This is a genomic window from Flavobacterium sp. LK-23, assembly GCF_058135255.1.
In genome coordinates this window covers 1-57,298 of record NZ_JBYUVT010000028.1, presented here as the reverse complement: position 1 = coordinate 57,298, position 57,298 = coordinate 1, and the positions used below count along the sequence as shown (strand labels likewise).

General features: G+C 35.0%; 33 protein-coding genes. 11 read left to right on the top strand and 22 right to left on the bottom strand.

Going from position 1 to position 57,298, the window contains the following annotated elements:
* Window positions 1-681: 681 nt before the first annotated feature.
* The 3 genes from AC3Y25_RS23665 to AC3Y25_RS23655 form a co-directional block, all read right to left on the bottom strand.
* A complete protein-coding gene (locus AC3Y25_RS23665; protein ID WP_489904451.1) occupies window positions 682-1,335 on the bottom strand; it encodes an HD domain-containing protein in 654 nt (217 codons plus the stop codon).
* 155 nt (window positions 1,336-1,490) lie between these two features.
* Window positions 1,491-2,486, bottom strand: coding sequence for an acyl-ACP desaturase (locus AC3Y25_RS23660; RefSeq protein WP_489904450.1), 996 nt, complete (start codon window positions 2,484-2,486; stop codon window positions 1,491-1,493).
* A 45-nt stretch (window positions 2,487-2,531) separates the two neighbouring features.
* Window positions 2,532-3,278, bottom strand: a complete 747-nt coding sequence (locus AC3Y25_RS23655) for a lysophospholipid acyltransferase family protein (protein ID WP_201999254.1) — start codon at window positions 3,276-3,278, stop codon at window positions 2,532-2,534.
* 125 nt (window positions 3,279-3,403) lie between these two features.
* On the opposite strand from AC3Y25_RS23655, the gene rnpA reads away from it, so the two are divergent.
* From rnpA to AC3Y25_RS23635, 4 genes are all read left to right on the top strand, one after another.
* Complete coding sequence (rnpA, locus tag AC3Y25_RS23650; RefSeq protein WP_427875650.1) at window positions 3,404-3,808, top strand: ribonuclease P protein component; 405 nt, start codon at window positions 3,404-3,406, stop codon at window positions 3,806-3,808.
* A gap of 70 nt (window positions 3,809-3,878) precedes the next feature.
* On the top strand, window positions 3,879-4,724 hold the full coding sequence (locus AC3Y25_RS23645) for a DUF4349 domain-containing protein (protein ID WP_489904449.1): 846 nt from the start codon (window positions 3,879-3,881) through the stop codon (window positions 4,722-4,724).
* Between the two features lie 2 nt (window positions 4,725-4,726).
* Window positions 4,727-6,364, top strand: a complete 1,638-nt coding sequence (locus AC3Y25_RS23640; protein WP_489904448.1) for a S41 family peptidase — start codon at window positions 4,727-4,729, stop codon at window positions 6,362-6,364.
* A gap of 3 nt (window positions 6,365-6,367) precedes the next feature.
* The gene (locus AC3Y25_RS23635) at window positions 6,368-7,171 is read left to right on the top strand and encodes an OmpA family protein (RefSeq protein WP_250834683.1); all 804 of its coding nucleotides are present in this window, start codon (window positions 6,368-6,370) and stop codon (window positions 7,169-7,171) included.
* 93 nt (window positions 7,172-7,264) lie between these two features.
* On the opposite strand, the gene AC3Y25_RS23630 is transcribed toward AC3Y25_RS23635, so the two are convergent.
* From AC3Y25_RS23630 to AC3Y25_RS23575, 12 genes are all read right to left on the bottom strand, one after another.
* Window positions 7,265-7,711, bottom strand: coding sequence for a GNAT family N-acetyltransferase (locus AC3Y25_RS23630; RefSeq protein ID WP_489904447.1), 447 nt, complete (start codon window positions 7,709-7,711; stop codon window positions 7,265-7,267).
* 159 nt (window positions 7,712-7,870) lie between these two features.
* Entirely contained in the window at window positions 7,871-8,512 is a 642-nt protein-coding gene (locus AC3Y25_RS23625) for a DUF1579 domain-containing protein (protein WP_489904446.1), read from the bottom strand.
* 167 nt (window positions 8,513-8,679) lie between these two features.
* Complete coding sequence (locus tag AC3Y25_RS23620) at window positions 8,680-9,648, bottom strand: DUF4837 family protein (protein ID WP_379795116.1); 969 nt, start codon at window positions 9,646-9,648, stop codon at window positions 8,680-8,682.
* A gap of 46 nt (window positions 9,649-9,694) precedes the next feature.
* Window positions 9,695-11,512 carry a lytic transglycosylase domain-containing protein gene (locus AC3Y25_RS23615; RefSeq protein ID WP_489904445.1) on the bottom strand — a complete coding sequence of 606 codons (1,818 nt, stop codon included), beginning with the start codon at window positions 11,510-11,512 and terminating at the stop codon, window positions 9,695-9,697.
* A 110-nt stretch (window positions 11,513-11,622) separates the two neighbouring features.
* Window positions 11,623-12,810, bottom strand: a complete 1,188-nt coding sequence (locus tag AC3Y25_RS23610; protein ID WP_489904444.1) for a phosphoglycerate kinase — start codon at window positions 12,808-12,810, stop codon at window positions 11,623-11,625.
* A 158-nt stretch (window positions 12,811-12,968) separates the two neighbouring features.
* The gene (locus tag AC3Y25_RS23605; protein WP_248728792.1) at window positions 12,969-13,925 is read right to left on the bottom strand and encodes a PorP/SprF family type IX secretion system membrane protein; all 957 of its coding nucleotides are present in this window, start codon (window positions 13,923-13,925) and stop codon (window positions 12,969-12,971) included.
* Between the two features lie 43 nt (window positions 13,926-13,968).
* A complete protein-coding gene (locus AC3Y25_RS23600; protein WP_489904443.1) occupies window positions 13,969-31,593 on the bottom strand; it encodes a T9SS type B sorting domain-containing protein in 17,625 nt (5,874 codons plus the stop codon).
* 130 nt (window positions 31,594-31,723) lie between these two features.
* Window positions 31,724-36,307, bottom strand: a complete 4,584-nt coding sequence (locus AC3Y25_RS23595) for a PorP/SprF family type IX secretion system membrane protein (protein ID WP_489904442.1) — start codon at window positions 36,305-36,307, stop codon at window positions 31,724-31,726.
* 1 nt (window position 36,308) lies between these two features.
* Window positions 36,309-37,742, bottom strand: coding sequence for a gliding motility protein SprC (gene sprC / locus AC3Y25_RS23590; RefSeq protein ID WP_489904441.1), 1,434 nt, complete (start codon window positions 37,740-37,742; stop codon window positions 36,309-36,311).
* On the bottom strand, window positions 37,739-38,143 hold the full coding sequence (locus AC3Y25_RS23585; protein ID WP_248728796.1) for a hypothetical protein: 405 nt from the start codon (window positions 38,141-38,143) through the stop codon (window positions 37,739-37,741). Before AC3Y25_RS23585 ends, sprC begins: the two co-directional genes overlap by 4 nt.
* Window positions 38,144-38,243: 100 nt before the next feature.
* The gene (locus AC3Y25_RS23580; protein WP_250834672.1) at window positions 38,244-39,536 is read right to left on the bottom strand and encodes a hypothetical protein; all 1,293 of its coding nucleotides are present in this window, start codon (window positions 39,534-39,536) and stop codon (window positions 38,244-38,246) included.
* A 182-nt stretch (window positions 39,537-39,718) separates the two neighbouring features.
* On the bottom strand, window positions 39,719-40,171 hold the full coding sequence (locus tag AC3Y25_RS23575) for a hypothetical protein (RefSeq protein ID WP_095930184.1): 453 nt from the start codon (window positions 40,169-40,171) through the stop codon (window positions 39,719-39,721).
* 445 nt (window positions 40,172-40,616) lie between these two features.
* On the opposite strand from AC3Y25_RS23575, the gene AC3Y25_RS23570 reads away from it, so the two are divergent.
* The 4 genes from AC3Y25_RS23570 (at window position 40,617) to recA (ending at window position 43,932) form a co-directional block, all read left to right on the top strand.
* Window positions 40,617-41,765, top strand: a complete 1,149-nt coding sequence (locus AC3Y25_RS23570) for a DNA polymerase III subunit (protein ID WP_489904440.1) — start codon at window positions 40,617-40,619, stop codon at window positions 41,763-41,765.
* 6 nt (window positions 41,766-41,771) lie between these two features.
* Window positions 41,772-42,155, top strand: a complete 384-nt coding sequence (locus tag AC3Y25_RS23565; protein WP_095930182.1) for a DoxX family protein — start codon at window positions 41,772-41,774, stop codon at window positions 42,153-42,155.
* Window positions 42,156-42,271: 116 nt separating this feature from the next.
* Window positions 42,272-42,781, top strand: a complete 510-nt coding sequence (locus AC3Y25_RS23560; RefSeq protein ID WP_095930181.1) for an acyl-CoA thioesterase — start codon at window positions 42,272-42,274, stop codon at window positions 42,779-42,781.
* A gap of 143 nt (window positions 42,782-42,924) precedes the next feature.
* On the top strand, window positions 42,925-43,932 hold the full coding sequence (recA, locus tag AC3Y25_RS23555; protein ID WP_095930180.1) for a recombinase RecA: 1,008 nt from the start codon (window positions 42,925-42,927) through the stop codon (window positions 43,930-43,932).
* 552 nt (window positions 43,933-44,484) lie between these two features.
* Here recA and AC3Y25_RS23550 read toward each other — a convergent pair.
* On the bottom strand, window positions 44,485-45,228 hold the full coding sequence (locus AC3Y25_RS23550) for a lysophospholipid acyltransferase family protein (RefSeq protein ID WP_489904439.1): 744 nt from the start codon (window positions 45,226-45,228) through the stop codon (window positions 44,485-44,487).
* Window positions 45,229-45,522: 294 nt separating this feature from the next.
* Here AC3Y25_RS23550 and trpS point away from each other — a divergent pair, with 294 nt between their 5' ends.
* The gene (gene trpS / locus AC3Y25_RS23545) at window positions 45,523-46,497 is read left to right on the top strand and encodes a tryptophan--tRNA ligase (protein WP_379795107.1); all 975 of its coding nucleotides are present in this window, start codon (window positions 45,523-45,525) and stop codon (window positions 46,495-46,497) included.
* Between the two features lie 265 nt (window positions 46,498-46,762).
* Here the strand turns inward: trpS and dprA are convergent, their stop codons facing one another.
* The gene (dprA, locus tag AC3Y25_RS23540) at window positions 46,763-47,863 is read right to left on the bottom strand and encodes a DNA-processing protein DprA (RefSeq protein WP_489904438.1); all 1,101 of its coding nucleotides are present in this window, start codon (window positions 47,861-47,863) and stop codon (window positions 46,763-46,765) included.
* Between the two features lie 237 nt (window positions 47,864-48,100).
* On the opposite strand from dprA, the gene AC3Y25_RS23535 reads away from it, so the two are divergent.
* Together AC3Y25_RS23535 and AC3Y25_RS23530 are read left to right on the top strand one after the other, a co-directional pair.
* Window positions 48,101-49,072 (top strand): HU domain-containing protein, encoded by a 972-nt coding sequence (locus tag AC3Y25_RS23535; RefSeq protein WP_427875673.1) that lies wholly within the window; start codon window positions 48,101-48,103, stop codon window positions 49,070-49,072.
* Between the two features lie 125 nt (window positions 49,073-49,197).
* On the top strand, window positions 49,198-49,632 hold the full coding sequence (locus AC3Y25_RS23530; RefSeq protein WP_489904437.1) for a hypothetical protein: 435 nt from the start codon (window positions 49,198-49,200) through the stop codon (window positions 49,630-49,632).
* 249 nt (window positions 49,633-49,881) lie between these two features.
* On the opposite strand, the gene AC3Y25_RS23525 is transcribed toward AC3Y25_RS23530, so the two are convergent.
* The 5 genes from AC3Y25_RS23525 to mnmG all read right to left on the bottom strand — a co-directional run bounded on the left by AC3Y25_RS23525 (window position 49,882) and on the right by mnmG (window position 56,978).
* The gene (locus AC3Y25_RS23525) at window positions 49,882-50,643 is read right to left on the bottom strand and encodes a hypothetical protein (RefSeq protein ID WP_427875676.1); all 762 of its coding nucleotides are present in this window, start codon (window positions 50,641-50,643) and stop codon (window positions 49,882-49,884) included.
* A 77-nt stretch (window positions 50,644-50,720) separates the two neighbouring features.
* The gene (locus tag AC3Y25_RS23520) at window positions 50,721-53,000 is read right to left on the bottom strand and encodes a helix-turn-helix domain-containing protein (protein ID WP_489904436.1); all 2,280 of its coding nucleotides are present in this window, start codon (window positions 52,998-53,000) and stop codon (window positions 50,721-50,723) included.
* A gap of 101 nt (window positions 53,001-53,101) precedes the next feature.
* Window positions 53,102-53,686: an OmpH/Skp family outer membrane protein gene (locus tag AC3Y25_RS23515; RefSeq protein ID WP_095930173.1), complete on the bottom strand. Its 585-nt coding sequence runs from the start codon at window positions 53,684-53,686 to the stop codon at window positions 53,102-53,104.
* Between the two features lie 235 nt (window positions 53,687-53,921).
* Complete coding sequence (locus AC3Y25_RS23510; protein ID WP_489904435.1) at window positions 53,922-54,770, bottom strand: class I SAM-dependent methyltransferase; 849 nt, start codon at window positions 54,768-54,770, stop codon at window positions 53,922-53,924.
* Between the two features lie 336 nt (window positions 54,771-55,106).
* Complete coding sequence (mnmG, locus tag AC3Y25_RS23505) at window positions 55,107-56,978, bottom strand: tRNA uridine-5-carboxymethylaminomethyl(34) synthesis enzyme MnmG (RefSeq protein WP_489904452.1); 1,872 nt, start codon at window positions 56,976-56,978, stop codon at window positions 55,107-55,109.
* Window positions 56,979-57,298: the final 320 nt, after the last annotated feature.

The window sequence follows — 57,298 nt, the reverse complement described above, 5'->3', positions numbered from 1 at the left end:
GAGCCCGATACAATATCGAGCTCATTATTATCAAACTTAATTATAAATTTGTCTAAACTTTTGGGTGCAGTCTATTTTTGAATGGCTTTTTTTATGAGTGAAAATGTCTTATTCTGTTGTTTTAAAAACCTGCAATAGCTTATTAGTATATTTTCTAAAACTATTTTTGTCTTCTAAATTTATTAAAAAATGACACCAGAAGATAGAATGGAAGTAATACGAGACAACAGAGTTGCCCGATTACTGTGGTTTGCAATAGGTTTTTTATGTGCAACAATTATTACTTATTTTATAATGAAACATCATCATTAATTTTTTATCGATTTTATCTAATTAAGAATATAGACTGTAACTTTGACTTAAAGCGAAAACTATGATTAAAAAATGCCTTATTATAATGTTTTAAAAGCTTTTCAAGGCACCATAGCACCTTAAGTAAAATTATTTTTGAATTATTAAAAATACATTTGAAATGACTAGGTTTGAAAAAAGGGAAATGATCAGAAACATTAACATAACTAGGATACTATGGTTTTCAATTGGTTTTTTATGCGCTTTTGTAATAATGTGCTTTTTAAAATCCCGATTATAATCCTTTAAAGCTTCTGATATACCTTATCACAAAATAAAAAACGGCTGTAATGTAGAGCCGTTTTTATATTAATAATCTGAATGTAATTTCTATTTCAACCCTTCCCACTCGGCATAAAACTGAGCTAGAAAAGTTTCCATAAAACGATGTCTTTCTGCAGCGATTTCTTTTCCTTTTTCGGTATTCATTTTGTCTTTAAGCAGTAAAAGCTTTTCGTAAAAATGATTAATGGTTGGAGCATTGTTCTTTTTATACTCCTCTTTTGTCATATTGGTCAACGGCTCAATTTCCGGATTATACAAAGCTCTGTTCTTAAATCCTCCATAATTAAATGCTCTTGCAACACCAATTGCACCAATTGCGTCAAGACGATCAGCATCTTGAACAATATCCAATTCGACAGAAGAAAACTTTCTTTCGAAATTTCCGCCTTTATAAGAGATATTTTCAATGATTTTGACAACATGGGCAATTGTATCCTCAGCAACATTTTCTTTCTCTAAAAACGCTCTTGCTGTTTTTGGCCCGATTGTTTCGTCTCCGTTATGAAATTTACTATCGGCAATATCATGCAATAAAGCACCCAATTGCACCACTGTAAGATCGCACTCTGTTTCTCTGGCAATCAAAATTGCGTTCTTATAAACTCTCTCAATATGAAACCAATCATGTCCGCCTTCGGCATCATTTAGTTTTTCTTTAACAAAAGCAATGGTTTTAATAATCAGTTGTGAATCGCTCATATAGAGGTTTTTACAGTTAATAAAAAATGTTGATTGTCAAAGATTTTAAATCTCCAACAACCAACAAATATATTTTAAAGCAACGATGTTGCGTTTTTAAATTCCAAATTTTTTAAATTCCAATCTAAAATCTAAAATCTAAAATCTAAAATTTTTTAAAGTCTCGCAGGTTCTACCCATTTGAAGATATGTGATTCTTGTGGGATCACAATTCTTTCAGAGATTTTCGCCATACGAGCTGGCAATTTCATTAAGTAATCACGAGCTTTTTCTGCTTCATCAGTCAAATTAGAAATTTTATCAATTTCCCATTTGTTGATTAATTTCTGCATGATTTCAACATAATCGTTTGCAGTGTAAACACCAATACGCTGTGCTGAATCTGAAAACTGTTCAAAAGCTGTACTTATTTTTTGACCAGATTCTCTCAAGAAGTGAGCCGGCATAACAATTTTCTGCTTCATCATGTATTGAAAAGCCAACATCATTTCGCTTGGATCCACTTGGAAAATTCTAGTAACAAATTCGCTATAAGCGTGGTGGTGACGCATTTCATCTCCTGCAATCATTTTACACATTTTAGACAACTTGTTATCGCCAAATTTCTTAGCGATCTGCGCTACTCTATTGTGTGAAACATAAGTTGCTAATTCCTGAAAACTAGTATATACAAAGTTTTTGTATGGGTCAGTTCCAGTTCCAATATCAAAACCGTCGTTGATCAAATGCTGTGTCGTCATTTCGATTTCACGCATATTCACACGACCAGACAAATACAAGTATTTATTTAAAAGATCTCCGTGGCGGTTTTCTTCTCCTGTCCATTGTTTTACCCACTTAGCCCAACCGTTTCCTTGATTTCCTTCTTGCTGATCTATTCCTTCAACATCCATTAACCATGACTCATATGTAGGCAAGGCTTCCTCAGTGATAGTATCACCAACAAGCGTAACCCAGAAATCGTACGGAAGTTCTTTAGCAATCTCGCGTAATTCTTTTACCTCTTCAAAGAAGTTTTCTCCTTGAGAATTTGGTAAGAAATCCGACGGCTGCCAAATTTTTTCCACTGGAATTAAATACTGTTCAACGAAGCTATCCACGTTTTTTTCCAAAAACTGCATTACTTCTAATCTAATGTTTTTTATAGACATTACTTATTATAGATTTGAGTTGTACGTTTTAGCTCGGACTAAAACTTAAACTTGTTTATATTCATTTATTCCTTCTTTAACTGCTTTTTCAGTTATCTCCATTAGCTCTTCAAACTTGTAATCTTTAACAGCCAAAGCTTTATGAGCAGTAAACTTCAGGTGATTTCCTAAACCAACAGGAAAAAAACCAAACTTTACCATTTTCCAAGAATTATTGATGCTTACCGGTACAACATACGCAGATGGTGCATATTTGCATAAAATTTTTAAACCGCTTTGCGCAAATTCTTTTGGTACTCCCGTTTTACTTCTTGTCCCTTCTGGGAAAATAACGGCAGATCTTGTATTTTTTTCGATATATTCAGACAAGCCTTTAATAACGGGTATCGCTTGTTTAGGGTCTTTTCGGTCAATTAAAACAGATCCTCCGTATTTCAAATTAAAAGAAACACTTGGAATTCCGCTTCCTAACTCCTTCTTACTTACAAATTTACAATGAAAACGTCTAAAGTACCAAATCATTGCCACGATATCGTACATACTTTGGTGATTTGCCACAAAAATAATTGGCACACCCTTCGGAACCGTGTCCACGCCCTCAATTGTATATCTTGTCCCGACAAGATTAGTACATTTTAAGAGACAGAAATTTAAATAATCAACACTTTTTTTGTGAGCCTGGTAGCCAAAAACATTTAAACAAATCCACTGAATTGGGTGAAAAACAGCCAAACACAAACCAAATAATAAATAGTAAATTACCGATATGGGATAAGAAATAATTTTTTCCATGCTTCAAAAATTAATGCGCAAAAGTAGTAAATATATTTTTAGACTTATTAAAATTGAAAACAATAACTGTTTTTATGGTTTAATTGTACCTTTGCACTAGAATTTGCAAATTTTTTCTGAATTAAATGAACTTTACTTACCCTAAAAACGAGCGTTTAAAAAGCAAAACGACAATTGGACTACTATTTTCTAATGGAAAATCGGTGTCCAAATATCCGCTTCGTTTGGTTTACCGTCAAGCGGAAGAAAATTCAGAAGAACAAACCAAAATTGGCGTTTCGGTTTCTAAGAAATATTTCAAGAAAGCCGTTGATCGAAATTACTTCAAAAGAGTTTTGAGAGAAACCTATCGTTTGAACAAACATTTACTTTTAGATAATCTGGATCAGCCGTATTCGATAATGCTTTTTTATCAGACCAAAGACCGTTTATCTTACGAAGAAATCAACACCAAAATGATTCAATTGTTTGAAAAATTTGCAGCTCAAATCAATAAACCTCAAGATTCTGATACGAAAACAGAAGCGTAAATTTCAAAACGTAAGATTATTAATCAAGTTAGACAAAAAAATCGTAGTTTTAGCTCTAAATTGAAATTTTATGCGTCAACTTTTCTTTTTATTTGTTTTTTTCTTGATTCTTTCTGGATGTAGTAAATCTTACGAACCAGAAACAAGCGCAATCTCTATTCAATCAGTAAAACTTCCTGCAAAAGCAGAAAGTGTTGCTTATGACAAACAAGCAGATCCATCATCTCCACAACCACCACCGCCAGTTAAAGAAAAAACAGAACAAAAAATCATAAAAGAAGCCACTTTACGATTTGAAACCGATAATTTGGAAAACACTTTCAATCAAATTCAAAAAGCTGTCTCAAGTAACAAAGCTCGAATTATTAACGATTCTGAAGGAAAAGATTATGGAACTGTTTTTAGAAATCTTATTGTAAAAGTACCAAGCCAGAATTTTGACCGTTTTATAAGTGACGTTTCTAAAGGTGTTTCTTACTTTGAGGTCAAAAACATATCTGCCGAAGATGTTACTGAACAATATATTGATCTTACTTCAAGATTAAAAACCAAGAAAAAGCTGGAAGAACGTTATCTAGAAATTTTAAAGAAAGCGAACAAAGTCAGTGAGATTTTAGAAATTGAAGAACAGATTTCAACTATCCGCGAAGAAATTGAAGCCAAAGAAGGACAGCTAAAATATTTGGAAAGCCGTGTTTCTGAAAGCACAATTACAATAGAATTTTATAAAACGATTGCCGAAAAAGAAGGCGTTAAAATATCTTACGGTTCAAAACTTTGGAACGCTGTTAAATCTGGATTCTATACTTTATCTGATTTATTGATTTCACTATTAAGTGCTTGGCCGTTTGTAATATTATTTGTTGTATTTGCCTATTTTATAAGAAGAAGATTAAAAAGAAGAAAAAAAGAATAATCATGTATCCGTATTTCAAAAAGAAATTTATTATACCAGTCGCTGCGGCGGGAATGTTGTTTGTTGGAACCAGTTTTAAAGAAGACTTTTTTGAAATTGCCAAACAAATTGAGATTTTCACCACTTTGTTTAAAGCCGTAAACACCAATTATGTTGACGAAACCAATCCCGGAGATTTGATGGATAAAGCGATCAAAAGTATGCTGGCCAGTCTTGATCCGTATACGGTTTATTTTAACGAACAAGATGTTGTAAACTTTAAAATCAACAATACTGGAGAATATACAGGAATTGGCGCTTTGATTTCGAGAAAAAAAGATCGCTTAATTGTTCGTGAACCTTATAAAAATTATCCTGCCGATAAAGCGGGACTTAAAGCTGGTGACGAAATTATTCAGATTGGCGATGTTCTGATTGCTGATTTTAAAGATGATGCCTCTCAATTATTGAAAGGAACAAAAAACACTAAAATCAACATCAAATACCTTCGTCAAGGAAAACCAAATACTACCGTTTTGGTTTTGGATGAAGTAGATATTAAATCGGTTCCTTTTTACGGAAAAATAGATGATAAAACGGGTTATATTGTTTTAGCGCATTTTAGCAGAAAAGCTTCTGCCGAAGTGAAAGACGCATTGGAAAAACTAAAAGCCGACGGTGCCAAGCAAATTGTTTTGGATTTAAGAGGAAATCCAGGTGGTTTATTAAACGAAGCCATTGATATCTGCAATTTGTTTGTTCCGAAAAATGAAGTAATTGTTACGACTAAATCTAGAATTGAAAAACACAACAACACTTATAAAACACAGAAAGAACCAGTTGATACTGAAATTCCTTTGGCAATTTTAGTAAACGGAAGAAGTGCTTCGGCTTCAGAAATTGTTTCGGGTGCTTTGCAGGATTTGGATCGTGCAGTTGTTTTAGGAAGCAGAAGTTTTGGTAAAGGTTTGGTACAGCGTTCTGTTGATTTAACTTATGGAACCCAATTAAAAGTAACCATTTCAAGATATTATACGCCTTCAGGAAGATGTATTCAGGCTTTGGATTATGCACATAAAGACAAAAATGGCGTAGCGCAAAAAACGGATGCCAAAAACTATAACGCTTTTAAAACTAGAAAAGGCAGAACCGTTTATGATGGCGGAGGAGTTTTACCAGATATAGAATTGGAAGAAGCAAAAACCAGCTCAATTGCTACTGCTTTAATCAAAAATGATGGTGTTTTTGATTATGCAACAACATATTATTACAAAAATCCAAATTTAGGTGATAAGATTCCGACTTTGACCGATGCAGATTATACTGCTTTCAAACAATATCTAAAAACTAACAAAATCACTTTTGACACAGAAACTGAAGTGGCTTTGAAAAATACTTTAGCTGCAGCTAAAAAAGAAAAAATAGACGAGACCATTACTGCCGAATATCAGCAATTGTTAAATGCTTTAGAAAAAAGCGAAACTACTTTACTAGATAAAAACCAAAAAGAGATTAAAAACATGATTTTGGAAGAATTGATTAAAAGATACCAATATCAGGAAGGTTTGTATCAGTATTATTTAAAAAACAATTCTGAAATTAAAAGAGCAGTTAGCGTATTAAATAACCAAACAGAATATAAGACGATTTTAAAAATGTAGTGAATGAAGATAACTCTAGCCTTGATTCTTTTTTCATATTATACAGTAAACGCACAACAAAAACCTGTTGAAACTATTTATTTTGAATTCGACAAGTATGATTTGACAGAAAAGCAAATCAGTGTGGTTTCTAATTTTATAAAAAACATAGACACTTCTAAAGTAGAGTCTATACAGATTTATGGCTATTGTGATGATCGCGGAAATGATGAGTATAACTTTAGATTGTCAAACAATCGGGCCAATACGATTCAGGATCTGTTGATCAAAAAAGGGTTCAATCAAAGTAAAATTGTTATTCTGGAAGGAAAAGGGCGTGTTGTCGTAAAAGCAGATACGATAGAAAATCTGTACGAAACACGTCTCCGAAATCGGCGGGTTGACTTAATTGTGGTTAAAAAGAATAGTTTCGGAAAAGGAATTCACACTTCTTTCAAAGACAAGTTAAAAGTAGGCGATAAAGTTTGTCTGGAATCTATTTTATTTGAAATTGGAAGTGCCAAACTAACTCCTAATTCTAAAAAAGAATTGGATAAAATTGCGACAACGCTTCAAGATCATCGAAACTTAAATTTTGAAATACGCGGACACGTTTGCTGTACACCCGAAATTTACAGCGACGGAATTGATAGAGCTACTAAAGAAAGGAGACTTTCTTGGAATCGTGCCAAAACTGTTTTTCATTATCTAATGTCTAAAAAAGTATCCAAAAGCCGCATGACCTATATTGGATGCGGCAATAGATATCCTTTAGGCCGAGGCGATACTTACGATCGGCGGGTGGAGTTTGTGATTACTAAAATTTAGTTTTTCTAAGATGCTAAGATGCTAAGATTCTAAGTTTTTTTTACTTATTGGAATATTCTAAAAAATCCTTGTGGATTTTTTACTTCATTTTAATCATTCTCGAATCATCTCGATATGCGGAATATCATCTTCTAAATACATTTCGCTTGTTTGAACAAAACCGTGGCTTTCGTAGAATTTCTTCAAATACAATTGTGCTCCAATCGTAATTTTATCTTTTCCAAAATTGGATTGAATTTGAGCTATAGCTTCTCGCATTAATTCGTGTCCCCATTTTTTGTCTCTGTAATTTTGATCTACAACGACTCTTCCGATCGAAGCGTTGTCGAAACTAATCCCCGCATCAAATAAGCGCGAATAGGCCACTATTTTACCTTCAAATTCACCGATAAGATGCAATGCTTTCTTGTCTTTGCCATCAAGGTCTAAATAAACGCAATTTTGTTCGACTACAAAGATCTCACTTCGCAATCTGAGCAAATCATATAACTCATGAACCATTAACGCCTCAAAAGGCTTTATTTTCCATTTTAATTCCATTCTTCTTTGTTTTTGCCACAAAGGCGCGAAGGCGCTAAGTTATATATTTTTTTAGCTGTGCTAAAGTTTCTTATAGAAATCGCAAAGACACAAAGTTATATTTCCTAGAATAAATCTTTGTGTCTTTGCGCCTTTGCTTCTTTGTAACTAACTAGAAAACTACTTTTTCGTCATTACGATTTCCATGCTTTTATATTCAGTTCCGTTTTTTGTATCGTACATTTCCATTTTTCGGGTTTTAGCATCTACGATGGTGTAAACTTCTCTGTACTTTGTATTTTTTGCTGTTACGGGATCGGCCATTTCTCCGTCGTAATCTATACTCTTAGTACTTTCATTATACTTTCCTCTGCCAATCATCATTCCAGTTCCCATATTATCAATAAATGTGGAGACGTATTCTTTGCTCGCGTTATTATAGCCTACTGTTCCTTTACCATCAAATGGCTGTCCCATCATAGTTCCTTTGTAAGTTGCTTCTTGAAAGCGTCCGCCTAAGATCATTTTGATTTCGGCTACACAAGTTTCTTTTTCAGGTTTTGCATTGGCATCCGACCAAAATGTCATATCACAATTCCATGTTCCAACTTCATCGGCCAGTATTTTATGCGGATTTCCAGGTGTTGCATATTCTTGCCAAGCTTTCATCTGCGCTGCAGAATCTAATGGTGCTTCAGCAACTGGTTCTTCCGTTTTAATAGAATCTGTCGCTGTTGTAGGTGTGGCTTCTTCCTTCACTTCTTTTTTACAAGAAATAAAACACAGCGTTATTAGTGCTAAGGTTGCGGTTAATTTTTTCATAACTAATTGTTTTTATGTTTGTTATGAATAAAAGTACGAAATTTTTTGTTTCAGGTTTCAAGTTTCAAGTTTCACGTTGACAAACGGAACGAATTGAACCGCAAAGAAACTTGAAACTTTAAACCTGAAACCTGAAACCTGAAACTTGAAACAAAAAACAAAACTACCTATCGTTTGTCTATTCTGACTGTTTTAATAATGGCTTCAAGTTCTAGCATTAGATCGCGTTCTTGATGTGAGGGTGAATAAGAGAATCCTTCAATAACCAAAACGCGATTAAAAGTTGGGTCTATAATGGCATAATTGATAAATGGTCCAGTCATGAAATCATTTTTCAATTCCCATGTTCCTTTTGTTTCAAAGGCTTCTTTATTGTCCAACATTATTTTTGAGAAATAAGGTGCGTAAGCTTCGCTGGTAATCATTTGTGTATTGGGTTCACGTCCCTGAATGTATTTACCGATTGAATCACGCATTTTGACAATAGCATTTACAACGTCTTTTTTCTTCTTGAAATTATATAGCGGAATCTGGTAAATTAATAAACTGGTATTACCACTGATAATTTCCTTTTTAAGCCAAATGAATTTCTTTTTATGCAACATGTATTCATATCCTGTCGGGATTTGAATATTGATGTGGAATTTGTTTTTTATGATGGCTTTATTTAACAGGGAAGCACTGTTATCTTCTTGAATTTTCTGAATTTCGGCATCGTGAATAATTTTGATTATTTGCGGTGCGTTCAGTTCAAGACTGCATATAATATCGTCTACCGATTTTCCGTAAATGCGAAAGGTATTGTGAGGAAGGGTTGTGCTTCGAATAATTTCGAATTTCTCTGCGTTTGTTTTTTTGACTACAATGATACTTCGGCTGTCGGTAACAAAACCTTCAAGCAATCTCGCAGGATATTGATTAATGGTAAAAAGCGGCTCTTCTTGAGTAAGTCCAAGAACAGGTGAGGCAAATTTATTTCTAATACTATCGCCTACTTCTCCGTACCACAACTGATCATCAATAATGACCGAAATGGTATTGGTCTTTCCAGAAACTGTTTCACTTTGTTTTTCACTTTTGAAACAAGAAGTCAGGAAAAATGGAATTAATAGCAATAAAAAATGGGTTTTATTCATTTTTTTAATTTATGAAATAAAACCCAAATTTAATAAGATTTTTCTATTATCCGTTTATTTTAAGTTTCATTCCCGGTTTAATATCTTCATCTTTAATATCATTCCATTTTTTAATATCAGAAATTGTTACTCCAGGATATTTTTTAGAAATGCTGTATAAAGAATCTCCTTTTTTAACGTAATAATCTTCACTAACGTTTTTAGAAGGTGCTTTTTTCTTGAATGAATCAACCGAGTTTGATGCAATTGCTGTTGAAGCCGGCTCTTCTATAACTATTGCTGCTTTAGAAATAATAAGTGTTTTTCCTAAACCAATGTTATTTGAAGTTAAATCGTTAAGTTCTTTTAACTCCGCAATAGTCGTACCGAATTTCTTTGCAATGCTACCTAAATTGTCTCCAGCTACTACAACATAGTCCACATCGACTGCTGTTTTCTCTTTATTTTCAGCAGCTGCGATTGCTTCTTCTTTTTTATCTACAATTGCATTTGCTTTAATAGCTGATGGCGTTGGCTCTTCCGATTTAATTTTTAAACTTCTGCCAATTGCAACGGCATTTGTTTTTAAATTATTCCATTTTTTAATCTCGCCAATGCTCACATTATATTTAGAAGCGATTGCACCTAAATTATCTCCTTTTCTAACTTTATAAAATTCGAAATCTCCATTATCAATCGCAGCAGGTTTAACTGTTGCAGGTTTTGCTTTTGGAGCATATTTTACAGCTAATCTAGAAGATGTCGATCTAAATTCTGTATTGTGTTTTACGTAAGCATAAATTTGCTCTTCGTTTGATACAAAGGTTGCTACTTTATCTTTCGGAAGTCTGATAAAATGCTGTTCTCCCTGATAAAATGGAACTACTCCCATTTTGTATGACGGATTTAAAAGCTGAATCTGTGATTGTGGCATGTCTAACAAATCGGCAATCTGTTTGAAAGACATTTGATTTTTGATTGCTACAGTATCTGTTTCAAAGTTTTTAACCACAGCTCTTTCCGGATTGATTCCGTGTTCTTTGTGGTATTCAAAAAGGTACATTGTAGCTAAGAAAGCGGGAACGTAACCTTGAGTTTCTTTTGGAAGATAATTACGAATCTCCCAGTATTTTGTTTTTCCTCCAGAACGACGAATTGCTTTAGTAACATTTCCTGGACCTGAGTTGTAAGAGGCTAAAACCAGTTCCCAGTCGCCAAAAATATTGAACATTTTGGTCATGTATTCTGAAGCTGCTGCTGTAGCTTTAAGAGGATCACTTCTTTCGTCGATATAAGAATCGATTTTTAAAGCGTATTGTTTTCCGGTTCCGTACATAAACTGCCAAAGTCCCGTTGCGCCCATTTTAGAAACTGCTTTAGGATTTAAAGCAGATTCTACAACGGCTAAATATTTTATTTCCAAAGGAACGTTTTGTTTGGCAAAAGCATCCTCGAACATTGGGAAATAATATTCTGATAAAGCCATTAATCGAGAAAACGATTTTTTACGGTTCTTAAGAAATGACTTTATTATATTTTCTAAACCTTGATTGTATTCTATCTCAAAAGGTGATTTCTGATTCATCGCCGCCAAACGCTGTTTTAGCAATTCGGTTGGGAGTTCTTCATCAACAGTAACATCTTTGTTAATGGTTTGAATGTCTTTGGTCAGATCATCATAAATATCTAGACTTACCAATTCGTTCATCCAAAGACTGTCTACTTTTGTAGCTAAATGATCTTTCTTGAATGTACTTTTAATAGAATCTAAATATGAAAGCTTAACCTCTGGCTTCAGTTCTACATCTGTCTTTGCCGTTTCCTGTGCACAGACAGCTAAAGAAAAGAAAGCGGAAACCACTAATGATAATTTTTTTACAATCATATAACATTATTTTAAAATTCTGTAATTCAATCTATTACAAGAGTTGTATTTTTGCAAATCTAAGCCCTTTATTGAAGAAAAGTGTTTAAAAAAATGTTAATTGTGATATTTTAGTCTAAAATCGCTGCGATTCCAGGTAAAATTCTTCCTTCTAACATTTCTAGCATTGCCCCGCCACCAGTGGAAACATAGCTCATTTTGTCTTCAAATCCGAACTGTTTTACTGCTGCAACAGAATCTCCACCTCCTACTAAAGAAAATGCTCCATTTTCTGTAGCTTCAGCGATATAATCTCCTAATGCGATTGTTCCTTTAGAGAAAGTTTCCATTTCAAAAACTCCTAATGGACCATTCCAAAGAATTGTTTTTGACTCTAAAATAACTTTTTTGAAGTTCTCTAAAGATTTTGGACCTGCATCTAAACCTTGCCATCCTTCAAGAATTGCAGTTACGTCTACAACCTGAGTATTTGCATTGTTTGAGAAATCGTCTGCAGCAATAACATCAACAGGAATATGTACCTGAACTCCTTTTTCTTTTGCTAATCTTAAAATTTCTAGAGCCAAATCTAATTTGTCATCTTCGCAGATAGACTCACCGATTTTTCCTCCTTGCGCTTTAATGAAAGTAAAAGTCATTCCTCCTCCAATAATCATGTGATCTACTTTATCCAAGATATTTTCGATAACAGTGATTTTAGAAGAAACTTTAGAACCTCCAAGAACAGCAGTTACAGGTTTTTCACTGTTTTTAAGAACTTTATTTAAACTTTCAATTTCTTTTGCCAATAATGTTCCGAAACATTTTTTGTCTTCAAAGAATTGTGCAATAATTGTAGTAGATGCGTGTGCTCTGTGAGCTGTACCAAATGCATCGTTTACATAAATATCTCCAAGAGAAGCTAATTCTTTAGCGAAAGCTACATCTCCTGCCTCTTCTTCAGCGTGGAAACGTAAGTTTTCTAATAAAAGAACTTCGCCTGGTTTTAAATCTTTTGCTGCTGTTTGAGCTGGTTCTCCAACGCAGTTTTCAGCAAATTTTACTTGAACTCCTAAAATATCAGAAGCTGTTTTTAAGATATGTTTTAGAGAGTATTTCTCTTCTGCTCCTTTTGGTCTTCCAAGATGTGACATTAAAATCACACTTCCGCCTTGTGCTAAAATAGCATCAATTGTTGGCTTTGCAGCTTCAATACGTGTTGTATCTGTTACATTAAAATTCTCATCCAATGGCACGTTGAAGTCAACACGGATAATTGCTTTTTTATTTTTAAAATCGAAATCGTTTAAAGTTTTCATCTGCTAATTTTTTTAATTTTTTGAAAGAATAACAAATATAGAACTTTTAATGAAGTCTAAATTTCAAAAATCTAAAAATAATCCATTAATAAAAACGAAAACGTTGTAAATTATGAAAACAAACAAAATAATTCTCAAAGATGATAAAAATTACTTGTCTAATCGTGAACTGGACTTTGTGTACAAGGACAGTTACTGATAGATTGTAAGAAATCGAATCCTATTGTGATGGAATGTGTTCCTGTGTTATACGTTCCAAGTCCATTAAACATTAACTGGTAAGAGTATGCAAAATAGAATTTAGATTTCATAAAACCAGCCATTGGTCCCATTGCCAAAGGTTTAGGAAACTGGTCATTTAAGAAACGGTAAGACACTCCAATCCAATAATAATCTTCGTAACGATTGTAACGTCTGTACTTGAAGTTAAAATCTGTTGTAGAACGCTGGTCATTTGCAAAGTACTGTAAGAAAACCGATGGTTCGTATTCGATACGTCTGTTTTCTCCATCTTTAAAAGTGAATCCAGAATATACCTGAAAGTTCGATAAAAGATCTGGCTCGTTTGTTCTTTCAAGACTAATATTCTTTTTCAATACGTTGTTGGCATTGAAACTAAAATAAAACCCTCTGTTACGATACAGCGCACTAAGATCAAAGTTGTTATTTGATGTACGACGATCGTCTGTTATCCCTCCGTCAGTTCCCGTAAAATTATTGGTTTCTAAACGAAAAGTATTGATGTTATACGAAATACCAAATGAAAGGTATTGTTCTGTACGGTAATCTAAGATCAAGTGGTGCGCAAATGAAACTTTGGCTCCCGTTTGTCTCGTATTACCATTGCTATCATTATACAATGACAAACCAACTCCAGAACGATCTAAAACACGAAAATCTGCATACAATGACTGGTTATCTGGTGCGTCTTTAATTCCGACCCACTGTGTTAAACCATTGGCTCTAATACGGAGATTATCTCCAATACCAGCATAAGCAGGAGAAAGAATAAAAGGGTTATCAGCTAAATACTGGGTAAACACCGGTAGGTTTAACTCTTGGCTGTAACTTGTTGTTACAGCCATGAGTACTAAGGATAAAATAAGCTTTTTCATTGTATTAATATTTTTAGATAACATCATTGGGGCTATAATTTTGTTATCTGTATAAAGTGAAATGTCCAACAAATTCTCTTGGATCTTTCGGATCATTTAATTTAAGAACATACCAGTAATCACCTGTTGGCAATTCGTTTCCATGATATCTACCGTCCCATTTTTCACCTACATGGTATTTCGCAACTACTCTACCATATCTATCATAAATATCGAACGTTAGCTCTTTGTATGCTAATGCACCACAATCTGGACCAATAGTATCATTTTGTCCGTCACCGTTTGGAGTGAAGTAGTTTGGCAGACAGAAGTCATAGAATGTACCCTGAACTGTAATTGTTGCCTCACAACCATTTTTGTCTCTTACGATCACTACATAATCACCCGATTTGTAGATTCTATAGCTATTAGATGATGAGAATGATTCACCATTGAAGCTGTACTCGTAAGGAGCAACTCCTCCAGAAGCTTTAACAACAATTGTGTTGATGTCTTTGCTTTGGTTTGTAACGTCAATTAAACTTACTGGATCAACAGCTGCTACTTCAAAAATTGGAGTTGGCACTTCACATCCGTTAGTATGTCTAGCAACAATGAAGTGGCTTCCTGGAGCAACATTTGTGAAAATGTTACTTGGTTGGAATGTTCCATTATTGTCAAGAGAGTAATCTACCTCTGCAGGGTTTGTGATAGAAGCATCGATTGTTACTACTACCATGTTTGCCTGTGCATTGTTAACACAATCATATGTTACTTCTGCAGTTGGGTTAAGAATTACAGCATTTGGCATATTCTCTACGAAATCTACCGGACAGTTGTTTGCATCTTTCACATACACTGTATGTGCTCCACCTTTAAGGTTTGTAAAGTCAAACACTGTTTGTGTTGCAGTACCTGCAGTAAATGGTCCGTTTGGAGCATCTAAACTTACACTGTAAGGTAAAGTACCTCCTTTAATTTCAATACTAAATGCACCATCTTTATCTCCGTCACAAACTTCTGGTATCATTGAGTTTGGAACCTCAGTTACAACTACAGGTCTTGGTTGTGAGATTGTGAAATCGTACAATACAAAACATCCGTTTTCGTCCTGAGCTATTGCTTGGTAATCACCAGGCGCTAATTTCTCAAATAATACTTTAGTATCAAACTGGTTCAGATTTGGAGAAATTGCATATTTAATGACTCCTGTTCCACCTGAAGCAATTATTTCAAGTTTACCATTATTCTCACCGAAACAAGTAACATCTGTTGGTTTAAATTGAGCTTGTAAAGCTTCTCTTGGTTCTGTAATAACAACCAATTCAGATCTATCATTACAATCCACACTTTCAACTGCTACTCGATATGTTCCAATTGGAAGATCAGCAAATACTCCATTGTCTTGAGCAGGACGAACAATTCCGCCTGTTCCGTTTAACAATGTATAAGAATAATGACCTAAGCCTCCTACTGCTTCTGCAGTAATTACTCCTGTAGCTTCTCCAGTACATTTTACAACTGCGCTTGAAACATCCAGTTTAACATCTAATGGAGTTAATGCATAGATTGTAACTGTATTAGAGACAACACTTCTACATCCTATAGAGTCAAAAACAAAATACTTATAAGAACCTACTGGCACTTCAAATGAAATTGAAGAGGCGAATGAACCTAAAATCGTTTTTCCATCTGCGCTATAAGTATATGGTCCTGTTCCTCCTTCAGCACTTAATGTAAGTTGCGTAGGAACATTACAAGTTTGTGCTCTAGACTCTACTAAAGTAGCTAATACTTTTAGTGGATCTTTTATTTCAACTTCGTCAGTTGTAAATTCACAAGAGAATCCATCTGTTATTGTTACACTATATCTTCCTGCACCTAATCCAGAGAAAATTGGAGAAGAGAATGGTCCTGATGAAATTACAGGATTTTCAGAAAGTATATTTAAAGTATACATATAGTTGCTTCCTTGACCACCTGTTGGAGGGCTCACGGTAACTACACCAGATTTATCTCCAAAACATGGTAACGTTGTAACGTTTGCACTTGCTGTAGCATTAATAGGCAGTGGCACTATTAAAGTCTGACTTGTAGATGCCATACAACCTTTAGCGTCTTTAACGTTTATGGTATAAACACCTGCTGTTAGACCTGGATAGTTTGTCTTACTTGAATAATTTTCTACAACTCTTCCATCTTTTACTAATTCATATTGGTAAGATGTGTTCCAACCTCCTGTTGCACTAACAGAGATTTCACCGTCATTATTACCAGCAATACATGTAATATCTACTTTTGCTGATGTTGCAACTAATGCTTCGTTTGGCTGACTGATCGTAAATAATGTTTCTACTGAACATCTAGGATCACCTACTAAGGTAGCCACAACTTTGTATAAACCAGCGCTCAAATTAGAAACTCTTTGTGGACCTGCTGTTGGTGATTGACCTGAAGCTACTACCGCTGTACTTGGCGACGGACCAGTCACTACATAATCAAATCTACCAGCATCGTCTTTTGGAACTATCTGATGGTCTACAAAAGTTAAATCTACGCTTCCATCAGTAGAATTGAAACAAATTTCTCCATTTACAGCAACTGCTTGAATACTGAATGTATTTGGATCAAACACATTGTGAACTTTCTGTAATAAACAGCCAGTATCTTTATTCAGAACTGTGATGATATATTCACCTATTCCTAAATCTGTAAATACTCCATTTGCATTTGGCGCATTTCCTGGTACAGTAGCACCAGAAGAATAAGCGATTGAATATTCTAAGTTAGTTGGTGTACCACCTGTTGCATCTACTGATACTGTAATGTTTTCTTTAGTAGGACAAGTGATTGCATCATCAACTCTTACATTTACTTTGTCTAAACGGATGAATGGATTAATTACCCAAGTTGTTGGATTGGTACCCTCACAACCATTTTCGTCATAAACTTTTACTACGAAACTTCCACCTGTAAAATCGGTTTGAGTATATACATTTCTTTCTCCTTTGTAAACTCTTACACCATTTTTAATAAACTCATATTCGTACTTATCATAATTTTCAGAACCTCCAGTAACACCAGTTACTGTGATTGTTGCAAAATTGCTAGTGTTACCGCTAGTACATAAGTACTGCACCACAGCTGGATCTTGAACCACAATTGCTTTAGGTCCTTTTACTTCTACATCAATAAAAGCTGGACAACCTCTTCCTGAGAATACTTCAACTCTGTAATCTCCAGCTGCTAATCCTTCAAACAATCCGCTTTCTTGAAGTGGACCGTTGTTGATTCTATATTTGTATATAGGGTTGTCGTTTACTCCTGGAGTAATACTTGCTCTAATTTTACCATCTGTATAACTGAAACATGTCACAGGCGTAGCTTTTGCTTCAAAACCAATAATTTTGGTTGCAGGAGCGATAACTACCATTGTTGAAATTGGACATTTAGTCGTTGTATCAATCACATCGATTGTGTGAGAACCAGAATCTAAACCTGTAAATTCAGCTGTCGTAGTCGTTACTGCTGGTTGTTTGTCAATTGAATAACTGTAATTTCCTGAACCACCAGTTGCTGTAACACTAATTCTTCCGTCACCTTCATCACAACTTGGCCAATCTAAAATTTCAGTTTTCAATTCTAGAGGCTGTAAAATAGTCACTAATGCTGGGAATTTCGTTTCACAACCAAACTTATCGTGTACTGTGATATCGTAAGCTTTTGCTACGTTCACTGTAAATGATTTAGAAATTTGGAATCCTCCACCAATACTATATGTAAATGGACCTACTCCAATAGCAACAGAATCATCTACTACAATTTCATAATTTCCATTACTATCCGCACAATGTGATGTAACTTTTGCTGTAAAGTTACTTGGCAATGGATCAGTTGTAATGTTAACTGTTATTGGTTGAGAGATACATCCGTTTTTATCTTTCGCATATACATACCAGCTAGGCGTAGCAGGGTCTAATACTCTAGTAGCTTCTGGTTCAAATGCACCGTAAGTTGCACCTGCTACAACAAAAGAATAGGTATAATCTCCAGCTCCACCGTGTCCTAGAACTGTAACTACAGCACCAATTTTACAATTAGCATTTACGTTACCTTCTTCTGAAACAGTTACATCGATAGGATCGTTAACTGTAACTTTGAAAGTTGTTGGACAGGTTGTTATATCATCTACTACACTAATCTCATAATCACCTTTTGCTAAGTTAGCTAAAGTAACCTCTGTGTTAGAAGTTGTATGTGGTCCATCAAAAGCAGCACCATCTTTAGTTACTGAATACGTATATGTTCCTTTGAAATCAGACATTGTAAAGACTACTTTTCCGTCGTCTGTACCGATACAAGATTTCGCGAAAGCATCACCTGTAGCTTGGATTTTAACAACGTCTTTGATAGTCAATATATCACTGAATGAACATCCAAAACTATCTGTTACCTCAAATTTGTACTCACCAAATGGCAATCCTGTAAATACTGCAGGAACTGCACTTCCAGTTGTTGAAACTGGAGGATAAAGCGTAGTAGCCGCACCATTGAATTCTATAATTTTAAACTTTAATGCACCTACTCCGTCTGTCGCAGTTACTGTAACAGTACTAGTAGCGTTTGCAGGATTACAAGTAATAGCAGTTGCTAAGAATGCTAAAGCTTTTGGTTTGTTTAATGGAACAATCGGAACTGTTACTGGTGGTGTTTCACAACCATTAGCATCTCTAACTGTATACGTAACCGATAGAACTGAACCGTCATTTGGTACAGAGATACTATTTGTATCATCGTATCCATTTCCGTCAAAATTGTATTGGTATTTTCCTTTACCACCTGTAGCAGTAATTACAATTTCTGTAAATGTATTACAAGCATTATTTGGTGTAATTTCAGGTGTTGCTTTTAATTCATCTGGCTGAATAATTATAATATTAGCCGAAGTAGTCGTACAACCTTTACCATCTGTAACTTGAACCGTATATGTACCTTCAGGTAAATCGGTATAAACACCACTTACATCTCCTGTTGTATTTGTAACTGTTCCAGAAAGCACGTATGAATATGGTTCTACTCCACCAGTTGGTACAACTGTTAAAGTTCCATTGCTGTCAGTCCAACATAACACATCTGTATGCGAGTCTGCAAGAGTAATTGGCTCTGGATCTGTAACCGTTACAGGAATAGTTGTAAATGTACATGGTACGTTACTGTCTGAGATTTCAAAAGTGTAATCTCCTTCAGCAGTTACAAATTCTGTAAAATCACCCGTAGCTGTTTTTGGAGCAGGGAATACTGCAACACCGTCTAAGTACATTTGGTACGTATAATTTTTTACACCACCTTTTACTTCAACAACAATTTTTGCTGCTTCATTACCTACTTCACAATAAAGATCTTTCTCTACTGTTGCTGCAGCTGTTAAGCGCTCTTCGATAATATAATCTCGCTCCGCAGTACATCCGTTATCATCTGTTAAGACGATTTTGTAATTTCCTGCCTTTGTAAATGTTGCAGGACTACTTGTAGCAACTCCATCAACTGTAAATGATTTCACGTTGTTGTAAGTTGTAGCAAGAGCATCAAGATCTACTGTTAAATCAGTACCTACATAACATTGCTGTGCTGGCATATTAAGAACTGGAGCTGCGTCAAGATCAATATCTACTGGAATTGGCGCTGAAACGCAACCATTCGCATCTTTAATATAAACATCCCATAATAGGTTTGTCAAATCTGTATCAACCACCAATGGAACAGAAGACGCTGTAAACGCTACTGGGGCTGGTTGATTTCTTATAACTGCTGCATAAGAATAATTTGGCGTTCCACCTACAATGTTTGTAATTGTAATTGTAGAGTTATCCTCAGAACAATATACATTGCTACCCGTTGCAACAAATACAATCGGAGCAGGCATTGTAATGGTAACATCTGCAGATTTTGAACAATTTGTTGTATTATCTGTTACTGTTACTGTGTAAGTTCCTTCAACAAGACCATCTACTGTAACTACATCACCTGCTATTATAGGAGCATTGTGAAATAATCCAGTTGCACTTGTAACAGCAACTGTGTAACCAGCAGTACTAAAGTCAGAAACTGTGAAAGTTGCCTCTCCGTTGTTATTGGTTCCGTTTATTGTGTTACAGCTTACATTGATTTGTGATGTTTTAACAATATCAATTTTATCTAATTTTTCAATTACATAAGGTCTTTCGATAGAACATCCTCTCTCGTCTGTCACTTTAAACATGTAAGTTCCAGCAAGTAAGTTATCAAATACATTTGAAGTTCCGTTGTCTTTAGTGAATGGAGAAACAATTTCATATTTATCAATTGCATAACCACCTATTACTGTTAAAGTAACTTGTGTTTCTTCATCTGGACATGTTGCTACTATCGTTTGATCAAAATCAATATCGTCTAATTTCGTAAACGGATTAACAATTGTAGAACCATTTGTTTTACAACCATTCTTATCGATTACATAGTAATTTACCGTATGAGGGTTTCCGTCATTTGGAATCGTTACTTTATTTTCTTTCGTATAATTTGCACTTCCATCAAAATTGTATAGATATGGTGCTGTACCTCCCGTTCCAGTAATTGTAACTTCTGCAAGTTCTGGGTCGCTTCCTGAAAGACATCCAAAATCTTTCAGAGCAACATCGGCTCCTAAAGCAACAGTTGGTCCTCCAATAGTATAATCTTTATATAAAGAACATAATCTCTTAGAAGTCACCGTAATTCTATAATCTCCTATCGGAAGATTGCTAAATACGTTATCTGTTTGTACAATACCTAATGGTAGAGGCGCTCCTGATACTAATGCTATTTCGTAAGTATACGGAGGTTCATTATTACCTGCAAGTAAATTTACTGTAATAGTTCCGTTTGAATCACCAAGACAAAGTACATCTGTAGCTACAGCATCAAAAGTAACCGGAGTTCCAGCTGGCAATTCGAATTCTGTTGTAGTAGAACAACCAACATTTGTAAGGTCTGTCATTGTTACTACATACTTACCAGCTTGTAATCCTGTAATTGTATTGCCTACTATAGATACACTTGGGAAACTTGGTAAAATACTATAACCATAATTTCCTGATCCTCCACTTGGTACTAATGTTACTCCACCATTATCATCATTACAATTTGGCAGAACAAGATTTGAAGCTTCAAGTTTTAATGGAGCATCAATTGTTATCTTCTTAACATCTGTACAGTTGTTTTTGTCTTTTATCGTAATTTCATGTTCTCCAGAATGTAAATTTGGTATTGTATACGGGAATGTTCCAGTATACGGTACAAAAACTCCATCGTCAACTTTAATAGAATATCCTGGCATTCCTGCATTAGACAATGTTACTACGATTCCGAAAGTATCTTCGCTAACACATTTATTATCTACATCTAAATTAATTTCTGGACTTGGGTCTTTAGAAATTATCTGACCTAAATCTTTCTCACATCCATTAGCATCTATTACAACAATATTATAGTTTGTAGTAGTTGGAGAATATGGCAACTCTAAAACATTTTCACTTCCAAATGAAGCTGGTGCTGTAGCTGGTGCAGTATAGAAACCATAAGTATAAGGTCCTGTTCCCCCACCTGCGCTAATTGTTACAAAAGCATTTTTATCGCAAGTTGCATTCACCACTTTAGTAATACTAGCATCAAGTGCTGAAGCTGGCTGTTTAATTTGGAATTTCGTTGTTGTAGAACATTTAGTTCCGTCTATTTCTTTTACATAAAGAATATAATTACCTGGCAATAAACCTGTAATAGTTCCTGTGTAAGGAGCTGCAGTGATATCACCAAATTTAGGGCTTAGAATTGGCAGATTAGTTAAGTTATCTCTTACTTCATAATAAATATGAGTAGTTCCTGCGCCTAAATCTTTTACTTCAAAACTTAATTCACCATTTCCTGCATTAAAACATGTTACATCTTTTGGCGTAACGTCTGCCGTAATATCTGAAATCTTAGGTGTAGTATATTCTAAATACGATGGACATCCGTTCGCATCTACAACCATAAAATTATAAGTCGTATTTTGCTCTAAATGAGTAAATGTATAATCTCTATCTGGTATAGAACCTGATGACATACCAAGTCCGTAAATAGAATATGTAAAGTTTGGCACACCTGAACCTAATAACAATTCTAGTTTAACAGAAATTCCATCATCACAAGTTGCACCAATCACTTCAGCACCAAATTCCAAATAAGGAGGCGGTGCTATTCTTAATGCAGTACTCTCATACTTACATCCTTTTGCGTCTACTATATGAATAAAGTAGTCACCAAAATCTAATCCAGGGAAATTATGCTTCACCAACGCATCTGCTGCATTTGCAATATAAGTTGCTTTTACAGTCATCGTATTATCATACAAATAGTATGTAAATGGTGCTGTACCTCCAGAAGCAGCTGTAAGATTTACATCTATACTTCCTGGTTGTGTACTATTACATGTAATACCATTTGCTTTAATTAAAGGAATAATTGGTGCTGGAGCATCAATAACAGCTGTTCCAGAAGCTTCACAACCTTTGCTGTCTCTTACTGTATAAGGATAGCTTCCTGCTGTTAATCCTCCATAAATAAATTTATCTAAGAAAAGTCCCCCGTTAAAACTAAATTTAAATGGTCCTTCTCCTGCTGTTGCCTCAAGTGTTACAGATCCGTCTGCATCTCCATTACAAGTTGGACTTGTTGGAGTATCTTTTACCAGAACCGTTTGAGGATCTTTTAATTCAACTTCTACTGTTTCTTTTACACAGCCATTAGCATCAGTAATTTCAAACTGATAAGTTCCTGCCGCTGTTACTGGATAATCGAAAGATGTTCCTGTAAAAGGTGTTCCTGTAGTTGGGTAAGAGCCTGCATCTATTTTTACTTTATAAGTAAAGTTTGGTTTTCCTCCAGTTACCACTTTAACCTTAATGTTTCCATTTACTGGTGTTACAGCAGCACATGTAAGTTCTTTAGTGATGTCTGCACTAACCGTCATTGCATCGTAAACAGTAATTGGTGCTGTTCCTGTACAACCGTTAGCGTCTTTCACCGTAATCGTATATGTTCCTGCGCCAACAGTAAATATATTAGCTGGACTTGGTGCAACACCTGTATTAATTGTATAAGTATATGGTGCAACACCACCATTACCTGTTGCTTCTATAATAAATGCGTTACCAGAAACTGTACATTGATTGTTTACTTTAACATCAACAGTTGGTGCTAAATCAGTATCGATAGTTACGTCTATCTTAGCTGTACAATTATTAGCATCTTTAACCCAAACATCCCATTCTGTGTTCATTACTGGGCTAAGATCTGCACTTGCAGCATCTTTATAATCAGAATCTGTTGGAGCTACATTGTTTTGTTTAAAAGCATATTTATAATCTAACGTTCCTCCAGTAGCATGTACTGTTACTTTAGACGTTGCTTTGTTACAGTTTGCATTTACATTAGAATCTAAATGTAGAACTAAAGCATCTGTAGGCTGTGTAATTACAACTTTTGTTGCGAAAGTACATAATGTCGTTTCATCTGTAAATACTACATCGTAAGTTCCTTCTCCAAGATTAGTTAAATCGAAAGAAGTAGCAGTCTGATTTGTAGCTGTCAAAACTCCATTAACTGTATAGCTATAAGTAGTTACAAATTTACCTACTGTATATCTAATAGCTCCTGTAGTTTCTTTTGGAATCGCATAACAATAAACATCATTAAGTTTATTTGCTGCTGCAGTAATAGAAACTACTGGTGGAATATTAATGCTAAACTCATCATAACAACCATTTGAAGCTGTTGCTCTGAAAGTATAGTTACCAGGATCAAGATCAGTAAATACTCCTGAAGTAGCTCCAGTAATATTAGTTTGTCCTGAAACAATTGTGTAAGAAGTTACAGCTCCGCTACCCGCAACTAATGTAATTGTTGCGGTACTTTTTCTGCTAGCTACTGGATCACAATAAATTTTTGTTACGTCAACTTTTGCAATCTTAGGCGGATTAAGCGGTGAGATTGTAAGTGTTTTAACAGCAGTTGTACAACCATTACCATCCATGATAGAATATCTAACAGTCTGTGTTTTTGTATTGTCTACAACTTCTAAAGTGTTTGATGGACCATATGATCCTCCATTAAAGCTGTATGAATAAGGAAGTACTCCTCCTGTTCCTGTAACGGTAACATTTTTAGGTTCTTTTGTATTTGTAGTGTTACAAGTAAATGGATCAATACTTGCATCGGCTGTTAATTCAGCTGGTTCTGTTATCGTAACATCTGCCGTAGCCGATTTACAACCTAAAGCATCTTCTACCACAATATCATAGATACCTGCACCTAATCCTGAAGGATTATTTACATTATAAACCTCTGCTGGTGAAGAACCTCTTTTGGTAATCGTATATGTAAATGGCGCTTTTCCAGAAGTAGCTGTTACCAAAATACTTCCTGTTTTTGCTCCATTACATTTTACATCAACTTTAGATGTATTAATTGTTAAAACTGTAGGTTTTAGAGTAACCGTAATATCTGCTGTGTAAGCATAACAAACTGGGTTTGCACTATCACTAACTCTAAATTTATACGTTCCAGCTGCAGTTGCTGTATAAGGGCTTGTTACTGTTGAGTAACCCCCTCCATTGAATGAAACTGCATAAGTACGAGTTCCTGTTCCTCCTGCAGAAGATAAGCTTATTGTTGTGTTTGGTGTACAATTTGTATCTGCAACTACTGATGGAGTAATTGTTAATTGTTCAGCCACTACGTAATTAATAAAATCGATACAACCGAATTTATCTTTTACCGTTAATTTATAAGTTCCAGGCGTTAAATTAAATGTATCAGCCGTTCCAAAATTAGTACCATCCTTACTAAATGTTGCTGGCAATGCATATGTACCTGTAATTTTTACAGAAATTGGAGTTCCTGGGTAACATTGTGCTGCAATAGGATCCATTTTTGGAAGATCCTCTGTTCCAACAGAAACTGTTTTCTTAACAGCACAATTATTTGCATCTTTAACGTATACATCTATACTTGTTGTAAGAACTGATGTGTCTACTGTTAAAGTTGATCCGTAAGGTGTTGATGGACCTGTTGAACCACTTGCTGCAAATGCATAAGAATAGTTGCCTGTTCCACCCTGTAAATTTGAAATTGTTATTGTTGTAAATTTATTATTACAGCTAATTTTTGAAGCAGCAACATCAAAAGTAATTGGAGTAGCTGCACCAACGGTTACTTGTTTGCTATCAGAAATACAACCTGTTGCTCTATCTGTAGCCACGAAAGTATACGTCCCAGGTGCTAAATTTGTATAGGTAACTTTATTACCATTAACATTTGGCGTACCTGTATTAGGCGTAAAAGTATAAGTAAAATTACCCGTACTGCTTACATCTGAAACAGTAAATGTAGCGGTACCGTTTTTAGAACCCGCACATAATTCATCTGTTTTTTGAACATCAGCTTTAATTTTAACCCCATCAGCAATAGTTTTTGATCCTGTAGCTGTACAACCTCTTGCATCTGTTACTTTAAATTCATAGTAGCCTGCTGTTAGACCAGTAAATGTAGCTGTGTTTCCAGTTTGCGCTGCTGGCATAACTGGTCCAGCAGTAACTTCGTATGTATACGGAGCAATGCCTCCATTTGCTGTTAATGTAAGACTTGTTGTTGTACTTCCTGCATTACACGTAATTGCAGCAGGATTAGAAATTGTAATTCCTGTTGGCGGGTTAAATGCCGGAACTTTAACTTCACCTTCTGCTGTACATCCATTTCCATCTTTTACATAGAATTTAATAGTTTGCTCAGCATTTGTTAAGGTAACTGTCTTAGTCGTTACACCATTATAATTTGTACCACCATCAAAGTTGTACGTATAGTTACCTGCACCTCCTGCCCCAACAATTGTAATTACTGTTGTAGAGCTACACGTAGTGTTAGCAGGGAAGCTACCAGAAACTTTAACCTCTGTTGGGTTAGTTAATATAACATCGTAAATAGGTGAAAGACATCCTTTACCATCTTTTACTTGATATTTATACGTTTTTGTATTTGTTGCACCAACAAATGCATTTAAGTTAGAATGTGTTGCAGAAGTGGTAAAATTACCTCCGTCAAAACTAAATTCGTATGGTCCACCATTTCCGCCAGCTGGTATAACTGTAAAACTTCCGTTATTACCGTTATAACATTTAGGGTTTATTGGCGTAGTAGATCCTGTTGGTTCCAGTTTAGCATCTACAGTTACTGCAGTTGTTAAAGCAGGACATCCTTTAGAATCTGTAACTCTAAATACATATGATCCAGTTGCAGACGCTGGGTAAATATTAGATCCTATCGCTACAAAAGGAGCTCCATTAACCGATACTTCATAAGTATAGCCCGGTGTTCCGTTTTGAGCTGTAATTGTAATCTGCGCGTTTGGCGAATTTGTACAATCTAATGGTTTTGTTACCTCTGCGTATGCTGTAACTTGTGTTCCTATCGCAATATTTGTAAGTGGCGTAGCGTTACAGCCATTTGCATCTCTAACGTAGATTGTATAATTACCTGAACCTAAATTCTCGAATTTTTCTGAATCCTGATAATTCACACCATCTAAACTGTAATGGTAAGGTGCTTTTCCGCCACTAACACTTACAACCAAAGTTGCTTTGTTTCCAGCATCATAACAAAGATCTGAACTAGGATCTAAAGTCGCTGTAGGAGGTACTGCTCCCACAACAGTTACCTTATCAGAAGCTGCTGAAGAACAATCTCCAGAATCTTTTACTACCACTACAAAGTCACCTGTAGTAGTTACTGGTAGGTTGAAAGTATCTTCAGTCTGGAATGCTATTACAATTGTTCCATCTGGACGTTCTAACTGATATTTATAATTTGGTTTTCCGCCTTTTGCAGAAGCCTTAATTACAGCACCATCTATACAAGTTGGCTGAGTCGTTACAGTAGCCAATGCAGTAACAGCTTCTGGAGCAGTTACACTTCTTGAATAACTTGTAGAACAATTTCCAGCAGTATCATACTGAACAACTACTGTATAATTTCCTGCAGCTAACTTATCTAAAACTAGAGGAGAAGCACTTGAATTTTGTAAACCTCCACCGTTTACTGTATAATAATATCCTGTTGCAGGATTAAAGTTACTAACTGGAATTGTAATTATTCCGTCAGCTTTATCAATACAAGTCAAGTTATCAACAATTGGCGTATCGGCTTTAAAGCCTTTGTTATCCTCTATGATAACTGTAAATTCTTTCTCTGCATCACAACTTGCAGGAATCTGGCGTACCCAGATATCATCAATCAATACATCGTTACCATTAAATTCGTTACTATAAGATCTAATGACAAAACTTAAATTAGTGTATGCTCCAGGATTTAATGATAATTCTTTGTATTCCCATTGCTCGCTTTTTGGAACTACCCAAGGATTTGAAGTATCTGTTGTTGCAACAATCGTTTCTGTACCTCCAACTCCATTCAAGTTATTAATTAATTGAATAGTTAATTTTGGATCAGCGTGAGAAGTTGATGTTTTAACAATAAGGTTTTCTGCCCATAGTGAAATAATTACGGGTTGATTTACAATAACATCTCGAATTGGCTTACTATATAAGATTCCTCCAATACCTGCTGTACCTCCAACGTTCACACATAAAAATCTTCCTAACGGACTAGTAGGCACTGTATGATCTTTAGCTACTATCCAAGAATCACTAAATCTAGTTCTAATTGAACTTGCTACTGCATATTCACCATCATTTATCCATTCATCTCTATTACATTTATAATCTGGAGCTAAATGTGTTGATGTCTCATCTTCAAAACAATAACCTGGGTTAATTCCTGGTGTTGTTGTATATGAACCAAGACCAAAATCCTCTCTTAATAAGTTACTATAAGTAGGAACTTTGGTTACTGTATATTTAACTTTTATTTTATGATTTCCTGCTGGAACATTTGTAAATACGTTATTTGTTATTGGTGTATTAGGTGTTCCATCAATATAATATTCGTAAGTATAATTTGTGTTTTGAGGATTTCTTACCGTTATGGTTGTAGAAGCCTTACCATCACAACTATAAACTGTAATAGGATCATCAATTGTCGGATCTGTTGGTTTAGGATCTAAAATAATCTTATCTGTTATTGTAAAAATACATCCTGCATTATCTTTAACTCTTAAAGTATAACCGGTAGTATTTGGCATAACATCTGCCTCATTTACATTTACCCAACCTTTACCATCACCAAAATCGTATTGGTATGGAGGAGTTCCTCCCTCAACATTGTTAATTCTTAATTTTCCTCCTTGATTATCACCATTTCCATCTGGCAAAGTACAGCCTGCTAATGCTGCTACACCTCCAGATGCAGTAAGTGCAGAAGTTGGACCTGTAATAGTTACATCAATTGGATCACTAAAACAATCTTTTCTTTGTTGTACATTGTTTATTGTATAAGTAACACTATATCTAACAATAACTTTATAAACGCCTGGATTCAAATTAAGGAAAGTAGTATTTCCAGAATAACTAAGTCCATTGTCAATACTATAAGCCATAATGTTCCCATTAGGCACAATATTTTCGATTCTAATAGAAGACGTACCATCATAACAAGCACTACTTGTATGATTCACATCAAAAGTAGGTTTTGAAACTTCTGGAATAGTAATAGAAGTTGTTGCAGAACAACCAGCATCGTCAACGACTCTAATCTCGTATGTTTTTGCTTCTGTAATAATAACCGGATTGGTATCAACACGTGTTGGAGATCCGTTTATAAAATAAGCATAAGGTGCTTTTCCTCCTGATGCTGATAATAATAGTTTACCATCACTACAAGCTGTAAAAGGTTCTTGCAAAGTTGCAAATGCTTTTAACTGGCTTGAAGGCGCTTTTATTTCAAAATAATAAGACACATCACATTTTGGCGCTAGAGTCTGGTTTATAGGACTGCTTGTAACTCTGATATAATAGTTTTTACCATAAGTTCCGTAGCTTAAAGATGAGAAACTATAATCTAAAGCTGTAACAGGACCATCTTGTTTTTCAATTTGTCCAGTTGCCTGATTATAAAGATAAATATAATATGGTCCTTCAAAATTTTTGATTCCAACACTTGCACTTCCTAAATCAGTTGGACAGATCGGATCTGTTTTCTTACCATCTAATGTTAGGTTTAATCTTCTGATTAAAATATTAGGGATTTTGAAAATACATGGGTTTGTAGTTACCCCTTTTTGTCTAATATAAATGGTATACGAATCTGGATTGTAAATAGGGAAAGTATTGCTGTCTTGCCATTCCCAATCTTGAATAGTCGCAGTTGGACTTGTTTTAATTGCATACTGGTATCCTGCAGGAACGTCACGTACTGTAATACTTCCATTGCTACCACAAAGCAGATCAACATGTTCTTCTGTTGGTGCTAATGGATTAGTGAAAACATTAAAGTAAAAACGGTTGAAACAGCTACCAGAATAATTAATTGTCAAACGGTATTGTCCAGCATCTTTTGCAGTAAAATCAGGACCAGTACTTACTTGTATCCATTTACAATCTGTACTTTCGTTAGCACAATTTTCGTTCGTTACTGCTTTACAGCTACTTGTGTCAAGCCTTTCCCAAACAATATTAGAACTATCATTAATTCCTGTCTTAATTAGCCTTGACGCATTTGCTCCACACAAAAATATTTTTGGCAATTCTTTACCGTCATTAGGACAAATTACAATTTGATCTGCAACATCCAATACTGGATTCTTAGCAGTTTGACCAAATCTTTCAACAGTAAATTTCTCAAAAATAGATCTACATGGTGCTGGTGCTTCATTGTAAACATAATAAGTTCCAGGATCTTTAACTGTAAGAGTCTGTCCTGTTCCTATTTTTTTTGTTTTTTCTTTGTCGCTATACCAAGTATATGTTGAGTAACCATTTGCGGCAGTAATATCCAACGTCTCTGTACACAAAGTACGCTTTCTATCATATTGACAACCTTCAACACCTACTAAGAAGTTGGTTGCTTTTGGTACCAAAATACATCCTGTATTTGTATCCACACTCGGGTCATCCGATATTGTGAAAGAAGTATTTTGAGAACCTTTATATGTAGCGTACGCAGAGTTATCGATACTGTTTGAACAAGCTTCATCAAGCATTGTACAATCAGGAATTACCTGTACTTTAAATTTTATTGTTTTTTCAGTTAAACCTACTTTAACGATATCACTACGAACATCAAAAACAATACTTCTTGTAGCAGGATTCCAGCTTTTTACTGTTACACCATCAGGTAATGGCAATAAATCTGTTGGATAATTAAAGATAATATTGATAGGCAATTGATCACGAATTGTAAAAGAAGTCGCATCATCATTACCTGTATTTTTAAAACCAATTTCGTAATTTAATTGCTGACCTAATGTTACCGTTTGCCCTCCAATATTATCTCCGTTCGAGTTTTTAACAATTTTTGTAAGTACAATTTTAGGTTCAATAATTTCAACCGATATGGCAGTAAAGAACATAAAGTATGAATCCTGCGAAGTATTAATTCTTAGCGTCGCACTCGTCTCATTATTTTGAATGATATTATTGCCGTCATTTAAAACTTTAACCACTCCGGCATCATAACCCAATGTATTTTTACTGGCCGGATTACGATTGGTCATAATTGCATCACCGTCTGTAATTGTACTATTAAAAAAGTTAGGCTTTGCAGGAGTTCCTGCGTTACCTCTAGAAGGAGGAACAGCTGGCGTAATTGGCCTAGCTAATGAAGATACATCTCCCCATAGAGTAGATTTTCCACCTTTAAATTGTAGTCCGTCACCCTCTAAAGGATTATCCCCCTCTAAGGCACTAAATCCTAATTTTACATTTACATTTCCTTCAGGATTCGTTGTAAAGCCACTAATTGGAATATCCAAAGGAGGATCAGTACTTCTAATCATACTGAAACCATCAAAACTAGTAATATATTTACTTGGCAGTTTTGGATCTTTATAAATTACGTAAATACTCCATCCCGCAGAGTTTCCACCTCCAGGATTAAGTGACCCTTGAGAACAAACTAAATCTGCTATAGTATATAGACCTGGACCAGCAGCCTTAACTTCTGCCGTAATTTCTTTAAAACAAGCATAAGGCTTTGAAAGATAGGCATTGTTTACTCCTGATGCTCCTTCATCCCAAATTATACTTCCTGTTATATCCTTATAAGCGCTAGTGCCCGTTTTTAATTTAACCTTATTAATATTGTTTCTATCAGAGCCTTGATAAGTTCCTGACCAATATAAAGCGGCATAAGCAATTTCGTAACAATCTTTACTGGCATCTGGAATAACCAATGTTGCCGAACTAGAATTGAAAGTTGCTGCATCATTGTCTATGTCGATATACTTCATATCCAAGTTATCGTTCGCCGTAGTACCGGTACCTTGAGAATCGAAAGCATTATTTGGACGGTTGTTTCTTCCACCTCCATCTCTATTTAAGATATTGTTTCCAATAACTAAAATATCTCCTTTTAAACTGGTATTATACCTTGGATCGAAATTCTTTCTTAACTGACCGTAAGAAGAAATACCGAGCAAGAGAAATACAGCTGCAATAAATACTTTAAAAATAGTAGGTTTTTTCATAGTCTTCATTTTGTTGTGGCCTTTTTTTAATTTTTTAAGGGGCATTAAAAAATAAATCATAGCATTCTTAACATTTTATTTATGTCCTTCTGAAACCTCAGAAGGACTAACTTATCTATATATATTTCTATTAATTCTCAATTTTTACGACAGCCATTCTACCGTTGTATGGCTTGCTCCCTTTCGCTTCCAAAGCTTTTGTCGCTTCTTGTAGACCGTCGTATTTTTCATAATAGATGTAATATTTACTTGTTGTCACATTATAAAAGAAATTCACATCTGTAAGTCCCGCAGCTACTGCTTTCGTTAAAAACTCATCTCGTTTCTGCACACTGTTATGTACGGCAAGAATCAAGTAATATCCACTATCAGAGTTTTTAATATTTTTAATAATCTGCATGTTTGACTGCTCTTCACCAAAATCAAAATCATTTGCTTTCAGTGGTGTGCTGCTTACTTTTGTTGTCTCTTTTATTCGTTTAAGAGCGGCAACGTCCTGGGCATATCTTCCTTCATCATTCTCATAAGCTGCACGTTTAATTCTACGTTTACGCTCAACTTCTGTGTCTGTTTTAATACGCTCCAACTCGGCAATTAATGCTGCACCTTCTCGTTCCATTTTTAACTGAGCCGCTTTCAATTCGTTTATCTTTTCAAGATAAGCTTTATTCAAAGGATCATCTTTAGGGAACTTTTTACTTCTTTCGTTATAAAGATTTGTCAACTTCGCAATTTCATTTTTCATGCTGTTGTTTGCATCAGCAATCTGAACTTTTAATGCTTCAATCTGACTGTTTTCTGCCGCTACACTCTTGAATGGTTTTGGCTCTTTATAAATACCTTTTTCACTTAAATCATTCTCCTCTTTTAAATCGTTTAAGTCTTTTTGCTTATTCGCAACAGTTGCTTTAAACTGATCTAATAAATCTGTTTGTACTTTACTTGTACTTTCTACAGACTGAGTCAAGTTTTCAATACTTTTTCCAGTATCATCTTTCGCTTTCGCTGCTAGTGCCGCCGCTGCTGCATCTGCCTTAGCTTTGTCCGCCGCTAATTTTGCCTGACGCTCTTCTTCTTCTCTTAACAGTCTAGTTTCTTCTTCCGCTTTCAATTTTTCTGTTGCTTCTGCATCAGCTTTTGCTTTTGCATCTGCAAGAAGTTTAGCTTGAAGAGCTTCCATATCAGCTTTTGCTTTCGCATCTGCAGCTAGTTTTGCTTGAAGAGCCTCAGCATCTGCTTTTGCTTTCGCATCTGCAGCTAGTTTTGCTTGAAGAGCTTCAGCATCTGCTTTTGCTTTCGCATCTGCAGCTAATTTCGCTTGAAGAGCCTCAGCATCTGCTTTTGCTTTTGCATCTGCAGCTAATTTCGCTTGAAGAGCTTCAGCATCTGCTTTTGCTTTCGCATCTGCGGCTAATTTCGCTTGGCGAGCTTGTTCTTCAACTCTCGCTTTTTCCTCAGCAGCTTGTTGTACTTTTAGTGCTTCAGCATCGGCTTTTGCTTTTGCATCCGCAGCCAATTTCGCTTGACGTGCCTCTTCCTCTTCTTGTAATTTTTTAGCTTCTGCTTCTGCTTTCGCTTTTGCCGTTGCTTCTGCGTCTGCTTTTACTTTTGCATCAGCTAATAGTTTTGCCTGAAGAGCTTCCATATCGGCTTTTGCTTTTGCATCTGCTGCCAATTTCGCTTGACGAGCTTCTTCTTCTACTCTTGCTTTTTCTTCAGCTACTTGTTTAGCTTGTAATGCTTCTGCATCGGCTTTCGCTTTTGCTTCCGCTGCTAATCTTGCTTTCTCTGCTTCAGCATCCGCTTTTGCTTTTGCGTCAGCGGCTAATTTTGCTTGACGAGCTTCTTCTTCTACTCTTGCTTTTTCTTCAGCAACTTGTTTAGCTTGTAATGCTTCTGCATCGGCTTTCGCTTTTGCTTCAGCTGCTAATCTTGCTTTTTCTGCTTCGGCGTCAGCCTTTGCTTTTGCCTCTGCTGCCAATCTCGCTTTTTCAGCTTCTGCATCTGCTTTCGCTTTTGCATCTGCTGCTAATTTCGCTTGACGAGCATTTTCTTCATCTTGTAATTTTTTCGCTTCAGCTTCAGCTTTTGCTTTTGCCGTTGCTTCGGCATCTGCTTTCACTCTAGCATCTGCAATTAATTTAGCTTGTAAAGCTTCCATATCGGCTTTAGCTTTTGCATCAGCTGCTAATCTTGCTTTCTCTGCTTCGGCGTCAGCTTGTGCTTTTGCTTCTGCAGCCAATCTAACTTTTTCAGCTTCAGCATCGGCTTTTGCTTTTGCGTCAGCTTCTAATTTCGCTTTTGCAGCAGCTTCGGCATCAGCTTTCGCTTTTGCATCTGCTACAAGTTTTGCCTGAAGTGCTTCAGCATCGGCCTTCGCTTTTGCTTCTGCCGCCAATTGTGCTTGGCGTGCATCTTCAGCTTGTTTTATTTTCAGCGCTTCTGCATCAGCTTTTGCTTTTGCTTCTGCGGCAATAAGTGCTTGTCTTGCTTCTTCATCTGCTTTTGCTTTTGCATCTGCAGCTAATTTTTCTTTAAGTGCAGCTTCTTCAGCAGCTTTTGCTTTTTGATCAGCAGCCAGTTTCGCTTTATTTGCTGCATCGATAGAAACTTTAGTTTTAGCCTCTGCAGCTGCTTTTGCTTTTGCTTCTGCAGCTAATCTTGCTTGTAATGCATCTGAGTCTGCTTTTGCTTTAGCATCTGCTGCTAAAATTGATTGCATATCTGCAGCTTCAGCTTTTGCTTTAGCATCTGCTTTACGTTTTGCTTCGGCAGCATCTGCTTTAGCTTTATTGTCTGCAATTAATTTCAATCTTGCTGCTTCAGCATCGGCTTTTGCTTTCTCTGCCGCTGCCAATCTAGCTTGTCTTGCTGCCTCAGCATCTGCTTTTACTTTTTCAGCTGCGGCTAATCTTGCTTTTGCTGCCGCTTCTGCATCTGCTCTTGCTTTATCAGCAGCCAATTGTGCCGCTGTTTTCTGTGGCGCTGGAGCTGTTTTTGCAGCTTCTGCTTTTGCTTTAGCCGCCGCTTCTGCATCTGCTTTTGCTTTGGCATCTGCAGCCAATTTCAATTTCATTGCTTCAGCATCTGCTTGAGCTTTATCAGCAGCTAATTGTGCCGCTGTTTTTTGTTCTGCTTGAACTGATTTTCCAGCTTCAGCTTTTGCTTTTGCTGCTGCCTCTGCATCTGCTTTCGCTTTGGCATCTGCAGCCAATTTCAGTTTCATTGCCTCTGCATCAGCTTTGGCTTTGTCAGCAGCCAATTGAGCTTGCGTTTTTTGAGCAGCTGTTGCTGTTGGTTTATTTGCTGCCGCTTGTGCTCTCGCTGCTGCTGCTGCATCTACTCTAGCTTTGTTGTCTGCAGCTAATTTTATTCTACGCTCTTCTGCATCTGCTCTTGCTTTATCAGCAGCTAACTGAGCTTGTGTTTTTTGTGTTGTAGCAACGGCTCTATTTGCTGTTGCAGTTTGTGCTCTCGCTGCGGCTGCGGCATCTGCTTTTGCTTTTGCCTCTGCAGCTAATCTTATTTTAACAGCTTCAGCATCTGCTTTAGCTTTATTGTCTGCTTCTAATTTTGCTTTTGCTGCAGCTTCAGCGTCGGCTCTCACCTTTTCTGCTGCTGCTAGTCTTGCTTGTTTTGCTTCAGCATCTGCTTTTGCTTTTGCTTCTGCAGCTAATCTATTCTTTTCTGCAATTTCAGTTCTGTTAACCTGAGTTGCTTCTGACTTTGGTTTAGCTGGTACCGATTTTGGTTTTGAAGGATCAATTAACGAACCTTCATCATCATCTCCGTAATAGTAATTTCTATTTTTGAATTTGTAGGCAATGGCGAATTCATGAGAACCACCTAAATTAGAGAAATTGCCCATTCCTCTTTCGTAATTGTATTCTATAGCAATACTTGGAGAAATATTAACCCCAAGTCCTGCCGAAACTCCATATAATGTGTTATATCCTACTTGTGCCCAAACTCCTTGTTGAAGTGCTAGCATTCCTAGACCAGAAATAACTGTTTTATCTTTTTTAATTTCTGTTCTAACTAATCCAGAGAATTTACTTCTATCAAAAAAGCCATAACTGTCAATATATCCAGTATACATGGCGTGCAATTGAATGGCTCTTTCTGGATCTTCTTTTACCATTCCAGATCCGAAATTATAAAGTACTAAATTGTTAATAGCCAATCCGAAATCTAAAAAAGCAGTACCATAATTAATCCCAGGATTTACAGTTAAAAGTGTGCTTTTTGGAAAATCTCCGGTTAAAATCGTTGAATCATCTGATATAATTTTTCCTGTATTTAGTCCGCTTTGATAAATACCTGCATTTAAACCAAAAGTCAAGTTACTATCTTCTTCTAAAACGATGTTATGAGCGAAATTGGCAACTCCGCCAAAAACAGTCATAAGCCCGTAATTTTGTTGAAATAACCCCACTGCAAATGCTTCGTTTTCTCTAAAACGACCAGAATAATTTGCCAAATACGTCTGCGGAGCATTCTCAAATTGTACCCACTGCCTTTTGTTATAGAAACTTACATATGGATTTGATTCTCTAACAAAACTGAATGTCGGGTTAATTAAATATCTATTAAACTTCAAAGAATTTCTAATAGGTAATGAAAACGAAACAACTCCATCCTCACTTGCGTTTTGAGAATAGAGTACATTAGATAAAGCGTAAAATAACGTGATGAATAGTAAAAGTTTCTTCATATTATTTTATAACAGTTATTGATCCTTTTTTTTCACCTGTGTCGGATTGAATGACATAGTAATAAACGGGATTTACATTCTTAAAATCTACATTGTTTTGAGGCCAATCGCCTTGGTAATTCACTACATCCAAAACCATATCTCCGTTTGAACTAATGATCATTACCTTTGTATTTGCATTTTTATATTCGTCTGGAATATTCCAGTACGGATTCATACCACTTAATTTGATAATGTTTGGAATAACACTTGATGGACCTGAATCGCCATTTATCTTAAATGTAAATTCTTTGCTAGAAACACATCCAGATGCCAAAGAAACCTTAGCTTTATAATTACCTTTAACAGCTACAACATAAGATCTTGTTGTTTCGTTAGGAATTAAGTTATCGTTTAAATACCATTCGTAAGTTGCGTCTGCCGCATCTGTAGTAATCGTAACTGTTACTGTTTCTCCTTCGCTTAATTTATATCCATCCTCAGCATCAATACTTGCGTCGAAACTATTGCTTTTCAAATCGATAGTTCCAGTTGCTTTACATCCGCCAAAATCGACTTCAACAGAATACACTCCAGATTCGTTTGTAGAGTAAGTACGGTTAGTGGCACCAGCTATCAAGACTCCATCCTTTTTCCAAGCATAGCTGTTTCCAGAAGTTGCAGTTAAAATAGTACCTGTTCCACTAGCACAAAACGGGTTTCCTAAACTTGAATTAATTGTCACGTTAGATCCACTAGAAGAAGAAACAACATTAACACGATTAGAACTAAAGTTAACATCAGAGCATTGACCATAATCGATCTCTGCATAATATTTCCCAGTACTATTAATAACGATATCTTTAGAAGATTGTCCTGCAATAAGAACATCGTCTTTGTACCATTTGTATTTAATATTAGAAATATTGATTGGAGAAGGAGTCTCTGCACTAACAGAAAGGGTTAAACTACCACCAGCGCATAACATCGCTGTATCAGTCTTACCATTGATAAAGAAAGATGATTCGTATGGTTTGAAGTATGCAGGAAATGCAGTATTTCCTAAAGAATTTCTAAATCTTGAACTCGTAACGCCTGTTGAACTTTTTACTCTAAGACTATAGGTATCAGAACCAACTAAATTTGTAGGCACTGCATATTTAATTGTTTTTTGAGTTGCAGAAACATCAACCGTTTGAAGCAAAGTTGTGGCAACAGGGGTAGTAAAATTTCCCGCAGCGTCTGAAAGCTCCACTACGAAGGTAGTACCTGCGGGAAAATCTATATAACTAAAAGAAGCATAAAACTCGTTGAACGAATTACCAGCACAAAGTTTTTCTAACCCATCAAAGGTTTGAGGCGCTATAGTTTGGGCATAGGCATTCGATCTAGCAAATAGTAAAATGCTAAATAATATTAAAACTTTAAAAAAAGATAAAGTAATTTTTTGAATCATATAGTGCGTGTTCTTGCTAGATCTATACGCTCAAAAAACAAGATATCTATGAATGTTTCTGAGAAATCGTACTTGTAGTTTTCAATCACTTCTTTTGCAAGAACTGAAGTAGCCGCAAGTGTAGAATTCTCTTCACAATCGTTAGATAATGTATTTGACTCAGCCGCTATAGTAAGGCTGTCCTTGGGGTTGGACATCCCTACTATAAACTGATTAAAATTGCTGTTTTCAATAACAGCACTATTATTACTGTTCTTTTGGTTATTACAAGCCAAAGTTAAACTGTGCTCAGAACCAGCAGCCTTTGTAGGTTGTTCTGCTGTATTCTGTGCATATAGAGTTAACGAAATAGGCGAAACCAAAAATATTATATATAAAAAATATTTTTTCGTAGATACCATTATGTTTTGATCTTTATTTAGGCCCTTTAGACGATACATAAATTGTGTCTGGGGACTTAATTAATAAAATTTACGCGTGGGAAATAAAAATCGAAACTATTTATCTATTACCGCTAGAAGCTGTGATTTTTCCTAATTGTAATCTAAAATCTGGTTTTTTTGGATTGAACATATCAATGAATGTTTCTTTGTTGTCACTTTGTGACATTACATTAAAGAAAACACTGTTTCCATACCAGCTTTCTAGATCTTCATTGTTAGAATTGTACTCTGTAAAGATGTTTCCATTACATAAGTTGAAGTACATTTCCTCAAATTTGATTTTTTTAAGGTTGGCATCATTGATTTCTGTTTTGCTATCTAATAATACAGCAGGGTTAAATCCAGAGATTACACTTCTTTTCATTTCAAGAGAAGCATTCTCTGCTACATAAACAGCCTCTTTTACTAAACCTGCTTGAATGTCAGCTTTAATGTTTTCGCTGTCGTTAACCATTGTAATATTACTAGCAACAACTAAAGTTTGTTTTTTAGTGAAGTCTGTTTCACTTTTCTTCTCATAAGATTTAACCTCCATACAACGAGATCCGTCTTTAGTACTTGAGAAGTAAGAAGATCTAACTGCTAAAGAGTTGAAGAAACGACATTGAACTCCTTGAGAAAATTTAAAGTCGTCGTTAACTGATTTATAAGATACGAATTTTGTAGCATTTAAGTCACCACCTAAGATCCCGAAAGAATCTCCTCCAGCGTAACTTACCATAATGTTTTCAAGAACAGTTTTGTTTCCAACAGCTGCAAGAGTCAATCCGTTGAAAGTATCTAAACCTTTTACTTTTTTACCAGCAAACTCGATTCTAACGAATCTTAAAACTCCAGAGTTTGAAGCTACATTATCACCACCGTAAGTAGTCATTGTAGGATCTAAGTCTAGGTTATAAGAACCAACATTTCCGAATTTGTTAATTGGTGCATCTCCAAGGATTACAATTCCACCCCAATCTCCAGCTTTTTTCATGCTGCGGTTTGAAGTAAATACAATTGGATCTGTTTCTAAACCATCAGCCACTAATTGTGCACCTTTTGTAACTACCAATGTTCCTTTTGTTTCGAAATCACCAATAATTACAGTTCCAGGTTCGATAGTTAAAACAGCATTGTTTGTAACATAAACGTTTCCTTGTAGAACGTAGATATTTCTTTTTAGCAATTTAGTATTAACAGAAATATTTCCTGCTAAAATTTGGTTTGCTTCTCCATAGTCAACTTTATTAGGCTTAAACTCGGTCCAATTGTTTAACCAATTAGTGTAGCCCATAATTCCTTTCTCTTGTTGAGCACTCATACTCGTAACTGTCAAAAGAACGCAGATCAATTGAGTAATTTTTTTCATGATAAGGGGGGTATTACGGTTAATAATAAATTTGGGTATGCGCAAATACAAAAACTCCTCTCAAGTTTTCTGGAATTTTACAGAACCCTCGAGAATGAGTTTTTTTTATTTTGTTTTCGAAGAATGTCAAAGCAATATTTTACTGAGACTTTCCAGAAAAAAATTTCAAAAAAAATGCTTTATTACATTTCGTTCAAATCGTTGAACTCGTGTAATGATTTCAATGTACTTTCGTAGAACAAGATTGCCGCGATTAGATTTCCTTTATCAGAGTAAGGCATCATTTTTCTTTGGAATTCTACAGTTGTATCCAAAAATGTTGTTGTACCAACTGCTTGAGCATCCAAAACTTTTTTGTGTTCACTATCGTCTGGAATACCAAGGTCGGCCATAGTAACTCCAGGTTTAGTAACCAAAGCAATGTAAGGGAGAGTTTTAACTAATACTTTGATACGCTCGATGTATAATTCCAAAAGTTCACCCTTTTGCATACCACTTAATTCTTTTTGATCATGGTATTTTCGGATAAGAGCAGTTGTACTAATAATACTTCTCGGTGCGTTTTTAGCTTGTGCTGAAACAGCTGCAGTAGTTAAGATAAAAAAAGCACTAAATAGAATAATTTTCCCTTTCATAGATTCTTATTTTATAATTGGTTGTTGATAAAAACAAAAATATAGAAATTAACTTAAATTACAACTCTAATGAATTTTTTTTTCAAAAAATTTCCTTAAAAAAACCTTAAAAACCAGTCTTATGTCGAGAAAATGTGCGTTTTAACGGGCTTTTTGTTAAAAATGTTAATTAAAAAATCGTAAGAGATTATCTATAAAAAATAAAAAATTAACTCTATAAATAGCCAAAAAAAACCTACGTTTGTCGAATTTCGAAAAAAAATATTAACAAAAACATCTTGATATTTACTCACTTGAAGATATTTATTAACAAAATTCTGTCGAAAGTGATCCGAAAATTATAAAAATCATCTCCTCGCTTCGGCACCGAAATTGAAAATTGTGAACTGCTAAATAATCTTATCTCTAAAATTTTTGACTACACATTTTCTTCTATCTTTGCGCAATGCAATTTTCTCAAATTTTAGGTCAAGATTACATCAAAAGCCACTTGATAAAAAGTGCTGCTTCTGGTAGAATTCCTCATGCACAATTATTCGTTGGTCCAGAAGGAAGTGGCACATTAATAACTGCCATTGCTTATGCTCAATATATTTTGTGTAGCAATACCGGCGACGAAAATTCAAACGGAAACGATTCTTGTAATCTAAAGTTTGACAACATCTCTCATCCCGATCTCCATTTTATTTATCCAACCGTTACAACCGAAGATGTAAAAACAAAACCTAAGAGTTTAGATTTTATTCAAGATTGGCGTAGTTTCATTCAAGAAATGCCTTACGGAGGTTTGTTCGATTGGTATAAAATTCTGGGTGTACAAAACAAACAAGGAGAAATTCGTGTTGAAGATGCACAAGAAGTTTTAAAATCGCTTTCGCTAAAATCCTATGAAGGCGGATACAAAATCATGATTATCTGGATGGCCGATAAAATGAATATCGCCGCTTCCAATAAACTTCTAAAACTTCTGGAAGAACCTTCAGAAAAAACCATGTTTATTCTGATTTCTGAAAATGAAGAAGATATTATCCAAACCATACGTTCTCGCTGCCAAGTAATTCATTTTAACGGACTGCCAGAAAAAGTTATTGCCGATGCTTTAATTGCCCAAGAAAATATAGATGCCGGCTTAGCCAAAAAAATTGCACATCAGGCACAAGGCAATTTTAGCAAAGCATTGCATTTGTTAAAAGAAGATGATGATGATCTTCCGTTCGAACAATGGTTTGTAAATTGGGTTCGTGCTGCTTTTAGAGCAAAAGGAAATGCTGCGGCCATTCAAGATTTAATTTCTTGGAGTGAGCAAATTGCAACGTTGGGACGCGAGAGTCAGAAAAAATTTATTCAGTATTGTATCGAAATGTTTAGACAAGCTCTAATGCTAAATTATCAGACGCCAAGTTTGGTTTATATAGAGCCGAAAGTCGATAAATTCAAATTAGAAAATTTCGCTCCTTTCGTAAACGGAAATAACATACACGAAATATTCAAAGAACTTTCAGATGCACTATATCATATTGAAAGAAATGGAAATGCAAAAATAATCCTTACCGATTTATCCATCAAATTGACTCGTTTAATTCATAAAAAATAATTCATAATGAACAATGTTGCCTCAATTTTACTTTTAGCTTTTCTAGCTTTAACTTTTTTACAATCGGGTTACGAAAAAATTTTTTATTGGAAAGATAATGTGGCTTGGCTTAAAGAACACTTTGCCAAAACACCATTAAAAAATCAGGTTCCGCTGGCTCTTTTACATTTACTAATTTTGGAATTAATTTCTGGAATTTTATGTGTTGTTGGGGGAATACAATTATTTACAAATAATGGCAGAGAATTTGGGTTTTACGGAGCTATATTTTCATGCATCTGTTTGTTAATGATGCTTTTCGGACAGAGACTTGCAAAAGATTACGATGGTGCGAGAACCATTGTTATATATTTTATTCCAGCCGTTATGGCTGTTTATTGGTTGAACTAAAATATGCCACAGATTTCACAGATTCTCACAGATTTTTTTAATCATTTTAATCTGTGAAATCTGTGGCAAAAAAAGCCTTTTTATTATAGGCGTTAAAACAAATTTTATTTAAAAAAATGAATCCAAAACATCCTTCAGAATCCCTAACTATTTTAACTGATTTAGTTTTACCGAGCGAAACAAATCCTTTAAACAATCTTTTTGGTGGTGAATTATTAGCCAGAATGGATCGCGCCGCAAGTATTGCAGCCCGCAGGCATTCGCGCCGAATTGTAGTAACGGCTTCTGTAAATCACGTTGCTTTCAACAGAGCAATTTCGCTTGGAAGCGTTGTAACCGTAGAGGCAAAAGTTTCAAGATCATTCAAAAGTTCGATGGAAGTTTTTATTGACGTATGGGTAGAAGACCGCGAATCTGGAAACAGAACCAAAGCCAACGAAGCAATTTACACCTTTGTTGCTGTTGACGATACTGGAAGACCTGTTGAAGTTCCAGCAATTATTCCAGAAACCGAGCTAGAAATTCAGCGATTTGATGCAGCGCTACGTCGCAAACAATTGAGTTTATTGCTTGCTGGCAAAATAAAACCTTCTGATGCTACAGAATTAAAGGCTTTATTTTTATAGAACGATTTTGTGACAATTTGGAACAATCAAACTTCAAAAAAAGAAGTAATTTTACAAATTATAAAACAGATCAATAAGATTACGGAAGAATTTTCTTATTTTTATCCAGAAAGACAAAACAATAATTTAGATATTAGAAAAAAATGAGTTCAGAGAAAGAAGCCAAATTAAAAGCACTACAATTAACGCTTGACAAACTTGACAAAACCTACGGAAAAGGAACCGTAATGAAAATGGGCGATAGAGCCATTGTAGAAGTAGAAACGATTTCTTCTGGCTCACTAGGTGTTGACTTAGCTCTTGGAGTAAACGGATATCCTAAAGGAAGAATTATCGAAATATATGGTCCAGAATCTTCTGGAAAAACAACTTTGACGCTTCACGCGATTGCAGAAGCTCAAAAAGCAGGTGGTATTGCTGCCTTTATCGATGCCGAGCACGCATTTGATAGAAATTATGCTGAGAAATTAAATGTTGATATCGAGAACTTAATCATTTCTCAACCAGACAATGGAGAGCAGGCTTTAGAAATTGCCGAAAACCTTATTCGTTCTGGAGCTATAGACATTGTTGTAATTGACTCTGTGGCGGCTTTAACTCCAAAAAGTGAAATTGAAGGCGAAATGGGAGATTCTAAAATGGGTCTTCACGCACGTTTGATGTCTCAAGCATTGAGAAAACTTACTGGAACTATCAGTAAAACAAATTGTACTGTTTTCTTTATCAACCAGCTTCGTGAAAAAATTGGTGTTATGTTCGGAAATCCAGAAACTACAACTGGAGGTAACGCACTTAAATTTTACGCATCTGTTCGTTTAGATATTCGCCGTTCTGCTCAAATTAAAGATGGTGAAAACGTAATAGGAAACAGAACTAAAGTAAAAATCGTTAAAAACAAAGTGGCACCACCATTTAAAACTGCCGAATTCGACATCATGTACGGAGAAGGTGTTTCTAAAACGGGTGAAATCTTAGACTTAGCAGTTGAATTTGATATCGTTAAAAAAGCAGGATCTTGGTTTAGCTACGGCGATACAAAATTAGGTCAAGGTCGTGATGCTGTTAAAACTTTAATTAAAGATAATCCAGAACTTGCTGAAGAACTGGAAATTAAAATTAAAGAACACATAAAAGAATTGGCAAATGCCTAAAAAATAAGTCGAAAAAAGACGCTTTTAAAAAGCCGAGTGATGTAAAAATTACTCGGCTTTTTTTATTTTGAAATAAATATGAAATTTTCACGCAACCTTTTTACAAAACATCCATCTCTATAAAAAAGCAGTTTATAATTGGTACTGCCATATATCAATTTCGAGTTTTTTTTAGAATTTACGTTGGTTGGTTATTTGATTAAAAACCCGTTGGCATCTTCATCTAACGGGTTTTATCAAATTTTTTAAATTTTGACGCAACCTTTTTAATTTTTCTACATCTATAATAATGTGACATTAACTTGAGTTATTAACTAAACTCTTTATTATCAACCATTAATATTTTTAACCATGAAAGAAAAAATGGAATTGTTGTACAGTAAAAACCGAAGAAAAACCAAATTAAGATTTAAAAAAGTATTGCGTTTTATTTCAGAAAAGATAATTCACAGATAATAACTTTTGAATAAAAATAGGGGGTTTTTAATTCAAAGAAAAGCCGGTAGATAATTAAATCTACCGGCTTTTGTATTTTACATAATGTTTTTATGGTTATTCCTTTTGATAATCCATTAAACCATTATAAATCATGTTTCTAACTTGATCTCTTAATTCTTTTCTGTTGTCGCTTGTCAATCCTTTTGTTTCTACGAAAGGTAAAATTCTAGCTCGCATTTTTCCTGGACTTCCACTCAAAAAAGTATATGAAAAACGCTCTTTATTATCTGGATAAACAATAGGCACAATCGGAATCTGATGATCGATCGCCAATCTGAATGCGCCGTCTTTAAACTCATCCAGCAAAATACTTTCGTCATCTGGAACTCCACCCTCTGGGAAAATGCAAATACTTAAACCTTGATTTAATCTATTTTGAGCTCTTTTAAAAACTTCATTTTTACTTTTAGACGAACTTCTGTCAACTAGAATACAAGTTCTTTTATAGAAAAATCCAAAAAGCGGAATCTTTACCAGCTCTTTCTTCCCAACAAAAACAAACGGATTTTTAATTAAAGCCAACGTAAGCATAATATCGGTCATAGAGGTATGATTGGCCACTATCATGTAACTTTTGCCTTTAATGAGCTTCTGTTCGCGTTTTACGGTATAAAAGAAACCCATTCCGAAAAGGATAAATTTAGCCCAAATGCGGGCCATTTTAAAGAAATATGGATATCCTTTCTCAGAAAGGATAGAAACTACCAGAAAAGGTAACATAATGAGTATTGGAATGGCCATCAAAACGTAAAACCAAACTCTCCAAAGAATCCAAAAAGCAATTTTAAATATTTTCATAGCTTCAAAAGTAAGAAAACCGAAATGAATTTTAAACAAGATTTTTTCTAAGTGTAACATCTTTTCTACCGCAAAGCACACAAAGATTTTACGCAAAGGCCGCAAGTTCGTAGCCACAGATTTAAATGATTAAATGGATTTTAAAAAATCTGCGAAAATCTTTTTAATCTGTGGCAGAACATTTAAATCTAGGAAAAAACATAGTAAAAAATCTTTGCGTGCTTTGCGTAAAATCTTTGTGTGCTTTGCGGTTATAAAAAACTTCACGAACTTTGCATCTAAGAAAAAACTAGAATGGCAAAAATACTTACTGGTGTTCAAAGTACAGGAACACCGCATTTAGGAAATTTATTAGGAGCAATTATTCCGGCAATCGAATTATCAAACGATCCAGCAAATGAATCTTATTTGTTTATTGCCGATTTGCATTCCATCACTCAGATTAAAGACGGAAAAACTTTAAGAGAAAACACCTATAGCACAGCTGCGGCTTGGCTTGCGTGTGGTTTAAATCCTGACAAAGTTACTTTTTACAGACAATCAGATGTGGTTCAAACTACAGAATTGACTTGGTATTTGAGCTGTTTTTTTCCATTTCAAAGATTGACATTAGCACACTCTTTCAAAGATAAAGCAGATCGTTTAGACGATGTTAACGCTGGACTTTTCACATATCCGATGCTAATGGCTGCCGATATTTTATTGTATGATGCTGAATTTGTTCCTGTTGGAAAAGATCAGTTGCAGCATTTAGAAATTACTCGTGATGTTGCGGCTCGTTTCAATCACCAAATGGGTGAAACTTTTGTTCTTCCTGAAGCTAAAATTGAGGAAAACATTATGCTGATTCCTGGAACTAACGGAGGAAAAATGAGTAAATCTGCAAACAATATCATCAATATTTTCTTGGATGACAAAACATTACGCAAACAAGTAATGAGTATTGAAACTGATTCGACTCCGCTTGAAGCTCCAAAAAATCCAGATACCTGTAATGCATTTGCGATCTATTCTTTGCTAGCAAACGAAGAACAAACTGCCCAAATGAGAGCAAACTATTTAGGCGGAAATTACGGTTACGGTCACGCGAAACAAGCTTTGTTTGAATTGATTACAGAGAAATTTAAAACAGAAAGAGAAAAATATAATTACTACATCAACAACCTTGAAGAAGTTGACGCTTTGTTGAAAAAAGGCGCTGCAAAAGCTTCGGTTATTGCCGATGGTGTTTTGGCAAAGGTTAGAGAGGTTTTAGGATTTGGAAAATAATTCCATCTAAAAAATGTTTTTAAAGAAACGCTGATCATTTTAAAATTGGTCAGCGTTTTTCTTTTAATATCCATTTCAATTATTTTTTGTAACTTCAAGTATATTAACCTCTTAAAAATAAAAAAGATGAATAAGTATTGAAGATTACAATGTTCCGCCGTATGTATTTCAAATTCTAAATATCGTTTTTGGCTTATTGCTGATTTACATTTTATATCGATTGTACAAACACTTTACAAGAAAATAGTATATAGGATTTTCTGCGTTAAATTGACTCAAAAAGTTTTCCAGGAAGTGGTCTTATAACGCCTTTTAATTCCATACCAATCAAAATTCCTGACAGTTTGAAAATTGGAATCTCACATTCAATTGCAATGATGTCCAATAATTCCTTTCCGTTTTTCTGGAGAAAATCATAAACCTTTTGTTCTACAGGTTCTAATTCTACAAAAAGCTGTTTCTGAATCGTTTTTGGATTTTCTTTAATATCCCAATTCAACATATAAATCAAATCTGCGGCACTTGTTAACACATTTGCTTTCTGAGTTTTAATCAAATTATTACAGCCCTGGCTATACTTGTCTGTCACTCTACCTGGTACCGCAAAAACATCGCGATTGTAATCATTAGCCATATTTGCCGTTATTAGAGATCCGCCTTTGTCAGCAGATTCTATCACGATTGTAGCTTCAGTCATCCCAGCAACAATACGATTTCGGCGAACAAATTTTTCTTTATCCGGATTCGAATCACTCCAAAACTCGGTTATGAATCCGCCCTTCTCTTCCATTCTGGCCATGTACTTTTTATGAGTTCTCGGGTAAATTTGATTTAAGCCATGAGCTAGAACGCCAACAGTTTGCAAATTAAAATCCATTGCTGCCTGATGCGCCACGATGTCAACTCCATAAGCAAATCCGCTTACAATTACAGGATCAAGAGGAGCAATATCTTCTATCAATTTTTTACAGAAATCGGTTCCATAAGAAGTAATCTGACGCGTACCAACAATGCTAATTATTTTTTTGTTTTTGAAATCCAGATTTCCAGCGGTAAAAATCAGAATTGGTGCATCAATGCAATGCTTAAGCCGTTCTGGGTAGTTTTCGTCCTGAAAAAAAGAAATCTGAATATTGTTGTTTTTAATAAACGAAAGTTCTTTATCTGCCTTCTCAAAAACACTTTTATCTTTCAGATTTTTCAATAAAACACTTCCAATTCCATCAACCGCTGCTAATTGCGAACTTTTAGCTTTAAAAATAGCCGAAGCATCGCCAAAAGAATTAAGCAACTTTTTGCCCATTATATCTCCCACTCCATCAACCTTTAATAAGGCAAGTAAATTAAATAATTCCTGATCGTTCATTGTTTTTAACATTATGTAAAATAGAAAAAATAAATCTACTTTTTATGAGGCGCAAATATCTATAAAACAAAGTAATTTCTTAATAAATTTTAAAAATAATTCTCGTGATGCTTTTTAAATAAGAAAAACCTACCACTTAATTAATTGAAAACGAATTGTCTAAAAATAATTCTTAATTGTTAATAAAAATTGTGAATAAAATTTTGATAACTATACGCGTTGTCTAACTTTGTTACTATGAAAATCGAAGTATATATCTCACAGTTATTGTATCGTTATCAGTGTGTAACGGTTCCAGGGTTTGGTGCATTTTTAACAGAAACTCATTCGGCTCAGCTAAATGAAAGCACTAATTCGTTTTTTCCACCAAAAAAAACCATTTCTTTCAACAGCCGTATCAAAAATAATGACGGATTATTGGCAAATCATATTGCTCAAGCAGAAAAAACATCCTATGGTTTTGCTGTTAGCGCAATTGCTTTTGAAATTTTGAATTGGAAAAAAGCATTAGAAGAAGATGGCGTAATTCTTTTAAAAAATATTGGAGAGCTACGTTTAAATTCTGAAAGCAATATTGTTTTCAAGCCAAACGATCAGACCAACTATTTAGCTGCTTCTTTTGGACTGAGTCCTTTTGTTTCTCCAATGGTGAAAAAAGAGGCATTCGAGAAAAAAATCGAAAAAATTGCAGCAAAAGAAAAAGATGCTGTTTTAATATACGAAAATGAAGAAGAAACCAAATCTTCGAATCCGTTCTTGCGATATGCTGCAATTCTGGTTTTAGGACTAGGAATTACAGGAAGCATTGGTTATCCATTATACCAAAATCAAATTGATAACCAAACACTTGTTGTAGAACAAGCAGTTCAGAAAAAAGTGCAAAACAAAATTCAAGAAGCCACTTTCTTTATCAAAAGTCCACTTCCGGCTGTAACTCTTTCTGTAGATTCTACTGCTGTTGAAACTGTCGAAACCACAATGCCTTACCACATTATGGCCGGTGCTTTTAGAAGTGAACAAAATGCTAGAAAAGCTTATAACCAATTGATTAAAGATGGTTTCAAAGCTAGAATGCTAAAAGAAAACAAACACGGTTTATTTCCTGTTTTGTACGGAAGTTATGCTACAATGAAAGAAGCTGAACAAGCTCAAAAAGAAATACAAAAAGGCGAAAATCCACAAGCTTGGATTCTGGTCGAAAATCTATAAAATACTTTTAATCCTGTTCGAAAGAGCAGGATTTTTTTTGCCTTATTCTATTGTTTTAAAATCTTTGAATGGACACTTCTTAAACTCTATTCAAATAAATTCGTCTTCATAAATTTAATACAATCATGAAGATAATTTTTAAAACCTTTGCTTTTTTATTGCTACTCGCCTCTCAGTCCATTTTTGCACAACAAAACAATTCTGATCAAGAAAATCAAATAAAGAAGAACGAAGCTCAAACACAGCAAGTTCTTAAAGAAAATTATAAAAAGCTTGATGACAAAATTGCTGTACTCAAAAAAGAACAGAAGGAATTGGAAACCAAAAAGAACACTCTTGCAAAGGCTGAAAACCAGCTAAAATCGACTAGAGATAAAATTGAAAAGTTGGAAATCGCTAATCAGAAAATCGAAAACAAAATCTCAACTACATCAGTTTCTGACGAAGAAATTCAAAAGCAAAAAATTAAAACCAAAGAGAATGAAGTTACTATTCAGAAATTGAAGCTTACTCAAATTTCTCAAGAAAAAGAATTGGAAAAAATAATCTCAAATATTTAAATATCGTTTTAATACAAAGAACACTTTCTTTTTTAAGCTTCGGAGAAGCAAAATATTTATAGCTAAGAATAAATATCTACGATATAAAAGCTCCAGCGGAGCGACATAATTTTATAATAGTTATGTCGCTCCGCTGGAGCTTTTTTCATTTGTTTTATTTGATTCTATAAATATTTAACCTCTCTGAGGTTCAGCATATAATTCTATGTGGAGATTAAATATCTTTTTAAAATAGCTTCTTTCTAATGTTTATCGTGAAACAATTTTGGCGTCTTGAGATAGGATTTCTTTTCCAGACTGATAAACGGTCAATATTGCTGGCGGAGAATCTTTTTCTCCCAAAACAATAAAATAGCATCGGTATTTGAAATTGCCTTTTTTAAAATCGAAGTAATGGTTTCCTCCCGTTCCGTCTGCAACAAAAACTCCTTTTTCGATTACAAGATCTGGATTTTCAGTCATTTGCTGTTTGATCGACCAAGAAGCATAGCGATAATTATCATTTCCTAAATCATCGATTCTAATTCTGAACTTAGAGGTTTCAAGAACTGCAACAGGTTCTTTAAAATTTGAAAGTGAAGAATTTACGCTTTTTTTCTGCTTTGCGATTAATGAATTTTTCAATTTCAATTCTTCCTCCGATTGATTATTAATGCTGATAATTCTTCCATCAATATCGATCCACATGTCTCCACGATTTAGCATAATTCCGCGCCATCCCACTTCTGACCAATCTTTTGCTGGATCCGATTTTGTTATTTTTTCAATTAAAACCTTATCAAAAATTTGGTTATATCTTTTCACGAAATCTGCGTTATCCTTAACCGAAGGAATTGGATAATCTCGCTTAAAGGGAAATTTAATACGTTTTGCAATTGCTTCTTTATCGCTATTTTTCACTTCGAGAATAAATTTCGAAATGAACTTTTGATATTCTGGTTTCAAATCCTGGGCAATCAAAAATGAAGAATTAAACACCAGAATTGTTAGCAATATTTTAAATGTTTTCATGTCAAAAAAATTTAATGCGTTAGAAATTAGATTTTTGAAAAACAGAAAACCGTGTTTCACGTGGGACGTTCAAAAAATTAATTGATGCTCGCTTTGAACATTTTTAGTTCATCCCAAGTAAATTCATCTCCATATTTTTCTTTCAAAGGACTCAAAGATTCTTCTTGATAAAACTGAAAAGCTTCTCGCAAAGCCAAAATTTTATCATACGGAAGAACATCAGTAATTTCGATTTTCTTCGACTGAATAAGTCTTATCAAATGGCCTTCGATCGTTTGAACATTTAATTTACGCATTCTCGCAATATCTTCAACCGAATTTTTATCCATCCACAAATCATACGTTTCTTCGACTGTCGTTTTTTTAGCCGTTTTAAGCTCACTTTTCTCCGTCTTAGTTGATTTGTATCGAACAACGGGTTCTTCTGTTCTAAAAATGTCCGTATTTGTCGTTTTCAGCTCTTCTCGAATCCTTTCTGCTTTGTTCGTTTTGTAATTTTTAATATTTGGCGATGTTAACTTTTCTTTACTGATTTCTTCGCCGGCCACAACCACTTCGATCAATAACTTGGCTTTCATCAATCTCAAAACCGCTTTGGTCTGCAGATCTTCCAAAAAGTTAAGCTCTTCGTAGAATTCTTTTACTTTTTTAAATTTTTGAATTTCAGCCATTTTGTAAATCAGATCATCGACTAATTTGTCCATTGGCTTGAAAAAATAATCGTACGCCGCATCTACCCTTTCTTTCACAAAAAACAAATCGACCGTTTCTTTTATGAAGATTTTATTGAGTTGCGAAATGAATTTCTGCGAAGGATCTAAAAGCTGCTCCATAATTTCCATGCGTTTATGTGCCCAAACCGCATGTTTTGTTTTTTCGGAACCTGCTGCATTTTCGTTATAACTGAAACGATGATTTCGCCATTCTTGCGCCAATTCTCCCCAATTAAAACTGTTTATCAAATAGTTGTGGATAAAATTTTTGGTTTCGAAGTGAAGCGCTTTCGCTAAAGTTTCTTCTGTTGCTCGGTTCAAAGCGTAATCCATCACATCTTGGTCGTTCGAAATACCATTCATCTGCATCGGAGAAAGCAAAATAAGACCGTCTAACGAACGCAAACGCGAAAGTGCTACATAGGCCTGCCCAGGAAGAAAAACTTGCGATACATCAAGCGCTGCTTTGTCAAAAGTTAAACCTTGGCTTTTGTGCACCGTAATTGCCCATGCTAGCTTGATTGGGTAATGCGCAAAAGTTCCTAAAACCTCTTCTTCGATATCTTTGGTTTGTTCGTTGACTTTGTAGCGGATATTTTTCCATTCGTACTTCTCCACTTCGAGTGTCATGTTCTCTTCTGGAAAGTGAACAAAGATTTCTTCGTCTGAAAGCGATTTGATTACACCCATCTTTCCGTTGAAGTATCTCTTTTCAAAAGACAAGTCATTTTTGACGAACATGATTTGCGCACCCACTTTCAATTTCAATTCTTCTTCAACAGGAAATATCTTTTCTGGGAAATCTCCCACCACAAATGGCGTATATATGTATTCTTTACCATCTAAATCATTGATTGACTGTGAGTTGATAGAATCAGCCTTCGCATTATGGGTTGTGAGCGTGATATAACCCTTGTTCTCTTTGAAGTCAAAATCGGGCTTAACATACTGATTTAGAATAGTTATGTCCTCGGGAGTGATCTGGTTATTTCTCAAATTGTTCAAAACCGAGATAAAAGCATCATCGGTCTGGCGGTAAATTTTTGACAATTCGATATAAATCGGCGGATACGTTTGGAGAACATGAGAATGGAAAAAGAATTTCCCACGGTAGTAGTTTTTCAGTGTTCGCCATTCTTCATCGCGAATCACTGGCGGCAATTGCAGCAAGTCTCCAATAAACAAGACTTGAACTCCGCCAAACGGATGGGTGTTTCTTCGAACGGTCTGCATCATGAAATCGACCGCGTCCAACAAATCGGCGCGCATCATACTCACTTCATCAATCACAAGAAGCTCCATGTTTTTGATTACATTTCGCTTGACGTTATTCATTTTGAAATGGCGGCGAAGCGATTCTTTGTTTTCAAATTTTACTGTTTCTGTAAATTGCGCGCTTACATCATACGATGGAATAAACGCAGAAAACGGAAGTTGAAACATGGAGTGAATGGTTACCCCACCCGCATTCAAAGCAGCGATTCCGGTTGGCGCAACGACAACTGTATTTTTATGCGTTGTTGCTATAATTTCGCGTAAAAGCGTAGTTTTTCCAGTACCTGCTTTTCCCGTAAGGAAAATAGATTTCTGGGTCTGATTAATGAATTGCAAAGTATAAGCTGCCGCTTCTGAAACGTTCTGCATTGGGCTTGTATTAAAAAATAAAATTACCGCATTTTTATAAAAAGAAAAAACCTAAATCGCAGTGGATTTAGGTTTTCAGTAATTTAGTTAGTTTGGTAGTTTTATTTTTTAGCTTCGCCTTCTTTTGTTTCAGCTGCTGGTTTTGCATCTGTTTTTGGCTCTGCTTTGTATTTATCATTTAAAGCTTTGATAATTTCTTTTGTAATATCGTATTTCTCTTCAGCATACAAAATTGTAGCAGCATCTCCTGTTCCGTAGATGTAAGAGTAACCGTTTTTCTTTCCGTAGTCTTTAATGAATTTTTTAACTCCACTAACAAGAGAATCCATTTCCACACCACTTTCTTGTTGTAATTGTTGTGCTAATGCTTGTTGTGCATAACCTAATTGCTGCTCTCTCTTTTGCAATTCAGCTCCTCTTTGCTGTGCCCAAGCTTGACCGTTTGCTTGTGCCTGGCTTTGAAAATTAGCAGCGTCTTGTTTAAAACGTGAAATCTCAGCTTGTAATTGTCTACCTTTTTCTTCCGCTTGAGCTTTGTACTTTGCCTCTAAATCTTTTGCCTCAGTGTATTCTTTCATCAAAACCGAAGTATCCACGTAAGCTGTTTTTACTTCCTTTACCTCTGCTGTTTTGTTACAAGAAACTGCGAAAACTGAAAGTGCGATAATAACTAATGCTTTTTTCATTTTTTTTAATTCTATTTTTTTAAGTATTGAAGACAAAAATATAAAAAAATCAATAGCATCAACATAAAGTTTAAAAAATGCGTAAAATTTATGATATTGTTTTTATTTATCGAAAAAAATATCACCATAAATCAACGCTATCGCACTATTTTAGATGCTTTTTTGCTTTTTTTATATCAACCAGAAAAAGCCACTCTGTCCTTTAACGGCAAAATGGCTCCCTGAATTTTTTGTGTTATTTATTTTTTAAAATATAAATATGCGATGAATATTCTTTTGAGTTCTTCGCTTTCCAATTTGATTTTAAACCAATGAAAAAAGCTTTAACATAATTCATCTTTCCTGTTTTGTATTTTTCAGACAAAAGGCTTACGTAAAACGAATCGAACTTCATTGGAAGAACTTTTTCCAATTTCATATCTACTCTTTCAAAAAGCAATTGAATTGATTTTTTTGAAAAATGCCAAAAATGAATTGGCACATCATAAGCAGCCCAAAAAGTTTGATAATGGTTTGCATCAAACGATTTGTAGTTCGGAACCGCAATAATTAATGTTCCAGTTGGTTTTAATAAACGCTTCAATTCTTGGATCTGAAGTTCTAAATCTGGAACGTGTTCTAAAACGTGCCACATAGTAATTACATCTAGAGAATGATTTTCTAAAGTGCTTATTTCTTCTACAAATGAAATTCCCTTTTCTTTAGCAATGTTTTTAGCACGATCGCTCGGCTCTACTCCAATTGTTTCCCAACCGTCATTTTTTGCTGTCAAGAGGAAATCTCCAGTTCCAGCTCCAATATCTAAAAGTTTTCCTTTTTGTGGTTGTTGGCTATTAATTAAATTCAATTTATTCTTAAGCGCAATATTTTTTACAAAGTGATATGCTTTTTCAAATAACGAACGTTTGTTGTCGGTATGCGAAATATAATCTTCGCTTTCGTAATATCTACCCAAATTTTGAAGTTCGGGCTGTGGAGAAGTAATTAGCATATCTAATTCTTCATCATAATACAAATCAAAAATTTCTTTAGAAACAGAATGGTCTTTTACCGTAAGAAAGTGTTTTTTATTTAAAACGTTCATTTTTTAAATTTATAGATATTGGGTTTAATTTATAGCAAATCCTAAAAACGAAATTATATCGCTTTTAGGATTTTTTTGTCTTTTTTATTTTTAATTCTTCTGTAGAATTCTTTTCACTTTTCATAATTCAGCACAGCTGTAAAGTTGCTTTTATCAAATACTCTTTCACTAAAATCTTCAAAAGGTTTCACGTGGAACAGCATCAATTTTAGATTTCTGACTTTAGATTTATAATGGATTCTGAAAATAAAAAACCGAAAAATAGTTTCACGTGGAACAAGTCATTTTGAAAATATTACAATTATCTGAAATCAGCAATCTAAAATCTAAAATTATTTACCTTCCCATATAAATCAAAAGCACGGAAATATCACTTGGTGATACTCCGCTGATTCTTGAAGCTTGCGAAATGGTGACAGGACGAATCTTGCTTAATTTCTGTTTTGCTTCAATAGACATTGATTTAATTTTATTATAATCGAAATTGTCTGGAATTTTTACTTCTTCCAAACGATTCAATTTATCTGCATTATTTCTTTCTTTTTCGATATAACCAGAATATTTAACTTGAATTACTGCCTGCTCTACAATTTCTTCATCCAAATCATTTTCTTTAATATAAGCTGAAACCTTTTCAAATTTCAACATATCTTCCAATTCAATTTGCGGGCGAGAGAAAATTTTGAACATTTTATCTCCTTGAGAAATTGGAGCTGATTCTTTAGCTTCCAAAATCGGATTTGTTTCGGCAATCGTAACACTTGTTTCTTTGAAGAATTGAACCATCTTTTCAGATTCGTTTAGTTTCTTTTCCATTCTTCGTAAACGATCTTCAGAAGCTAAACCAATTTCGTATGACATTGGAGTCAATCTGAAATCGGCATTATCTTGACGCAACAATGTTCTATATTCTGCTCTCGATGTAAACATACGATATGGTTCTTCTGTTCCTTTTGTAATTAAGTCGTCAATTAGAACTCCGATGTATGCTTCATCACGTTTTAAAATCAATGGATCTTTTTCGTGCACTTTTAAATGCGCATTGATTCCAGCCATTAAGCCTTGCGAAGCTGCTTCTTCATAACCTGTCGTTCCGTTAATCTGTCCTGCGAAATATAATCCTTCAACTAGTTTCGTTTCTAAAGTATGTTTCAATTGCGTTGGCGGAAAGAAATCATATTCGATAGCATAACCAGGTCTAAAGAATTTTACATTTTCAAAACCTGCCACAGAACGAAGCGCTTTAAATTGAATATCTTCTGGAAGCGAAGTCGAAAATCCGTTTACGTAAACTTCGCAAGTATTCCATCCTTCTGGCTCAACAAATAATTGGTGACGCTCTTTATCTGCAAAACGATTTATTTTATCTTCAATCGACGGACAGTATCTTGGTCCTAAACTTTTGATTCTTCCGTTGAACATTGGAGAACGATCAAATCCTTCTCTCAAAATATCATGAACATTCAACGAAGTGTATGTCATATAACAAGAACGCTGATGCGTTAACGGAGCGGTAACATCTGAATAAGAAAACTTAGCTGGCTTCGCATCTCCTTTTTCTTCATTCATTTTAGAATAATCTAAAGAACGCCCATCTACTCGAGGTGGCGTTCCTGTTTTCATTCTTCCAGCTTCAAAACCTACTTTGATCAAATCTTCGGTAATTCCGGTTGCGGCACTTTCTCCTGCTCTTCCTCCTCCGAATTGTTTTTCTCCAATATGAATTAAACCGTTCAAAAAAGTACCATTTGTCAAAATCACAGATTTGGAACGAATCTCCACTCCTAGTGAAGTTCTAATTCCTTTTATTTTTCCATCTTCAATAATTAACCCTTTTACCATCTCTTGATAAAAATCAAGATTTGGAGTTGCCTCCAACATCATTCTCCATTCTTCTGCAAAACGCATTCTATCACTTTGAACTCTTGGCGACCACATTGCAGGTCCTTTTGATTTGTTCAACATCTTGAACTGGATCGCAGTTTTATCTGAAACGATTCCTGAATAACCACCAAGCGCATCAATTTCACGAACGATCTGTCCTTTTGCAATTCCACCCATCGCAGGATTACAAGACATCTGTGCTATGTTTTGCAAACTCATTGTAACCAATAAAGTTTTCGATCCCAAATTTGCAGCCGCAGCCGCAGCTTCAGAACCAGCATGGCCTGCACCAACCACAATAACATCGTATTCTTCTAAAAACATTTTGTTTATTATTCTCCAAAAACCGCTAACGTGGTTTCTAGAATTAAATTTATTTCTTCCTTGTTCCACGTGGAACTTTATATTTTGTTTCAAGTTTTGAAGTTTCAGGTTTCAAGTTCAAACTGGAACGTGTCAACTGGAATTCTCAAATTCTGGAATCAATAAAAATGTTTCACGTGAAACATTTTACTTCATTCAAATCAGAACTCTCAAATCAGAACTCTCAAATCAGAACTCTCAAATCAGAACTCTCAAAGCAGAACTCTCAAAGCAGAACTCTCAAAGCAGAACTCTCAAAGCAGAACTCTCAAAGCAGAACT

What these genes read in the sequence shown, in the direction of transcription:
- AC3Y25_RS23665 (WP_489904451.1), bottom strand. Translation starts at nt 1,335, where the DNA reads ATGAGCGATTCACAACTGATTATTAAAACCATTGCTTTTGTTAAAGAA.
- AC3Y25_RS23660 (WP_489904450.1), bottom strand. Translation starts at nt 2,486, where the DNA reads ATGTCTATAAAAAACATTAGATTAGAAGTAATGCAGTTTTTGGAAAAA.
- AC3Y25_RS23655 (WP_201999254.1), bottom strand. Translation starts at nt 3,278, where the DNA reads ATGGAAAAAATTATTTCTTATCCCATATCGGTAATTTACTATTTATTA.
- rnpA (WP_427875650.1), top strand. Translation starts at nt 3,404, where the DNA reads ATGAACTTTACTTACCCTAAAAACGAGCGTTTAAAAAGCAAAACGACA.
- AC3Y25_RS23645 (WP_489904449.1), top strand. Translation starts at nt 3,879, where the DNA reads ATGCGTCAACTTTTCTTTTTATTTGTTTTTTTCTTGATTCTTTCTGGA.
- AC3Y25_RS23640 (WP_489904448.1), top strand. Translation starts at nt 4,727, where the DNA reads ATGTATCCGTATTTCAAAAAGAAATTTATTATACCAGTCGCTGCGGCG.
- AC3Y25_RS23635 (WP_250834683.1), top strand. Translation starts at nt 6,368, where the DNA reads ATGAAGATAACTCTAGCCTTGATTCTTTTTTCATATTATACAGTAAAC.
- AC3Y25_RS23630 (WP_489904447.1), bottom strand. Translation starts at nt 7,711, where the DNA reads ATGGAATTAAAATGGAAAATAAAGCCTTTTGAGGCGTTAATGGTTCAT.
- AC3Y25_RS23625 (WP_489904446.1), bottom strand. Translation starts at nt 8,512, where the DNA reads ATGAAAAAATTAACCGCAACCTTAGCACTAATAACGCTGTGTTTTATT.
- AC3Y25_RS23620 (WP_379795116.1), bottom strand. Translation starts at nt 9,648, where the DNA reads ATGAATAAAACCCATTTTTTATTGCTATTAATTCCATTTTTCCTGACT.
- AC3Y25_RS23615 (WP_489904445.1), bottom strand. Translation starts at nt 11,512, where the DNA reads ATGATTGTAAAAAAATTATCATTAGTGGTTTCCGCTTTCTTTTCTTTA.
- AC3Y25_RS23610 (WP_489904444.1), bottom strand. Translation starts at nt 12,810, where the DNA reads ATGAAAACTTTAAACGATTTCGATTTTAAAAATAAAAAAGCAATTATC.
- AC3Y25_RS23605 (WP_248728792.1), bottom strand. Translation starts at nt 13,925, where the DNA reads ATGAAAAAGCTTATTTTATCCTTAGTACTCATGGCTGTAACAACAAGT.
- AC3Y25_RS23600 (WP_489904443.1), bottom strand. Translation starts at nt 31,593, where the DNA reads ATGAAAAAACCTACTATTTTTAAAGTATTTATTGCAGCTGTATTTCTC.
- AC3Y25_RS23595 (WP_489904442.1), bottom strand. Translation starts at nt 36,307, where the DNA reads ATGAAGAAACTTTTACTATTCATCACGTTATTTTACGCTTTATCTAAT.
- sprC (WP_489904441.1), bottom strand. Translation starts at nt 37,742, where the DNA reads ATGATTCAAAAAATTACTTTATCTTTTTTTAAAGTTTTAATATTATTT.
- AC3Y25_RS23585 (WP_248728796.1), bottom strand. Translation starts at nt 38,143, where the DNA reads ATGGTATCTACGAAAAAATATTTTTTATATATAATATTTTTGGTTTCG.
- AC3Y25_RS23580 (WP_250834672.1), bottom strand. Translation starts at nt 39,536, where the DNA reads ATGAAAAAAATTACTCAATTGATCTGCGTTCTTTTGACAGTTACGAGT.
- AC3Y25_RS23575 (WP_095930184.1), bottom strand. Translation starts at nt 40,171, where the DNA reads ATGAAAGGGAAAATTATTCTATTTAGTGCTTTTTTTATCTTAACTACT.
- AC3Y25_RS23570 (WP_489904440.1), top strand. Translation starts at nt 40,617, where the DNA reads ATGCAATTTTCTCAAATTTTAGGTCAAGATTACATCAAAAGCCACTTG.
- AC3Y25_RS23565 (WP_095930182.1), top strand. Translation starts at nt 41,772, where the DNA reads ATGAACAATGTTGCCTCAATTTTACTTTTAGCTTTTCTAGCTTTAACT.
- AC3Y25_RS23560 (WP_095930181.1), top strand. Translation starts at nt 42,272, where the DNA reads ATGAATCCAAAACATCCTTCAGAATCCCTAACTATTTTAACTGATTTA.
- recA (WP_095930180.1), top strand. Translation starts at nt 42,925, where the DNA reads ATGAGTTCAGAGAAAGAAGCCAAATTAAAAGCACTACAATTAACGCTT.
- AC3Y25_RS23550 (WP_489904439.1), bottom strand. Translation starts at nt 45,228, where the DNA reads ATGAAAATATTTAAAATTGCTTTTTGGATTCTTTGGAGAGTTTGGTTT.
- trpS (WP_379795107.1), top strand. Translation starts at nt 45,523, where the DNA reads ATGGCAAAAATACTTACTGGTGTTCAAAGTACAGGAACACCGCATTTA.
- dprA (WP_489904438.1), bottom strand. Translation starts at nt 47,863, where the DNA reads ATGAACGATCAGGAATTATTTAATTTACTTGCCTTATTAAAGGTTGAT.
- AC3Y25_RS23535 (WP_427875673.1), top strand. Translation starts at nt 48,101, where the DNA reads ATGAAAATCGAAGTATATATCTCACAGTTATTGTATCGTTATCAGTGT.
- AC3Y25_RS23530 (WP_489904437.1), top strand. Translation starts at nt 49,198, where the DNA reads ATGAAGATAATTTTTAAAACCTTTGCTTTTTTATTGCTACTCGCCTCT.
- AC3Y25_RS23525 (WP_427875676.1), bottom strand. Translation starts at nt 50,643, where the DNA reads ATGAAAACATTTAAAATATTGCTAACAATTCTGGTGTTTAATTCTTCA.
- AC3Y25_RS23520 (WP_489904436.1), bottom strand. Translation starts at nt 53,000, where the DNA reads ATGCAGAACGTTTCAGAAGCGGCAGCTTATACTTTGCAATTCATTAAT.
- AC3Y25_RS23515 (WP_095930173.1), bottom strand. Translation starts at nt 53,686, where the DNA reads ATGAAAAAAGCATTAGTTATTATCGCACTTTCAGTTTTCGCAGTTTCT.
- AC3Y25_RS23510 (WP_489904435.1), bottom strand. Translation starts at nt 54,770, where the DNA reads ATGAACGTTTTAAATAAAAAACACTTTCTTACGGTAAAAGACCATTCT.
- mnmG (WP_489904452.1), bottom strand. Translation starts at nt 56,978, where the DNA reads ATGTTTTTAGAAGAATACGATGTTATTGTGGTTGGTGCAGGCCATGCT.